Source organism: Sphingobium sp. YR768, assembly GCF_900111125.1.
Lineage (GTDB): Bacteria > Pseudomonadota > Alphaproteobacteria > Sphingomonadales > Sphingomonadaceae > Sphingobium.
This window is the reverse complement of sequence record NZ_FOGE01000004.1, coordinates 225,665-280,999: the sequence shown is the minus strand read 5'-3', so window position 1 is coordinate 280,999 and position 55,335 is coordinate 225,665. Positions and strand designations below refer to the sequence as shown.

The 55,335-nt window shown below is 63.1% G+C and carries 57 protein-coding genes (2 of these 57 only partly in view); 25 read left to right on the top strand and 32 right to left on the bottom strand.

The window, feature by feature from the left end; translation table 11 throughout:
• Positions 1 to 1,031, bottom strand: partial view of a PHA/PHB synthase family protein gene (locus BMX92_RS08270; RefSeq protein ID WP_093014892.1) — the 5' portion only. The gene continues 709 nt to the left of window position 1, outside the view; the window shows 1,031 of its 1,740 coding nt (coding positions 1-1,031); it begins with the start codon at positions 1,029 to 1,031; its stop codon lies off the left edge, out of view.
• Between the two features lie 143 nt (positions 1,032 to 1,174).
• Between BMX92_RS08270 and BMX92_RS08265 the strand changes: the two genes are divergently transcribed.
• From BMX92_RS08265 to BMX92_RS08255, 3 genes are all read left to right on the top strand, one after another.
• Positions 1,175 to 2,386, top strand: coding sequence for an LL-diaminopimelate aminotransferase (locus tag BMX92_RS08265; protein ID WP_093014719.1), 1,212 nt, complete (start codon positions 1,175 to 1,177; stop codon positions 2,384 to 2,386).
• A 141-nt stretch (positions 2,387 to 2,527) separates the two neighbouring features.
• A complete protein-coding gene (locus tag BMX92_RS08260; protein ID WP_093014714.1) occupies positions 2,528 to 3,004 on the top strand; it encodes a DUF2721 domain-containing protein in 477 nt (158 codons plus the stop codon).
• A complete protein-coding gene (locus BMX92_RS08255; RefSeq protein WP_093014711.1) occupies positions 3,001 to 3,555 on the top strand; it encodes a (2Fe-2S)-binding protein in 555 nt (184 codons plus the stop codon). The genes BMX92_RS08260 and BMX92_RS08255 overlap by 4 nt, the downstream gene beginning before the upstream one ends.
• On the opposite strand, the gene BMX92_RS08250 is transcribed toward BMX92_RS08255, so the two are convergent.
• The 3 genes from BMX92_RS08250 to BMX92_RS08240 all read right to left on the bottom strand — a co-directional run bounded on the left by BMX92_RS08250 (position 3,540) and on the right by BMX92_RS08240 (position 7,824).
• Positions 3,540 to 4,349 (bottom strand): DODA-type extradiol aromatic ring-opening family dioxygenase, encoded by an 810-nt coding sequence (locus BMX92_RS08250; protein WP_093014708.1) that lies wholly within the window; start codon positions 4,347 to 4,349, stop codon positions 3,540 to 3,542. The two genes, BMX92_RS08255 and BMX92_RS08250, sit on opposite strands and share 16 nt — an antisense overlap.
• Before the next feature lie 384 nt (positions 4,350 to 4,733).
• A complete protein-coding gene (locus BMX92_RS08245) occupies positions 4,734 to 7,292 on the bottom strand; it encodes an HWE histidine kinase domain-containing protein (RefSeq protein ID WP_093014705.1) in 2,559 nt (852 codons plus the stop codon).
• Positions 7,285 to 7,824 (bottom strand): biliverdin-producing heme oxygenase, encoded by a 540-nt coding sequence (locus tag BMX92_RS08240; RefSeq protein WP_093014702.1) that lies wholly within the window; start codon positions 7,822 to 7,824, stop codon positions 7,285 to 7,287. Before BMX92_RS08240 ends, BMX92_RS08245 begins: the two co-directional genes overlap by 8 nt.
• Before the next feature lie 243 nt (positions 7,825 to 8,067).
• Between BMX92_RS08240 and BMX92_RS08235 the strand changes: the two genes are divergently transcribed.
• From BMX92_RS08235 to BMX92_RS08225, 3 genes are all read left to right on the top strand, one after another.
• Positions 8,068 to 9,057 carry an RcnB family protein gene (locus BMX92_RS08235; protein ID WP_256213316.1) on the top strand — a complete coding sequence of 330 codons (990 nt, stop codon included), beginning with the start codon at positions 8,068 to 8,070 and terminating at the stop codon, positions 9,055 to 9,057.
• 118 nt (positions 9,058 to 9,175) lie between these two features.
• Positions 9,176 to 9,850 (top strand): prolyl hydroxylase family protein, encoded by a 675-nt coding sequence (locus tag BMX92_RS08230; protein ID WP_093014699.1) that lies wholly within the window; start codon positions 9,176 to 9,178, stop codon positions 9,848 to 9,850.
• Between the two features lie 140 nt (positions 9,851 to 9,990).
• The gene (locus tag BMX92_RS08225) at positions 9,991 to 10,461 is read left to right on the top strand and encodes an RcnB family protein (RefSeq protein ID WP_093014696.1); all 471 of its coding nucleotides are present in this window, start codon (positions 9,991 to 9,993) and stop codon (positions 10,459 to 10,461) included.
• A gap of 357 nt (positions 10,462 to 10,818) precedes the next feature.
• Here BMX92_RS08225 and BMX92_RS08220 read toward each other — a convergent pair whose 3' ends face one another.
• Positions 10,819 to 12,411: a lysine--tRNA ligase gene (locus BMX92_RS08220; protein ID WP_093014693.1), complete on the bottom strand. Its 1,593-nt coding sequence runs from the start codon at positions 12,409 to 12,411 to the stop codon at positions 10,819 to 10,821.
• A gap of 140 nt (positions 12,412 to 12,551) precedes the next feature.
• On the opposite strand from BMX92_RS08220, the gene BMX92_RS08215 reads away from it, so the two are divergent.
• From BMX92_RS08215 to BMX92_RS08200, 4 genes are read left to right on the top strand one after another with little or no spacing between them, the layout of a single operon-like run.
• Positions 12,552 to 12,902, top strand: a complete 351-nt coding sequence (locus tag BMX92_RS08215) for a PilZ domain-containing protein (protein ID WP_093014690.1) — start codon at positions 12,552 to 12,554, stop codon at positions 12,900 to 12,902.
• Positions 12,903 to 12,943: 41 nt separating this feature from the next.
• Positions 12,944 to 15,697, top strand: a complete 2,754-nt coding sequence (locus tag BMX92_RS08210; RefSeq protein WP_093014687.1) for an ATP-dependent DNA helicase — start codon at positions 12,944 to 12,946, stop codon at positions 15,695 to 15,697.
• A complete protein-coding gene (locus tag BMX92_RS08205) occupies positions 15,694 to 16,236 on the top strand; it encodes a SixA phosphatase family protein (RefSeq protein WP_093014684.1) in 543 nt (180 codons plus the stop codon). The genes BMX92_RS08210 and BMX92_RS08205 overlap by 4 nt, the downstream gene beginning before the upstream one ends.
• A 10-nt stretch (positions 16,237 to 16,246) precedes the next feature.
• Entirely contained in the window at positions 16,247 to 16,765 is a 519-nt protein-coding gene (locus BMX92_RS08200) for a GNAT family N-acetyltransferase (RefSeq protein WP_093014681.1), read from the top strand.
• A gap of 151 nt (positions 16,766 to 16,916) precedes the next feature.
• On the opposite strand, the gene BMX92_RS08195 is transcribed toward BMX92_RS08200, so the two are convergent.
• The 5 genes from BMX92_RS08195 to rpmF all read right to left on the bottom strand — a co-directional run bounded on the left by BMX92_RS08195 (position 16,917) and on the right by rpmF (position 19,989).
• On the bottom strand, positions 16,917 to 17,261 hold the full coding sequence (locus tag BMX92_RS08195) for a MerR family transcriptional regulator (protein ID WP_093014678.1): 345 nt from the start codon (positions 17,259 to 17,261) through the stop codon (positions 16,917 to 16,919).
• An 80-nt stretch (positions 17,262 to 17,341) separates the two neighbouring features.
• Entirely contained in the window at positions 17,342 to 17,638 is a 297-nt protein-coding gene (gene ihfA / locus BMX92_RS08190; RefSeq protein WP_093014674.1) for an integration host factor subunit alpha, read from the bottom strand.
• 112 nt (positions 17,639 to 17,750) lie between these two features.
• Positions 17,751 to 18,719: a beta-ketoacyl-ACP synthase III gene (locus BMX92_RS08185; RefSeq protein ID WP_093014671.1), complete on the bottom strand. Its 969-nt coding sequence runs from the start codon at positions 18,717 to 18,719 to the stop codon at positions 17,751 to 17,753.
• A complete protein-coding gene (gene plsX / locus BMX92_RS08180) occupies positions 18,716 to 19,741 on the bottom strand; it encodes a phosphate acyltransferase PlsX (protein WP_256213325.1) in 1,026 nt (341 codons plus the stop codon). The genes BMX92_RS08185 and plsX overlap by 4 nt, the downstream gene beginning before the upstream one ends.
• A gap of 68 nt (positions 19,742 to 19,809) precedes the next feature.
• The gene (gene rpmF / locus BMX92_RS08175) at positions 19,810 to 19,989 is read right to left on the bottom strand and encodes a 50S ribosomal protein L32 (RefSeq protein WP_056690759.1); all 180 of its coding nucleotides are present in this window, start codon (positions 19,987 to 19,989) and stop codon (positions 19,810 to 19,812) included.
• 219 nt (positions 19,990 to 20,208) lie between these two features.
• Here rpmF and BMX92_RS08170 point away from each other — a divergent pair, with 219 nt between their 5' ends.
• Positions 20,209 to 20,640, top strand: a complete 432-nt coding sequence (locus tag BMX92_RS08170) for an MAPEG family protein (protein WP_093014665.1) — start codon at positions 20,209 to 20,211, stop codon at positions 20,638 to 20,640.
• Positions 20,641 to 20,852: 212 nt separating this feature from the next.
• Here the strand turns inward: BMX92_RS08170 and BMX92_RS08165 are convergent, their stop codons facing one another.
• The 5 genes from BMX92_RS08165 to BMX92_RS08145 all read right to left on the bottom strand — a co-directional run bounded on the left by BMX92_RS08165 (position 20,853) and on the right by BMX92_RS08145 (position 24,107).
• Positions 20,853 to 21,512, bottom strand: coding sequence for an MBL fold metallo-hydrolase (locus BMX92_RS08165; RefSeq protein WP_093014662.1), 660 nt, complete (start codon positions 21,510 to 21,512; stop codon positions 20,853 to 20,855).
• A gap of 226 nt (positions 21,513 to 21,738) precedes the next feature.
• Complete coding sequence (locus BMX92_RS08160; RefSeq protein WP_093014659.1) at positions 21,739 to 22,164, bottom strand: RrF2 family transcriptional regulator; 426 nt, start codon at positions 22,162 to 22,164, stop codon at positions 21,739 to 21,741.
• A gap of 147 nt (positions 22,165 to 22,311) precedes the next feature.
• Positions 22,312 to 23,355 (bottom strand): glycerophosphodiester phosphodiesterase, encoded by a 1,044-nt coding sequence (locus BMX92_RS08155; protein WP_093014656.1) that lies wholly within the window; start codon positions 23,353 to 23,355, stop codon positions 22,312 to 22,314.
• Positions 23,352 to 23,711 (bottom strand): ArsC family reductase, encoded by a 360-nt coding sequence (locus BMX92_RS08150; protein WP_093014653.1) that lies wholly within the window; start codon positions 23,709 to 23,711, stop codon positions 23,352 to 23,354. The genes BMX92_RS08155 and BMX92_RS08150 overlap by 4 nt, the downstream gene beginning before the upstream one ends.
• Before the next feature lie 15 nt (positions 23,712 to 23,726).
• Entirely contained in the window at positions 23,727 to 24,107 is a 381-nt protein-coding gene (locus BMX92_RS08145) for a RidA family protein (protein WP_093014650.1), read from the bottom strand.
• 139 nt (positions 24,108 to 24,246) lie between these two features.
• Here BMX92_RS08145 and BMX92_RS08140 point away from each other — a divergent pair, with 139 nt between their 5' ends.
• Complete coding sequence (locus BMX92_RS08140) at positions 24,247 to 24,552, top strand: hypothetical protein (RefSeq protein ID WP_093014886.1); 306 nt, start codon at positions 24,247 to 24,249, stop codon at positions 24,550 to 24,552.
• On the opposite strand, the gene BMX92_RS08135 is transcribed toward BMX92_RS08140, so the two are convergent.
• A complete protein-coding gene (locus BMX92_RS08135) occupies positions 24,549 to 24,965 on the bottom strand; it encodes a group II truncated hemoglobin (protein WP_093014647.1) in 417 nt (138 codons plus the stop codon). The two genes, BMX92_RS08140 and BMX92_RS08135, sit on opposite strands and share 4 nt — an antisense overlap.
• A gap of 151 nt (positions 24,966 to 25,116) precedes the next feature.
• On the opposite strand from BMX92_RS08135, the gene BMX92_RS08130 reads away from it, so the two are divergent.
• A complete protein-coding gene (locus BMX92_RS08130) occupies positions 25,117 to 25,638 on the top strand; it encodes a thermonuclease family protein (protein ID WP_093014644.1) in 522 nt (173 codons plus the stop codon).
• 268 nt (positions 25,639 to 25,906) lie between these two features.
• Here the strand turns inward: BMX92_RS08130 and BMX92_RS08125 are convergent, their stop codons facing one another.
• The 3 genes from BMX92_RS08125 to BMX92_RS08115 all read right to left on the bottom strand — a co-directional run bounded on the left by BMX92_RS08125 (position 25,907) and on the right by BMX92_RS08115 (position 27,262).
• Positions 25,907 to 26,509 carry a glycine zipper 2TM domain-containing protein gene (locus tag BMX92_RS08125; RefSeq protein WP_093014641.1) on the bottom strand — a complete coding sequence of 201 codons (603 nt, stop codon included), beginning with the start codon at positions 26,507 to 26,509 and terminating at the stop codon, positions 25,907 to 25,909.
• A gap of 288 nt (positions 26,510 to 26,797) precedes the next feature.
• Positions 26,798 to 26,986 (bottom strand): hypothetical protein, encoded by a 189-nt coding sequence (locus BMX92_RS08120; RefSeq protein WP_093014638.1) that lies wholly within the window; start codon positions 26,984 to 26,986, stop codon positions 26,798 to 26,800.
• A 36-nt stretch (positions 26,987 to 27,022) separates the two neighbouring features.
• On the bottom strand, positions 27,023 to 27,262 hold the full coding sequence (locus BMX92_RS08115; RefSeq protein WP_093014635.1) for a hypothetical protein: 240 nt from the start codon (positions 27,260 to 27,262) through the stop codon (positions 27,023 to 27,025).
• Positions 27,263 to 27,366: 104 nt separating this feature from the next.
• On the opposite strand from BMX92_RS08115, the gene BMX92_RS08110 reads away from it, so the two are divergent.
• Positions 27,367 to 28,011: a BglII/BstYI family type II restriction endonuclease gene (locus BMX92_RS08110; protein WP_093014632.1), complete on the top strand. Its 645-nt coding sequence runs from the start codon at positions 27,367 to 27,369 to the stop codon at positions 28,009 to 28,011.
• Here the strand turns inward: BMX92_RS08110 and BMX92_RS08105 are convergent, their stop codons facing one another.
• The 4 genes from BMX92_RS08105 to BMX92_RS08090 form a co-directional block, all read right to left on the bottom strand.
• Positions 28,012 to 28,659 carry an MT-A70 family methyltransferase gene (locus BMX92_RS08105; RefSeq protein WP_093014629.1) on the bottom strand — a complete coding sequence of 216 codons (648 nt, stop codon included), beginning with the start codon at positions 28,657 to 28,659 and terminating at the stop codon, positions 28,012 to 28,014.
• A gap of 72 nt (positions 28,660 to 28,731) precedes the next feature.
• The gene (locus tag BMX92_RS08100; RefSeq protein ID WP_093014627.1) at positions 28,732 to 29,781 is read right to left on the bottom strand and encodes a ribonucleotide-diphosphate reductase subunit beta; all 1,050 of its coding nucleotides are present in this window, start codon (positions 29,779 to 29,781) and stop codon (positions 28,732 to 28,734) included.
• 14 nt (positions 29,782 to 29,795) lie between these two features.
• A complete protein-coding gene (locus BMX92_RS08095; RefSeq protein ID WP_093014624.1) occupies positions 29,796 to 30,071 on the bottom strand; it encodes a hypothetical protein in 276 nt (91 codons plus the stop codon).
• An 84-nt stretch (positions 30,072 to 30,155) separates the two neighbouring features.
• Positions 30,156 to 32,060 carry a ribonucleoside-diphosphate reductase subunit alpha gene (locus tag BMX92_RS08090; protein ID WP_371262297.1) on the bottom strand — a complete coding sequence of 635 codons (1,905 nt, stop codon included), beginning with the start codon at positions 32,058 to 32,060 and terminating at the stop codon, positions 30,156 to 30,158.
• A 616-nt stretch (positions 32,061 to 32,676) separates the two neighbouring features.
• Here BMX92_RS08090 and BMX92_RS08085 point away from each other — a divergent pair.
• Together BMX92_RS08085 and BMX92_RS08080 are read left to right on the top strand one after the other, a co-directional pair.
• A complete protein-coding gene (locus BMX92_RS08085) occupies positions 32,677 to 33,333 on the top strand; it encodes a glutathione S-transferase family protein (RefSeq protein WP_093014883.1) in 657 nt (218 codons plus the stop codon).
• A 96-nt stretch (positions 33,334 to 33,429) separates the two neighbouring features.
• Positions 33,430 to 34,557, top strand: a complete 1,128-nt coding sequence (locus BMX92_RS08080; RefSeq protein WP_093014618.1) for a hypothetical protein — start codon at positions 33,430 to 33,432, stop codon at positions 34,555 to 34,557.
• Between the two features lie 27 nt (positions 34,558 to 34,584).
• On the opposite strand, the gene BMX92_RS08075 is transcribed toward BMX92_RS08080, so the two are convergent.
• Both BMX92_RS08075 and BMX92_RS08070 read right to left on the bottom strand, forming a co-directional pair.
• A complete protein-coding gene (locus BMX92_RS08075) occupies positions 34,585 to 35,229 on the bottom strand; it encodes a class I SAM-dependent methyltransferase (RefSeq protein ID WP_093014615.1) in 645 nt (214 codons plus the stop codon).
• Between the two features lie 114 nt (positions 35,230 to 35,343).
• On the bottom strand, positions 35,344 to 36,513 hold the full coding sequence (locus BMX92_RS08070) for a polysaccharide pyruvyl transferase family protein (RefSeq protein ID WP_093014612.1): 1,170 nt from the start codon (positions 36,511 to 36,513) through the stop codon (positions 35,344 to 35,346).
• Between the two features lie 255 nt (positions 36,514 to 36,768).
• On the opposite strand from BMX92_RS08070, the gene BMX92_RS08065 reads away from it, so the two are divergent.
• The 3 genes from BMX92_RS08065 (at position 36,769) to BMX92_RS08055 (ending at position 39,101) form a co-directional block, all read left to right on the top strand.
• Entirely contained in the window at positions 36,769 to 38,289 is a 1,521-nt protein-coding gene (locus BMX92_RS08065) for a fumarate hydratase (protein WP_093014609.1), read from the top strand.
• Positions 38,290 to 38,359: 70 nt separating this feature from the next.
• A complete protein-coding gene (locus BMX92_RS08060; protein WP_177184962.1) occupies positions 38,360 to 38,767 on the top strand; it encodes an endonuclease domain-containing protein in 408 nt (135 codons plus the stop codon).
• Positions 38,768 to 38,852: 85 nt separating this feature from the next.
• Positions 38,853 to 39,101 (top strand): hypothetical protein, encoded by a 249-nt coding sequence (locus BMX92_RS08055; RefSeq protein ID WP_093014606.1) that lies wholly within the window; start codon positions 38,853 to 38,855, stop codon positions 39,099 to 39,101.
• Between the two features lie 85 nt (positions 39,102 to 39,186).
• Here BMX92_RS08055 and BMX92_RS08050 read toward each other — a convergent pair whose 3' ends face one another.
• Positions 39,187 to 41,481 carry a TonB-dependent receptor gene (locus BMX92_RS08050; protein ID WP_093014602.1) on the bottom strand — a complete coding sequence of 765 codons (2,295 nt, stop codon included), beginning with the start codon at positions 41,479 to 41,481 and terminating at the stop codon, positions 39,187 to 39,189.
• A gap of 229 nt (positions 41,482 to 41,710) precedes the next feature.
• On the opposite strand from BMX92_RS08050, the gene BMX92_RS08045 reads away from it, so the two are divergent.
• The 4 genes from BMX92_RS08045 (at position 41,711) to BMX92_RS27905 (ending at position 48,746) form a co-directional block, all read left to right on the top strand.
• Entirely contained in the window at positions 41,711 to 42,793 is a 1,083-nt protein-coding gene (locus BMX92_RS08045; RefSeq protein ID WP_093014599.1) for a DUF3667 domain-containing protein, read from the top strand.
• Positions 42,794 to 42,823: 30 nt separating this feature from the next.
• Complete coding sequence (locus BMX92_RS08040) at positions 42,824 to 43,759, top strand: DMT family transporter (protein WP_093014596.1); 936 nt, start codon at positions 42,824 to 42,826, stop codon at positions 43,757 to 43,759.
• 232 nt (positions 43,760 to 43,991) lie between these two features.
• Entirely contained in the window at positions 43,992 to 45,353 is a 1,362-nt protein-coding gene (locus tag BMX92_RS08035; RefSeq protein WP_093014880.1) for a methyl-accepting chemotaxis protein, read from the top strand.
• A gap of 99 nt (positions 45,354 to 45,452) precedes the next feature.
• Complete coding sequence (locus tag BMX92_RS27905) at positions 45,453 to 48,746, top strand: beta strand repeat-containing protein (protein ID WP_093014593.1); 3,294 nt, start codon at positions 45,453 to 45,455, stop codon at positions 48,744 to 48,746.
• A gap of 30 nt (positions 48,747 to 48,776) precedes the next feature.
• Here BMX92_RS27905 and BMX92_RS08025 read toward each other — a convergent pair whose 3' ends face one another.
• The 6 genes from BMX92_RS08025 to BMX92_RS08000 form a co-directional block, all read right to left on the bottom strand.
• Positions 48,777 to 49,049 (bottom strand): HPr family phosphocarrier protein, encoded by a 273-nt coding sequence (locus BMX92_RS08025; RefSeq protein ID WP_093014590.1) that lies wholly within the window; start codon positions 49,047 to 49,049, stop codon positions 48,777 to 48,779.
• The gene (locus BMX92_RS08020) at positions 49,046 to 49,450 is read right to left on the bottom strand and encodes a PTS sugar transporter subunit IIA (RefSeq protein WP_093014587.1); all 405 of its coding nucleotides are present in this window, start codon (positions 49,448 to 49,450) and stop codon (positions 49,046 to 49,048) included. Before BMX92_RS08020 ends, BMX92_RS08025 begins: the two co-directional genes overlap by 4 nt.
• 28 nt (positions 49,451 to 49,478) lie before the next feature.
• Positions 49,479 to 50,405, bottom strand: coding sequence for an RNase adapter RapZ (rapZ, locus tag BMX92_RS08015; protein WP_093014584.1), 927 nt, complete (start codon positions 50,403 to 50,405; stop codon positions 49,479 to 49,481).
• Positions 50,402 to 50,863, bottom strand: coding sequence for an HPr kinase/phosphorylase (locus BMX92_RS08010; protein WP_093014581.1), 462 nt, complete (start codon positions 50,861 to 50,863; stop codon positions 50,402 to 50,404). The genes rapZ and BMX92_RS08010 overlap by 4 nt, the downstream gene beginning before the upstream one ends.
• 68 nt (positions 50,864 to 50,931) lie before the next feature.
• The gene (locus tag BMX92_RS08005) at positions 50,932 to 52,527 is read right to left on the bottom strand and encodes a sensor histidine kinase (RefSeq protein WP_093014579.1); all 1,596 of its coding nucleotides are present in this window, start codon (positions 52,525 to 52,527) and stop codon (positions 50,932 to 50,934) included.
• On the bottom strand, positions 52,496 to 53,200 hold the full coding sequence (locus tag BMX92_RS08000; protein ID WP_093014576.1) for a response regulator transcription factor: 705 nt from the start codon (positions 53,198 to 53,200) through the stop codon (positions 52,496 to 52,498). The genes BMX92_RS08005 and BMX92_RS08000 overlap by 32 nt, the downstream gene beginning before the upstream one ends.
• 289 nt (positions 53,201 to 53,489) lie before the next feature.
• Here BMX92_RS08000 and BMX92_RS07995 point away from each other — a divergent pair, with 289 nt between their 5' ends.
• Both BMX92_RS07995 and BMX92_RS07990 read left to right on the top strand, forming a co-directional pair.
• The gene (locus tag BMX92_RS07995) at positions 53,490 to 55,091 is read left to right on the top strand and encodes a phosphoenolpyruvate carboxykinase (RefSeq protein WP_093014572.1); all 1,602 of its coding nucleotides are present in this window, start codon (positions 53,490 to 53,492) and stop codon (positions 55,089 to 55,091) included.
• 188 nt (positions 55,092 to 55,279) lie between these two features.
• On the top strand, positions 55,280 to 55,335 hold the start of the coding sequence (locus BMX92_RS07990) for a hypothetical protein (RefSeq protein WP_093014569.1). The gene runs 262 nt beyond the window's last position; only the first 56 of its 318 coding nucleotides appear in the window; it begins with the start codon at positions 55,280 to 55,282; the stop codon falls past the right edge of the window.

Below are 55,335 nucleotides of genomic sequence, written 5' to 3'. Positions count from 1 at the left end.
TGCGCGGTGAAGAAAGTGGCGCTGGCGACCTTCTCCGCCTCGCCCCGCGCCGCCAGCAGCGCCAGCGTCGCCGCCAGCGTCGTGCCCGCCACGCAATAGCCGATCGTGTGGACGCTTTTCACCTTCAGCAGATCGCGCACCACATCGATCGCGTCGACCTGTCCTTTCAGGATATAATCGTCCCAGACCAGGTCCTTCATCGAGGCGTCGGCCGATTTCCACGACACCAGAAAGACGCTGATCCCCTGATCCACCGCCCATTTGACGAAGCTCTTTTCGGGCGAAAGATCGAGAATATAGAAACGATTGATCCATGGCGGGAAGATGATCAGCGGCGTTTCCAGCACCATATCCGTCGACGGCGCATAATGGATCAGCTGATAGAGCGGGGTTTCGTGGATCACCTTGCCCGGTGTCGAGGCGATATTGCGCCCCAGTTCGAACTGGGTGCCGTCGGTATGGGTCAACTGGCCTTTTTCCAGATCGGCGAGCATATGCTGGATGCCCTTGACCAGATTTTCGCCGCCGCTCTCGATCGTCTTGGCCACCACCTGCGGATTGGTGAAGGGGAAGTTGCTGGGCGCGATCGCATCGAGCAGGCCGGTGGTGGCGAAGCGCAGCTTGGCCTTTTGCCGGGGATCGACGCCATCGACCGCGTCGGCCATCTTCATCATATAATCGGAAAGCAGCAGATAGCTTTGCCGGATGAGGTCGTAAAAGGGATGTTCGGTCCAGGCCGGGTCGGCGAAGCGCCGGTCCTTGCGAGCGGCCGGGCTGCCCGCCGGTGCGGGATCAGGCTGGTCGCGCAGCAGGCCGCCCGAATCGAGGAAACGCTGCCACAGCGCCAGTCCTTCATCGGCAAAGCCGGTCTGGATGCGCGCGAACAGGGCGGGATCGAAGGGGAGCGTCTGGCCGGTGGCGCCTGCCGCCTGCTCCAGCAGCAATTGCTGGGCGCGCCCGATCACCTGCGTCCATTGTTGCATATCGCCAAGGCTTGGCAGATGCGGCTCCAGGACGTCGGTCTTCTCCATGGCCACCTTGCTCCTCCTGGCATTATCGGTCTGCGCCGCTTTCGCTAGCATGTCACCTATCAGGCGGTTATAGCCCGATTGTGACATGCCAGCGGCGCGTCACGCACTATTCCCTACAGAGAGCTTTCAGGAAAGCCCCTATAATGTCCGAAGAATTTTACCGCATGAAGCGCCTGCCGCCCTATGTCATCGCCGAAGTGAATGCGATGCGAGCGGCCGCGCGGGCCGCGGGCGAGGACATTATCGACCTGGGCATGGGCAATCCCGACCTGCCGCCGCCCGACCATGTGATCGCGAAACTGATCGAAGTCGCGCAGAAGCCCAGCGCCCATGGCTATAGCCAGTCGCGCGGCATCCCCGGCCTTCGCAAGGCGCAGGCCAACTATTATGGTCGCCGCTTCGGCGTGGATGTCGATCCCGAGACCGAAGTCGTCGTCACGATGGGATCGAAGGAGGGCCTTGCGTCGCTGGCCACGGCGATCACCGAGCCGGGCGACGTGGTGCTGGCGCCCAATCCCAGCTATCCGATCCATACGTTCGGCTTCATCATAGCGGGCGCGACCATCCGGTCGGTGCCGACGACGCCGGACGAGAATTATTTCCGCTCGCTCGATCGCGCCATGGCCTTCACCGTGCCGCGCCCGTCGATTCTGGTGGTCAATTATCCGTCCAATCCGACGGCCGAGACGGTGGACCTCGCTTTCTATGAGCGCCTCGTCGCCTGGGCGAAGGAGAATAAGGTCTGGATCCTGTCCGACCTTGCCTATTCCGAGCTTTATTATGACGGCAATCCGACGCCCTCCATCCTTCAGGTGCCGGGCGCCAAGGATGTGGCGATCGAATTCACCTCGCTCAGCAAGACCTACTCCATGGCCGGCTGGCGCATGGGCTTTGCTGTCGGCAACAAGAAGCTGATCGCGGCGATGACGCGAGTGAAGTCCTATCTGGACTATGGCGCCTTCACGCCGATTCAGGCGGCTGCCTGCGCGGCGCTGAACGGACCGCAGGATATCGTCGAGAAGAACCGGCTGCTCTATCACAAGCGCCGCGACGTGCTGGTCGAAAGCTTCAGCCGGGCGGGATGGGACATTCCGGCGGCGCGGGCCTCCATGTTCTGCTGGGCGCCATTGCCGCCTGCGCTCAAGGACATGGGGTCGCTGGAATTCTCCAAGCAATTGCTGACCCATGCCAAGGTCGCGGTCGCGCCGGGCGTGGGCTATGGCGAGGATGGCGAAGGCTTCGTGCGCATCGCCATGGTCGAGAATGAGCAGCGGCTGCGGCAGGCCGCCCGCAACATCAAGCAATATCTCAAGTCCATGGGCGTCAACACGCCGTCGACCAAGGGCGCGGCCTGATCTTGCCATGGGCGCTCCTGCCCTGCGGGAGCGCCCAAGCAGATGAAAAGTGTCGTTTTGCGACGCATTTATACTCGACACCGCCCCTTGCCCCTCGTCCCGCGATGAAGGATAGATTCGCGGGATGAGAGGTGCCGTTTGATGATCCCCCTGCCCCAAGTCAGCCAGGTCGCCCAGACGATCCAGCTGGCGCTGGCCCCCGTCTTCCTGCTGGCGGGCATCGGCGCCTTCCTGAATGTCTGCGTCAGCCGTCTGTCGCGGATTATCGACCGGGCGCGCGATGTGGAAAAATGGGTGCTGTCCACACGGGGCAAGGAGCATGACCGGATGGTCGGCGAAATCCGCGTGCTCGACCGGCGGATGAGCGTGGTGAACAGCGCCATCTTCTTTTCGGTCGCGTCAGCCTGCGCCGTCTGTCTGGTCGTCATCCTGCTGTTTGCCGGAAACCTGTTCAACGCCCATCTGGGGACGCCGGTCGCCATCCTGTTCAGCCTGGCGATGGTGTTGCAGGCTGCGGCCTTCGCCACCTTCATTCAGGAAATCCGGCTGGCCTCGCGGATCATCCATATCCGCAATGAAGTGCTCTATCATCAGGTCGAGGAGGAAGAGGCGGCTTGACCCGCTTCACCGTCAACGACCGGCCGGTGCAATATCGCATGGACCCGGAAACGCCGCTGCTGTGGGCGCTGCGCGACGCATCCAACCTGACCGGGACCAAATATGGTTGCGGCACCGGCGGTTGCGGCGCCTGCACCGTGGATATCGATGGCGAGGCGGTGCGATCCTGCCAGGTGACGATCGGCAAGACCGAGGGGCGGTTCGTCACCACGATCGAGGCGCTGTCGCCCGATCGCGGCCATCCGCTGCAACAGGCGTTCGCGGCGGACAATGTGTCGCAATGCGGTTACTGCATTCCCGGCATGATCATGGCTGCGTCGGTGCTGCTGCGCCGGACCAACGATCCGTCCGACGAGCAGATCGACGCCGCCATCACCAATATCTGCCGTTGCGGCATCTATCCCCGGCTACGCGGCGCGATCAAGCGGGCCGGCCGGATCATGCGCGGTGAGGAGCAGGTCGCCGCCGCGCCGCCATCGGGCATCAGCCCGGAGGATGCGGCGCGGACGGTGCCTGCACTGGGCCGACCGACGGCTCAGCCGAAGCGGTAGCCCGAAACGGTCCAGCCCAGCACACTGCTGCGATGGGTGCAGGTCGCGGCGTCGTCGCCCCCCGCGCCCAGCGCCACCATCAGCGGCAGCAGATGCTCCTCGCGTGGGTGCGCGAAATGGGCATGAGGCAGATGATCCCAGTCGGCGACGCGCGCGGCGCGGCTCTGTGGATCGGGATCGGTGACGGCGGCCGTCAGGGCGTAGTCGAAGGCGGTCGACGGTGCGATCGCCTGTGCGCCACGAACGCGCAGATTGTGGAAGCTCATCCCCGATCCCACGATCAGCACGCCTTCATCGCGCAGCGGCGCAAGGGCGCGCCCGGCGGCGATATGGGCGGCGGGATCGAGATCATGGCGCAGCGACAATTGCGCCACCGGAATGTCGGCATCGGGCAGCGCCACCTTCATCGGGATGAAGACGCCATGGTCCCAGCCGCGCGCAGCCTCCTCCCCCGTGGCGAAGCCGGCCTGCTGCAACAGGGCGGCGGCGCGACGGGCAAGGTCCGGGGCGCCGGGCGCATCCCAGCGCAGTGTGTAGGTGTGCGGGGGGAAGCCATAATAATCGAACAGCAGCGCGGGCTGCTCGCCGACATGGACGGTGAAGGCTGCTTCCTCCCAATGGCCCGAGACGAGCAGGATCGCCTTGGGCCATTCGGGCAGGTCGGCGATCAGGCCGGCCAGATAGTCCTGCATCGGATGCCACATCGGATCGCTGTGCGGACGGTCAGGATCGGACGGGTCCATGAAGAAACAGGGTCCGCCACCATGGGGAATGAAGAGGCTGGGCAGGGTCATGGCTTACTCGGTTGTAGGAGAGTGCGGGCTTAGCTTCGCATCTTTCCCGCAAATTCTGACATTTTGTTGCTTCACCGCGATCCTATCGGAAAGTCCGGCAGGCGGCCTTCCATGGCCCGTAAAGGTGCCATGGGGGAGCGCGATAGGACAGAAGATCGGGCGCGGAACATGATCGACAGATCGGCGCGCGGCTGAGGGGATGCAACGGACAGGCTGGAAACTGTCCGTTTCGCTGTCGCGAACGGCAACCGGCGCGCCCTCACCTGTCATTGCGAGCGAAGCGAAGCAATCAACTGGCGCGCACATGGATTGCTTCGCTGCGCTCGCAATGACGATTCAGTGTTAGGTCATCCCGTTCCGGGTGCCGTCATACGGCCGGATCAATCAGGCTTCGATGATCGGGGCCAGGGCCTGTGCCAGGGTTGCGCCCGAATAGGGTTTCTTGAGCAGCACCACATTTTCGAACCGGCTGGGCAGGTCGAGGCCGTCGCCATAGCCGGTGGCGAAGAGGAAGGGGATGCCCTTTTCCGCCAGCAGGTCCGCGACCGGCAGGCTGGTTTCATGGCCCAGATTGAAGTCCAGCACGGCCATGTCCACCGACTGGATCGCGATTGCTTCGCGGGCGCGGCCGACGCTGGAGGCCGTCATCACCTCCGCCCCCAGATCGCGCAGCGCATCCTCGCCATCCATGGCGATGATCATATTATCTTCGACCAGCAGGACGTTTCGCCCCTTGAGCAGGCCGGCAGTAACCGGCGCGGCGGGCTTGGCGCGTTCCGTTTCCACCCGGTCGGGCAGCACCGACACGACATGGCGCGAGGGGATGCAGAATTGCGCCTCTATGCCCGCAAGGCGATAGTTGATCTCCGCATGGCCGCCCAGATCATAGGGGATGGAGCGTTCGATCACCGTCGAGCCGAAGCCGCGCCGGGTGGGCGCGACGACGGCGGGGCCGCCGCTTTCCACCCAGTCGAGCAACAGGCTGCCATCCCTATCGACGCGCCAGTCGATCGCAACCGTGCCATTATCCGACAGGGCGCCATATTTCGCGGCGTTGGTCAGCATTTCATGCAGCACCAGCGCCAGCACGGTGAAGCAGCCGGGCGTCAGCAATACATTGGGGCCGGTCAGCCGGACCCGGTCCCGCCGTTCGCCGAGATAAGCGCCGGCCTCCACCTCGATCAGGTCGTAGAGACGCGCGGGCGCCCAGCGATCGGCCGTAATCTGGTCATGAGCGCGGGCCAGCGCATGGACGCGGCTTTCCAGCGTGCCGATAAATTCGTCCACGGAGCGCGCGCTGTCGCGGGTCTGCGACAGGAGCCCGCGGATGAGCGAGAGGATGTTGCGGACGCGGTGGTTCAGTTCCGCGATCAGCAATTCCTGCTTCTCATGCGCCCGCTGCCGCTCCGCATCGGCGGAATCGGACAGGCGCAGGATCACTTCCAGCAGGGCGGTGCGCAGCGCTTCGGCCACGCGCAGTTCGGCGGGGGTGAAGGGCAAGGCGGTGCCCTGCACCAGTTGCGACCAGGCCTCGAAACTCTTGCGTGGGGTCAGGCGCGGACCGTTCGGCCCATAGTCGATTTCCTTTTCCGGATTGCCGGCCCAGCGCACCGAGCGAAGCTGTTCGGCGCGGAACAGCACGACATAGTCGCGCGGCCGGCGCGACAGCGGAATGGCGAGGATGCCGGACGCACGATCGGCATAGGCAGCCGCTTCAGGCAGCACGGCGGACAGGCAATCGGTGGTATAGACCTGACTGGCGGCGACCTGATTGAGCATGCCCACGATCGCGACGAAGGCCGGTTCGTCCGGCGTCAGGCCGGAAAAGGTCATCTGCCCATCGATATAGACGCCCACGCCATCGGCCGGGATGGTGTCGAAGATGATGTCGCCCAGCCAGCGGGCGTTGGACAGCAGATCATGATCCTGCGCCACGGCGGCGAGCAGTCGGTCGGCCACTTGCCGCGCCTTGCCCTCATAGGTGGCGGTATCGCCGCGCTCGCGGCTTTCCAGCATCATCGAGAAGATCTGGCCGAACAGTTCCGCCGCGCTGCGCTGGGCGAAGGTCGGCAGGCGCGGCGCATAATGGTGGCAGGCGAACAGGCCCCACAGCTTGCCTTCGACAATGATCGAGATGGAGAGCGAGGCGCCCACGCCCATGTTGCGCAGATATTCGATATGGATCGGCGACACGGCGCGCGTGATGCACAGCGACATGTCGAGCGCCGCGCCGGTGGGATCGAGCTGCGGCACGACCGGCACCGCATCCGCGCCGATATCCGCGATCACGCGGAAGATGTTGCGCAGATAGAGAGCGCGCGCCTGCGCCGGGATATCCGACGCGGGATAATGGAGGCCGAAAAAGCTGTCGATGCCGGGCTTCAGGGCTTCGGCCACGACTTCGCCATCGCCGCCATCGGCAAAGCGATAGACCATCACCCGGTCGAAACCGGTCAGCGCCCGCACCTGCCGCGCGCCATCGCGCAGGAAGGCGGTCATGCTGTCGGCCTGCGCCAGCCGCGCGACCATGGAACGAACGGTGCTGCTCGCCTCCATCTCGTCATGGGCGGCAGGTTCCGCCTCGATCACCACAAGCTGGCCGGAGAAATGGACGGCGACGTCGAAGGGCTGGCCGCCATCGATCAGCGGGATGGAGAAGAGGCGCTCGACCGAATCGGGGCCGCGCAGCAGGGTGATGCGATTGCGCAGCGAATGGATCGCCTCCGCGCTCAGCACGCCGCTGACCGGCTTGCCCAGCATCTCCTGCGGCGACAGGCCGATGAACTGCGCGCTGTTGGCCGAGACGCGCGACACCAGCCAGTCGGCGGTCAGGGCAATCAGGAAACCGAAGGGCTGGACCGTGCCCAGCACATGGATCGGTTCCCGGTCGCAATTGCTGAGGTCGACAGCGAAGCCGGGCGCGGTGCCGTTCCGATCAACCATGGACGGCGATCTTTTCGGCTTCCCCCGCCTGCGCGAACAGGGCGAAGGCGGCCAGAGCGCCCTGCACGGCGTCATCCAGCCAGCCTTCGCCGCCTTCCGCTGCGGCGCTGTCGAGCGCGCGCTGGAAGGCAATCCATTCGCCCTTGCCATGGACGGCGGACAGGTAGGCGCGAGGCAGCCCTTCGCCGACCTGTCGCGACAGCATGGCGCCACCCAGCCGCGATCCTTCCAGCGCATAGCGCAGGCCCCAGCGGAAGCCATCCGAATCGGGTGCTTCCAGCGGCAGCGGTGCGGGCAGGACGACATCCAGCGCCGCCATATCCCGCGCCAGCAAAGGAAGACGCCGCGATTCGGGCCGCGCAGCATCCTCCAGCGCGGGCAGCGCGCGGGCATGGGCGATCAGGAAGGCGCGATAAGCGCTAACCGAATCGAGCCTATGGCCCGCATAGATGGCGTCGACCCGGCGATGGTCATCCATCGTCGCTTCACGCAGGGCGTGGCGGATTCCGCCAACATCAGGGGCTATAGTCACATCATCGTCCTAGAGGCAGATCAGCGACACTGCACTGATCTGGATCAGCTTTTCGCTTGCAGGCTCCATTTACGGGGTGATGCGACACGAAACGGCAGACAGTGGAGGGTTCAGGGCGCGATGTCCATGGCCCGCGCGATTCTTTCAAATGGCTGACAGGATAGTTCAGCCTCTCGACATCGCGCCCGGTCTAGACAGGCATCATCAGGGGGCGATGTGCCCCCGCCGAGGAAAGACAGGACGATGTTCAGGAAGATGATGCTGGCGGGGCTGATGACCGCGACGGTGTTTGGCGGCATCGCCCCCGCCTATGCGCAGAGCGATCCGGGTCAGCGCGGCGAGCGCGGCAATGGCGGCGAGCGCGCGCAGCGGCAGGATGGCGGCGGCGAGCGGATGCGGGGCGACCGGGGGCCGCAGCAGCAGCGTGGCAATCCGCAGGTTCAGCCGCGTGGCGATCAGCAGGCGCCCTCGCGTGGCGACGCAGGCGGGCAGCGCTGGCAGCAGCGCGCCGGTGCGGGTGGTCAGATGAATGGCGGGCAGATGAACGGGGGCCAGATGGCGCCGCCGCGGCCCGATGCGCGCTGGCGCGGCGAACCCAATCTGCCGGCCAATCGCGCGGTCGAAAATGACGTGCGCATGCGCCGGGAACAACAGCAGCAGCAGCAGCAGCAGAATTGGCGCAATGCGCAGCGGGACGACCGTCGCGACATCAGGCAGGACTGGCGCAATGGGCGTGACGACCGGCGCGGTGACGGTCGGCCAGGCTGGAACAATGATCGCGGCAATGACCGGTCCGACTGGCGCAATGCCGGACGGAATGACGACCGGCGCTGGAGCGACAATCGCGGTGGCAACTGGAACAATGGTAGCTGGAATAATGGCCGTCGCTTCGACGACCGCACCCGCTGGAGCAACCAGCAGCGCTGGAATAATGGCTGGCGGCAGGACCGGCGCTATGACTGGCAGGGGTATCGCAATCGCTATGGCGACCGGTTCCGCATGGGCAATTATTATGCCCCGCGCGGATGGGATTATGGCTATCGGCGCTTTTCCGTCGGGATCATGCTGAACAGCCTGCTCTATTCCAACAGCTACTGGCTGGACGACCCCTATGCCTATCGCCTGCCGCCCGCTTATGGATCGCTGCGCTGGGTCCGCTATTATGACGATGCGATGCTGGTCGATATTCGCGACGGCTATGTGGTCGATGTGATCCATGATTTCTTCTGGTGATTAGGGCAGCGCCCTTCTCCCTTCCCCCTTCCTGAACTGGCCTTCAGGAGTCCTGGCCCCGGATCGGCAACGGTCCGGGGTCTTTTCATGCCCGCCCGCCCTGTGGCAGGAGGGCGACATGACCGACTTGACCGATGACGGCGGCATCGCTTCGCCCGCCCGCGCCCTGATTGGCGACACTGTTCGCGCCCGGCTGGACCGCAATCCGATGGTCAGCCGCATCGATAGCCCCCATCTGGAAATCTACGGCCGCCAGGGCTTTTTGAGTGGCGAGGAATGCGCGGGGCTGCGCGAGTTGATCGACGCCAGCGCCAAGCCGTCTTCGCTCTTTTCCGGCAGCGCCAATGCGGAATATCGCACCAGCCATAGCGGGAACCTCAGCCCCTGGAGCCCGCTGGTCGAGACGATCACCGACCGCATCTGCGCGCTGACCGGCCTGCCTGCGCCGCATGGCGAGACGTTGCAGGGGCAGCGCTATACGGCGGGACAGGAATATAAGGTCCATTGCGACTATTTCCCGGTGACGGCCAGCTACTGGCAGGACATGCGCAAGACCGGCGGGCAGCGGACCTGGACGGCGATGATCTATCTGTCGCCGGTGGAGGCGGGTGGCGAAACGCATTTCCCGCAATGCGAATTCATGGTGCCGCCGGTCGAGGGGATGATCCTGATCTGGAACAATATGGCCCGCGATGGCGCGCCCAACCGGTTCAGCCTGCACGCGGCGCGGCCGGTGGAACAGGGTACGAAATATGTCGTGACGAAGTGGTTTCGCGAGCGGCCGTGGGGATAGGAAGGGTTGATACAAACTGCGACATAAATGACTGGAATCTGACTGGGTCATTCCCCGGCCGTTCAGGGGCGGAGGGGCATATCTCCTTGTGTTGGCGACGAAGCCCAGAGGTTTCCGCCACAGATTGTGGGAGATTAGAGATGCGTAAACTGATCATATTGGGCCTGCTGGCCGCGACCGTCGTACCGAGCGTGGCGTCGGCCCAATCCTATGGCGAAGCGCGCCGCAGCGAGCAGCGCGTGCGTGAGGAACAGCGCGATCTGCGGCAGGCGCAGCGCTATGGCGATCGCCGCGATGTGCGCGAAGCCCGCCGCGACGTGCGCGAGGCGCGACAGGAAGCCCGCGAGGATTGGCAGGATTATCGCCGTTCGCACCGCGACGTCTATCGTGGCGGCAACTGGCGCGCGCCGTTTCGTTACAGCCAGTGGAATGCCGGCGCGCAGCTTCGCCCGGCCTATTATAACTCGCGCTATTATATCGCCGATCCCTATCGCTATCGCCTGCCCCGTCCGGGCGTGAACCAGCGCTGGGTCCGCCACTATAATGACGTCCTGCTGGTGAATGTCCGCACCGGCCGCGTGATCACCGCGCATCGGGCCTTCTTCTGGTAAAAGGCTGTTTGGAAAATGCGCGAAAGAGCGCATTTTCGATACGGCACCGGCCTTCAAACGAGGCACGTGACTCGTTTGAACCCCACCCGACCTCCCATCAGGATACCATGTCTGGACGGTCGGGTGGGGGGGCGGGCCGGTGCGGATGCGCCAGAGGCGCATGTCCAAAAAAAGGCGGCCCGGAATAGCGAATTCCGGGCCGCCTTTTTGCTGTTCCCCCCACTTGGCCGCGCCGCCCGTTTCCGGGCGCACGCGGCCGATGGCGTACGCGGGGCACGCCACCAGTCCGAAAGGGGGGTGGACCGTTGCGCGTAACGATCATGCCGCCAGATTGTTCCGCAGCATGGTTGATTCAGATCAAGAAGCGAGCGCCTCGGCAATCAGCTTGCGGCTGTTGTCGATGCCGTAGAGCGCGATGAAGCTGCCCATGCGTGGCCCCTGATCCGCGCCCAGCAAGGTCTGATACAGCGCCTTGAACCAGTCGCGCAGTTCAGCAAAGCCGAACGCCTCATCCTTGCCGATGGCATAGACGATATTCTGGATATCTTCGGCCGACGCATCGGCCGGCAGCGCGGCCAGTTCGCTGTCCAACTGGCGCAGGGCGGCGGCTTCGTTCGCGTGCGGTGGCCGGCGCTGGAGCGTGGGGGCGACGAAATCGCGATGATAGGCGAGCGCATGGCCGATCAGCGCGTCCAGTTCCGGATAGGTCTCCGCGCTGGCGCCGGGCACATAATTTTGCAGATAGCTCCACACCTGTTCGCGGCTGGCATCGCCCATCACGCCGACGAGGTTCAGCAGCAGGCCGAAAGTGACGGGCAGTTCGCCCTGCGGCAGCTTGCCATCATGGATATGATGCACCGGGTTGCCGAGCTGTTGTTCGATCGCTTGGCGTGGATAATTGGCGCGGAACTGCCAATATTCGTCCACTGCGCGCGGGATGACGCCCATGTGCAGCTGCTTCGCCTTCTTGGGTTCGCGATAGGCGTAGAAGGCCAGGCTTTCCTGCGGGCCATAGGTCAGCCATTGTTCGAGGCTGAGGCCATTGCCCTTGGTCTTGGAGATTTTCTCGCCCTTTTCGTCGAGGAACATCTCATAATTGAAGCCTTCGGGCGGGCGGCCGCCCAGCGCGCGGCAGATCTTGGACGATTGGGTGACCGAATCGATCAGATCCTTGCCCGCCATTTCATAGTCAACGCCCAGCCCGTACCAGCGCATCGCCCAGTCGACCTTCCATTGCAGCTTCGCGCCGCCCGACAGGATCGACTGTTCGATGATGTCGCCCCCAGGGACGGAAGTGTCTTCGAAGCGAACGATGCCCGCCTCGGCGTCGATCACCTCAACCGGCACCTGAAGCACGATGCCGCTCTTCGGGCTGATCGGCAGGACCGGGGAATAGGTCGCCTGCCGTTCCTTGCGCAGGGTCGGCAGCATGATGTCCATGATCGCCTGATAACGGCGCAGCACCTGCCGCAGCGCTTCATCGAAGGCCCCGGCCTTATAGCGCTCGGTGGCGGACACGAATTCATATTCGAAGCCGTAGCTGTCGAGAAAATCGCGCAGCATCGCATTGTTATGATGGGCGAAACTTTCGAACTTTTCGAACGGATCGGGCACCTGCGTCAGCGGCTTGCCCAGATGTTCTTCCAGCATCGCCTGATTGGGGACATTGCCCGGCACCTTGCGCAGGCCATCCATATCGTCGCTGAACGCCACCAGACGGGTCGGGATATCCGACAGGGCGTGATAGGCATTGCGGACCATGGTGGTGCGCAGCACTTCGTTGAAGGTGCCGATATGCGGCAGGCCCGAGGGACCATAGCCGGTTTCGAACAGGATATGCCCTTTCTCCGGCGCGCCGTTGGAATAGCGCTTGAGAAGCTTGCGCGCCTCCTCATAGGGCCAGGCCTTGGATGCGTTTGCGGCGGTGCGGAGAATGTCGGACACTGTCATAATGACGAAAGCCCCTAGCTGCTGGCCGATCGAAAGGGAACGCCCTTTGATGGCAATGCATGACAAAGCCTGATAAGAACCGTTCTCATATTTACTTTTAAGTAATTCTGCCTGCTATATTAAGCAGGATCGGAGGCGATATGCAGGTCAAACGTAGTCATGAGCGTATTACGGTGGAGATTCCCATCGTGGTGACGACCGTGCTCGACAGCCTGGAAGGCATGATCGTCGACCTGAGCGAAGGGGGCGCGCAAGTCGTGGGCTGCACCCTGCCGCCGCGATCACAATGCCAGCTCGATCTGGACGGCCATGTCGTATTCGGCACGGTACGCTGGTCCGAAGAGGACCGGATGGGCATTCGTTTCCCCTATGAACTGAATGATGGTCCGCTGTTCGACAAGCTGGAACTGGCACGCGCCGCCCAGCGTGCGCCGGTCGCCTTCCAGCCGCGCCTCAATGTCGCAGGCGGTTTTGGACGGCGCGCCGGCTGAAACAGGTTTTCCTTTTGTTCCCGTTCGCCTAAACCCTACGGGTGATCGACCCCGCATCCCTGCCCGCGCTTCACGCCAGCCATGGCGGCATCTGGCTGCGCGAGGGCGACGATACCCATGCGCTGGCCAAGGGGCAGGCGATTGCCCGCGCGGCTGAAACGCCGGTGCTGCTGCTCAATGCGCCGCTGACCGGACAAAGGCTTGGCTATCCGGAGCTGAATGGCCTCGACCTGCTGGAACTCTGGGCCTTTCTGCATCCCGCCCGTTTTCTGGTGCCCACGCCCAAGGGGCTGGCCGAAGCGCTGGGCCTGCCCGCGCCGGGCAATGAAGGGGATATTCCTGCGCTGCTGCAACAGGCTGCCACATTGCTGCTGGCCCGGCTGGATGCGCCCGACTGGGTGGAGCGTGAGGGCGGATGGACCGCCGCGCAATCGCTGCACCGGATGCGCTGGCCCTGGTCGCCATTGGTCGCGCCGCGCATCGCCCGCCCGCGCGAAGCGGAACGCTGGCTCTTCTCCAAGCTGCCCGAATGGGAGGAGACACAGCCCCGTCCGGCCCCGCGCACCGTCAGCCTGGCGGAGGATCAGGTGCTGGCCCGGCTGGACGCGCTGACCGGCGCGGGCGCGGAGCCGCGCCCCGGCCAGCGCGCCTATGCCGCCGCCGCCCGCATCGCCTTCACACCGCGCAAGCATCGCGACCAGCCCAATATGCTGCTGGCGGAAGCCGGCACCGGGATCGGCAAGACATTGGGCTATCTGGCCCCGGCTTCGCTCTGGGCAACCGAAGCGCAGGGGACGGTGTGGGTGTCGACCTATACCAAGGCGCTGCAACGACAGCTGGACCGCGAAACGCTGCGCCTGTTTCCCGATCCCGCCATGGCCGCGCGGCGGGTGGTGGTGCGCAAGGGGCGGGAAAATTATCTCTGCCTGCTGAATCTGGAAGATGCCTTGCAGGGCGGCTTTGCCGGGCGGGCCGCGATATTGGCGCAGCTGGTGGCGCGCTGGGCCGCCTTCACCAAGGATGGCGACATGGTGGGCGGCGACCTGCCCGGATGGTTGCCGACCCTGTTCCGCCGCAATGGCTCCACGGCGCTGACCGACCGGCGGGGCGAGTGTATTTACGCGGGCTGCCCGCATTATCGCAAATGCTTCATCGAGCGGTCGGCGCGCGCTTCCGCCGACGCGGACATCGTCATCGCCAATCATGCGCTGGTGATGATCAACGCCGCGCGCGGGCGCGAGACGGGGCAGCGGCCGCAGCGCATTGTGTTCGACGAAGGGCATCATCTGTTCGACGCGGCGGATTCGACCTTCTCCGTCGCCTTGTCGGGGCAGGAGGCGATCGAGCTGCGCCGCTGGATCATGGGGCCGGAAGGCGGATCGCGCGGGCGGCGGCGAGGGCTGGCGGCGCGCCTGTCCGACATGGCGAGCTATGACGAGGAAGGCGGGCAGGCGATCCGCGCGGCGGTGGACGCGGCGCAGGCGCTGCCGGCTGATGACTGGCTGAAGCGCGTGGTGGCTGGTGAGCCGTTCGGGCCGCTGGAGGGGCTGCTCGCGGCGGTGCGCGGCACGGTCTATACCCGTGCGGAGGCGGCCGGCGAGGCGGATGCCGGCTATGGGCTGGAAACCGAACTGGCCGAGCCTGATGGCGCTTTGGTGGAGGCGGCGCAGGAAGCGGCGCTGGCGCTGGATGCCCTGATCAAGCCGCTGGTGCGGCTGGCGCGGCGGCTGGAGGCGGTAATCGAGGACGCGCCCGACTGGCTGGACGGCGCCGCGCGGGCGCGGATCGAGGGCGCGGTGGCCTCGCTGGGCTGGCGGCGCGACCTGATCGCGGCCTGGCTGGCGCTGCTGACGCGGATCGGCGGGCCGGCCGACGCCGACTATGTCGACTGGATGACGGTCGACCGGGTCGAGGGGCGCGAATATGATATCGGCATCCATCGCCACTGGCTGGACCCGACACGGCCGCTCGCCGAAACGGTGCTGAAGCCGGCGCAGGGCGTGCTGCTGACATCGGCGACGCTGAAGGGCGGCGGGGAATGGAGCAATGCGGAGGCGCGCAGCGGCACGATCCACCTGCCCCATGGCGCGGAACGGTTCGAGGCAGCGAGTCCCTTCGACTATCCGGGCCAGGCCGAAGTGCTGATCGTCACCGATATCAAAAAGGGCGATATCGCCGCCATGTCGGGCGCCTATGCCCGGCTGATCGAGGCTGCGGGCGGCGGGACGCTGGGACTGTTCACCGCGATCCGGCGGCTGCGCGCGGTGCATGCGCGGATCGCCGACCGGCTGGCGCGGGGCGGACTGCCGCTTTACGCCCAGCATGTCGATCCGATGGATACCGGCACCTTGGTCGACATTTTCCGCGATGATCCGCGCGCGTCCCTGCTGGGCACCGATGCGTTGCGGGACGGCGTGGACGTGCCGGGCCATTCACTGCGGCTGGTGGTGATGGAGGGCGTGCCATGGTCCAAGCCCACCGTGCTGCACGCGGCGCGGCGGCTGGCGGGCGGGGGCAGCGCCTATGACGACCGGCTGATCCGGGCGCGGCTGGCGCAGGCCTTTGGTCGCCTGATCCGCCGGGCCGAGGACCGGGGCAGCTTCGTCATATTGTCGGCCGCCATGCCCAGCCGGTTGCTGAGCGCCTTTCCGCCCGGAACGCCGGTGCGCCGCCTGACGCTGGACGAGGCGATCATCGCCGTCAGCGTTGCCGCCCGCCGCGAAACGCTTGGCGAAACCGCGTCGTTAGGGCATCAGGGGGGCGAATCCGATTTGCCCCAACAGGAGAAACAATGAAGCGGCTGACCCTGTTGCGCCACGCCAAATCGGACTGGGACGATCCGGTGGCGCGCGACTTTGATCGCCCGCTGAATCGTCGCGGGGAAAAGGCGGCGTTGCTGATGGGCCAGTTTGCCGCCAAGCGGAAGATGCAGTTCGACCTGCTGGTCGCCTCCCCCGCGGTGCGCGTGGTGCAGACGCTGGAGACTTTCTTCGAAGGCTATGGCGAGACGCTGGACGCGCGCTGGGACCGGCGCATCTATCTGGCCTCCTCGCCTACGCTGTTCGATGTCGTGCGCGACCTGCCCGACAGCGCCGACAGTGTATTGATGGCGGGACATAATCCGGGGCTGGAGGAACTGATTCTGGATCTGGTGCCCGATGACGGGATCAGCCCGCTGCGCGAGGATGTGGAGGTGAAATTCCCCACCGCCAGCATCGCCGTGATGGATCTGGCGATCGACCGCTGGAGCGAGGCGCGCGACAATGTGGCGACGCTGGCCAGCTTCACCCGCCCCCGCGACCTCGACCCGGCGCTCGGGCCGGGCACCCGCTGAGCCGCCGGGCATGACGCCGATCCTGTGGCGCCGGGCGGAGGCGGCGGATGCCGGGGCGCTGTCGATATTGGGTGGTGCGACCTTCCTTGCCAGCTTTGCCCATGATCATCCGGGCGCGGCGCTGCTGAGCCATATTCGCGGCGCCCATGGCGAGGGCTATTATCAGGCCGCCTTGAGCGATCCGGCGCAGACGCTGCTGATCGGGGAGACGCCACTGGGCGCGCCGGTCGGCTATGCGCTGATCACGCCGCCTGCCCTGCCGGTGCCGACCGACGCGCAGGATGTCGAGCTGAAGCGCATCTATCTGCTGCATGGCTGGCAGGGCGGTGGCAATGGCGACCGGCTGATGACGCTGGTGCTGGAGGAAGCGCAGCGGCGTAGGGCGAAGCGGCTGTTGCTGGCGGTCTATCCGCAGAATGACCGGGCGCGGCGATTCTATGCGCGCCATGGCTTTGAGGAAATTGGCGAGCTGACCTTCATGGTCGGCGACGTACCGTTCCGCGACCTGATCTACGCGCGGGCGTTGTAGGGCGGTAAGAGCATCGCACCCTGAACATGGACCGTTCGTGCTGAGTGAGGCTGCGCTTGTCGAGGCCCTACCCTGTTCATCAAGAAGTACGGCCCTTCGACAGGCTCAGGGCGAACGGCTACAAAGGTAATCCCATTTTACGGGCGTCGCCCTAGTCGCCGATGGCGCTGGCCAGCGTCGTGCGGATTTCTCGCAGGCGGACCAGCAGATCGGTGTCAGCAATGCAGGCCGGTGCCGCGGCGGGCGTGGGCGTGGCCTCGCCATCCTCTAGCGCCTTTTGCGCGCCCTTGACGGTGAAGCCTTCGACATTGAGCAGCTGGTGGATACGCCGCGCGAGCGCGACGTCAGCCGGGCGGTAGTAACGTCGGTTTCCGGACCGCTGGAGCGGGCGCAATCGCGGGAAGCGGGTTTCCCAATAGCGCAAGATATGTTGGGGAAGACCAAGCTCGCCAGCCAGCTCGCTGATGGTCAGAAATGCACCCTCTTCCTTTTCCATGACGAGGATGTTGCACCCATCCAGGGGGCAACGTCAACTATGGTAAAGCAATGGTAATATTGGAAAAGGGCCCGATCGTCTCAAATCGAGGCGACACGATCCCGCATCGTCTGGCTGGCGCGGAAAGTGAGCACCCGGCGCGGTTCGATCGGCACTTCCACGCCGGTCTTGGGATTGCGGCCCATACGCTCGGTCTTGTCGCGCAGGACGAAGGTGCCGAAGCTGGAAATCTTCACATTTTCGCCGCGCGCCAGCGCCGTCGACATATGTTCGAGGATCGATTCCACCAGCGCCGCCGCTTCGGCCCGCGACAGGCCGACGTGCCGATTGACACTTTCCGCCAGATCCGCGCGCGTCAGGGTTCCATTGTCGCTCATCGAACATCCCCACTTCTTCGCCCACCGATCATCTCCGCGGATGATCTGACTGAAATGTGATTGATTCGCGGCGCTTTGGCAAGCGGTTGCTAGGCCGTGATCATTTAGCCCGTCAGACCCGAAGGACGCAGGCGCCCCAGGTGAAGCCGCCGCCCATCGCTTCCAGCACGACCAGATCCCCCGGCTTGATCCGTCCGTCGCGCGTGGCGAGGTCCAGCGCCAGCGGCACCGAAGCGGCCGATGTGTTGGCGTGCCGGTCCACCGTCACCACTACGCGATCGGGGGAAAGCTTGAGCTTGCGCGCGGTCGCGTCGAGGATGCGGGCATTGGCCTGATGCGGCACCAGCCAGTCGATATCGTCGGGGGTGAGGCCCGCCAGTTCCATCGCTTCCTTGAGCACGGAGGCCAGATTCACCACGGCGTGGCGGAACACTTCCTGCCCCCTCATCCGCAGCTTGCCCACGGTCTGGGTCGTGGACGGCCCGCCATCGACATAGAGAAGCTGGTTATGGCGGCCATCGGCATGCAGCTTTGCGGCGAGAATGCCGCGATTGCCATCGGCGCTTTCCTCCGCGCCCAGCACCACCGCGCCGGCGCCGTCGCCGAACAGGACGCAGGTGGCGCGATCTTCCCAGTCGAGGATGCGGCTGAAGGTTTCCGCGCCGATCACCAGCGCACGATTCGCCGCGCCCGAGCGGATCATGCTGTCGGCGACGGTGACGGCGTAGAGGAAGCCCGAGCAGACGGCAGCGACGTCGAAAGCGACGCAATCGTCGATGCCCAGCGCCGCCTGCACCTTGGTCGCGGTGGCGGGGAAGGTCTGGTCCGGGGTGGCGGTCGCCAGAATGATGAGGTCGATATCCTGCGCGGCGATGCCCGCCGCTTCGATCGCCTTCTGCGCGGCGTCGGCCGCGAGGGTGGCGGTGGTTTCGCCCTCCCCCGCGATGTGGCGATTGCGGATGCCGGTGCGTTCGACGATCCATTCGTCGCTGGTGTCGACGCTCTGCGCCAGTTCGGCATTGCTGACGGCGCGAACGGGCAGGGCCGAGCCCGTGCCGAGCAAAATGGACCGGCGAATCACTTGGCGGACAGCTCCAGCTTTGACGCTACATCGGCCAGCGACTGAATATCGGCGATGTCGGCTGCGATGCGCCGGGTAATATCTTCTTCCAGCAGGCGGGCGGCGACATGCACGGCATTGGCCACGCCCTTTTCGTCCGCGCTGCCATGGCTCTTCACCACCACGCCATTGAGGCCCAGGAAAACCGCGCCATTATGGTTGTTGGGGTCAAGATGATGCTTGAGCATGTACATGGCCGGCTTCGAGATCAGGAAGCCGATCTTCGAGCGGATCGAACTGGTGAACGCCTTGCGCAGCACGTCGGTCACGAAACGGGCCGTACCTTCGGCCGTCTTCAGTGCGACATTGCCGGAGAAGCCATCGCACACGATGACGTCGGTATCGCCGCGGGCGATCTTGTCGCCTTCGGTGAAGCCATCGAACTGGAGCGAGAGATTGTCGGCGGCGCGCAGCACGGCGGCGGCATCGCGAATCTCGTCGGTGCCCTTCAGCTCTTCGGTGCCGATGTTGAGCAGGCGGACGCGCGGACGATCAAGATCGAGAGCGATGCGGGCATAGGCAGCCCCCATCACCGCGAACTGGACGAGGTTGCGGGCGTCGCATTCGGTATTGGCGCCCAGGTCCAGCATGATGACGTCATTGTCGCCGAGCGTAGGCAGCATGGCTGCCAGCGCAGGACGATCGACACCCTTCATGGTGCGCAAGGCGACCTTCGCCATCGCCATCAGCGCGCCGGTATTGCCGCCAGAAACGGCAGCGCCAGCCTCGCCCGCCTTCACGGCAGCGATGGCCATGGCCATGGAGCTGGTTTTCTTGCGAATCGCGACGCTCGGCTTGTCGGAGCCGTCGACGACCGTATCGGCATGGACGATGTCCGACGCCGCCCGCAAATTGGGGTGATGGTCGAGCGCCGCCTTGATCCGCTCCTCGTCGCCGAACAGGGTGAAACGCAGGCCATCATGACGGCGACGGGCCAAAGCAGCCCCCGCCATCATCACGCGCACGCCTTCATCCCCGCCCATCGCGTCGATTGCGATTCGCGGTTGGCTGGACACTCTAATTCACCCCTTTGCGGAGTTCAGAAACGGGCTCAGGCCCCGACGGCGACGATTTCGCGGCCGTTATAGTGACCGCAAGCGTCGCACAGATTGTGGGGACGCTTCAGCTCACCGCAGTTCGAGCATTCGTTGAACGCTTCGACGCGCAGCGAATCATGGCTGCGACGCATGCCGCGCTTGGAGGGAGAAGTTTTGCGCTTGGGGACAGCCATGTCGGCACCTTATTCCATAAATTAATCAGGTTTTGCGACTGGCCGGTTCCCAAAGGATGCCGACGCCAACGGCGCCGCAGACCCATGCGGCCCGGGTGATCGCGAAGCCCTGCGCCTATAGCGCTTTTTGCCGGAGGCGCAAGTCCTTCCTTCCCTTTGCCCTTGTCCCTTCCCCAAGGCGCTCTACGGTGCGCTTCACGGAATAACAGGGATTTGACCATGCTGCTGCCGATTACGCTGACCTTTGCCGCCGCCTGTGCGCTGCTCAACTTCTGGCTGGCGATTCGGTGCGCCCGGTTCCGGATCAAGGACAAGATATTGCACGGCGACGCCGGGCACGGCCTGCTGGCGCGGCGGATGCGGGCGCATGCCAATTATGTCGAATATACGCCGATCGTGCTGATTCTCTTCGCCCTGGTCGAGATGGCGGTGGGTGCTTCGCTATGGCTGTGGATCGGGGCGCTGGTCTATGTGGTGGCGCGGGTCGCCCATGCGTTCGGCATGGATGCGGACAAGCCCACGGCGTGGCGCGCGGGCGGTGCGCTGCTGACCTGGGGGATCATGATCGTGATGGCCGGGACGGCGCTCAGCATCGCCTATGGCGCGACGCGCGAAATGCCGGTGCCGCCGGCGATGGCGGCGCGGGTGTAATTGCGCGATTCTTTAGAGCATCGTGCGCCAAATCGGGATCACCTCTGTATCCGTTCGCCCTGAGCCTGTCGAAGGGCTGTACTTCTTGAAAAAAGAACAGGGCTTCGACAGGCTCAGCCCGAACGAGCTCTATTTAGGGCTCGATACTCCCGCGACGCAGCCCCCTCCACCCCTTGCTGCGCAAGCGGTCCCCCTCCCCGTGCCGGGGAGGATTACCCGGCCAGCACCGAATCGGCGACGAAGGGGTTGGTGCGGCGTTCATGGGCGAAATTGCTCATCTGGCCGTGGCCGGGGACGAAGGCCGTTTCGCCGCCCAGTGGCCAGAGCTTGCCGGTGATCGCGTCGATCAGATCCTGATGATTGCCGCGCGGGAAGTCGGTGCGGCCGATCGATCCCTGAAACAGCACGTCGCCCACAATGGCCAGCTTGCTGGGGGCGTGATGGAAGACGACATGGCCGGGCGTGTGACCGGGGCAATGGATGACGTCGAAGGTCAGGTTGCCGACCGTCACCTGATCGCCGTCATTCAGCCAGCGGTCCGGCTCGAAACTTTCGCCGGGTACGCCCCAGCGCTCGCCATCCTGCGGCAGCCGGTCGATCCAGAAACGATCATCCTCATGCGGCCCCTCGATCGGGACATTGAAGTCGCGCGCCAGCACGCCCGCCTGCCCGCAATGGTCGATATGACCATGGGTGACGAGCAGCTTCTCGATCGTGACGCCATGTTGGGCAGCTGCTTTCTTGAGCACGGGCAGGTCGCCGCCCGGATCGACGAAGGCGCCGCGCATCGTTTCCGTGCACCAGAAGAGGGTGCAATTCTGCTGGAGCGGGGTGACGGGGATCAGGACGGCTTTGAGCGGCGGCGTGGTCATGGGGAGGATGTGGCGGACGGGGGAGGCATGTGCAAGCCTCTTGGGGGATTGGGAGGGGGCGCCTTGTTCCCCCTCCCGTAGACGGAAGGGGTCGATGGGAGGCACGTGACTCCCATCAAGGGAGTGGGCATGCGCAACGTTGCTAATGCCCACCCCGCTGCGACTAGGTCCGGCTGCGCCGAACCAAGTCTCGCTGCCCCTCCCGCTGGCGGGAGGGGAATAGCTCCTACTCCGCGCCTTCCATCGCGAACGGTTCGGCCAGGCTGATGCTGTCCAGCACCTTGGCGGTTTCGTCGCGGACGCGGAGCATGACGCGGTGGAGGCGGCATTCCGATTCGGGCAGGCAGTTGGTGCAGCTTTCATGGGCGAAGCGGCTGGCGCAGGGGGTGAGCGCGAGCGAGCCGCGGGTCAGGCGGACGATGTCGCCGTAGCTGATGTCGACCGGCGCCAGCGCCAGCCAATAGCCCCCGTCCCGGCCCCGCTGGGTCGCGACCAGCCCTTCGCGCGACAGTTCAGACAGGATCACGGTCAGGAATTTGGCCGGAATATTCTGGCGCGTGGCGATCTCGTTCAACGGAACCGGACCCTGGCGGTAGCGATCGGCGAGATGCTGGAGCGCGCGGATGGCATAACGGGTCTTCTGGGACAACATGGGTCCGTTATTCGCGTGCGAGGCGGCTTTGGCAAGTCAAGCAGGGGAATCGAGAAAGAAGTTTTTCAGGGATTTCCGCGCCAGGGATCGTCGGATGCGCGGTTTCGCCCTGGGCTCCTGCTTTCGCAGGAGCATGGTGGGTGATGGTCAGTGGCTATTCGCACCCAGCGCCGCGCGGGCCTGTCCGGGGAAGTCGCTGAAGATGCCGTCGACGCCGGTGGCGGCGATCGCCTGGACATAGCCGGTGAAGTCGCCGCGCCCTTGCGGATCGTCCAGCCGCTGAAACTGGGCGGGAAGGAAGCTGTTTTCCATCCGCAGCGTCCAGACATGGACCTGCAAGCCCGCATCATGGGCGCGGCCGACCAGCGCGGTTGGGCCTTCGGGCGCGATGATCAGCGCGGCCGAGGGGCCGACCCCATCGGCATAGGTCGCGATATCGCTCAGCCCCTGTACCATCAGCATGTCCGCATAGGTGACGCCGGGCAGATCGGCCGGGCCGCCCTCCGCATCGACGAGCTGGATCAGGCGCAGCCGGGTGGCGGTGCGAAGGGCTTTCAGATTGCCGACCTCGAACGACTGGATGAACACCGGGTCGTCGGCATTTTCATAACCATATTTGGCCAGCATCGCGAGCATCGGCGCCTGATGCGGCAGGCCGATCTTCGCGAAATAGCTGGGATGCTTGGTTTCGGGATAGAGGCCGATGCGGCGGCCGGTTTCCGCTTCCTTGGCGCGGACCAGCTTCAATATCTCTTCTAAGGTCGGGATCAGATAGAGATCGTTGAAGCGCTTGTTGGCGGGGCGCAGATCGGGGAGGCGTTCGCGCGCCCGCAGGGTACGCAGTTCGGCGAGGGTGAAATCCTCGGTGAACCAGCCGACCATGTCGATACCGTCGATCTGCTTCGTCGTCTTGCGATCGGCAAATTCGGGATGGTCGGCGACGTCGGTGGTGCCGCTTATCTCATTTTCATGCCGGGCGACAAGGACGCCGTCCTTCGTCAGGACCAGATCCGGCTCGATGAAATCGGCGCCCTGATCGATCGCCCGTTCATAGCTGGCGAGCGTATGTTCGGGCCGTTCGCCGCTGGCGCCGCGATGGGCGATCAGGATCGGTTCGGCCCGCACTATCTGGAGGGGGATGAGGCTCATCAGCAGAAACAACCCGATGCGCAGCAGCCCCCGCCCGATCATGCCTTCACGCCCTGAAGCGCGTTTTCATAAGTGGTCGCCTTGAAGCCGACGATCGTTTCGCCCCGGCCGGTGTCGAGGATGGGGCGCTTGATCATCGAGGGGTTGGTGATCATCAGCAGGATCGCCTTGTCCGCATCGATATGCGCCTTGTCGCCCGCGTCCAGCGCCTTGAAGGTGGTGCCGGAGCGGTTGAGGATGGTTTCCCAGCCATGCTCCATCACCCATTCTTCCAGCTTCGTCTTGTCGACGCCGGCGACCTTATAGTCGTGGAAATTATAGGCGACGCGCTCATTATCCAGCCAGTTGCGGGCCTTCTTGATCGTGTCGCAATTTTTGATGCCATACATGGTAATCATGACGCGCTGCTCCTGTTACCCTTTGAAGGCGGTGACTTCGATCTCGATCTTCATCTCCGGCTTGACGAGGCCGGCGATGACGCAGCTGGCCGCCGGGCGAATGTCGCCGAAAACGGGGCCAGCGATCTCACCCATCACATCCCAATAGGCGGCGTCGGTGATATAATAGGTCACGCGTACGACATCGGCAAAGGCGAAGCCGGCGTCTTCCAGCGCCTTGCCGATCACCTTGAGCGCGTTGCGGCCCTGTTCGACCACATCTTCGGGCATGGTCTTGGTTTCGGGATCGGTGCCGGTGGTGCCGGCGACGAAGCACCAGTCGCCCTGGACGACGGCGCGCGAATAGCCGACCTGCGCCTCGAAAGGCGAGCCGGAGGAAATGAGCTGGCGGGACATGAGGGGATTCCTGTTGCAGTGCGAAAGGATCGCCCGCGCCTTTGCGCCCTGTAGCGCGGGCTGTCCAGCGCTTTCGCCCGGAACAGGCGCGCGCGGCCAGCCGTTAAGGGAGGATCACACACCCGACAGGAGAATGGCCATGGCGCGCCCTACCCCCGACCGCGAGATTGAAGAGAATAGCGAACAGGCCGAAGCCGGCACCCAGGCGCAGGATATGGCGGAGGATGCGCGCGCCCGGTCCACGGACCTGAGCGAGGATAGCGAGCGGGGCGGCCGGGCCAATGTGGCGCAGGTGATGCCTGACGACACGGAGGATCTGGTCGAGAAGATGGAGGCGATGAACCGGTCCGGCCGGATCGACATGGATGCCTATGCCGGGGAGCCGCAGATGGATGATGAGGAGGACAGTTACGGGCCGACCGACAAGGAAGAGGACGAGGATTAGGCGGCGGCCGGGCTGGCGGTTGTCAGCCCGAAATTGATCATGCCGCGCGCCATATGACCCAGCGCCTGCGCCATGGCGTCGCCGATGGCGGGATCGATATCCTCCATTCCGGCAATGGCGCAGGCCATGGCGGTGGCCCATTGATCGGCCAGCGCCGGGGTAATCGGGAAGGCGCGGTGCAGCGACATGATGCACGGCCCGCGTTCGAACCAGTCGCGCGGGCCGCCCAGCCAGCCGCACAGGAAGCGGGTCAGGCCATGACGCACGGCGGTCATGTCGGCGGGGTGGATGGCACGCAACGCCGCATAGGCCGGGTCCTGCTCCACCAGATCATAGAAGCGATTGGCGAGTGCACGGGCGGCCGGCTCACCGCCGATGCGGACATAAGGGCTGGGCGGGGCGGCGGCGTTCATGGCTATCGGCTCCGTTTCGGATGATCCGGGGCAGCATGGCGTGTCGTGCCTGCGGGGCATTGATGTGGGTCAAATCGGGGATGCGCCGGATCGGGGATAAAGTGGCGCGGCTTTAACGCGCTGTTTGCCTATCGCCCGCTAGAGCCGGGGGATGGCAAGACAGGGATATGCGCGCGGGCGGCAGAAAAGGGCGGGATTCAGCGGCCCGGCGCTGATCTATACATTATGTCTGGGACTGTTGCTCGGCTGGTATGGGCCGGGATGGATGGCGCGGATCGACTTGCCCGGTAGCACGCCAGCGCCGCAAAGCGTGGCCGTCGATAGCCTGTCCGCCGATTTCGGATATTGCCATTCAGGCGGCGGGACGAATTGCGTGGTCGATGGCGACACTTTCTGGTTCCGGGGCGAGAAATACCGGATCGCCGACATCGATACGCCCGAAACCCATGGGCCGCGTTGCGAGGAGGAGGGCACTCTGGGCAAGCGGGCTACGGACCGGTTGCAGGGGCTGATGAATGCGGGGGCCTTTTCTCTGGAAGTGGAAGGGCGCAGGACCGATCGTTACGGCCGCAAGCTGCGCATCGTGACGCGCGAAGGCCAGTCGATCGGGGACCAACTGGTCGCCGAAGGACTGGCCCGCGAGTGGGACGGCAGGCGCCACCCCTGGTGCTAGGCCCAATCGACATTCAGCCCTGACGGGCTGCAAATGTTGGGACGAGGCACGTGACTCGTTTCAAGGGTCGCGAAAATCCACCATTTTCGCTCCGTCATCTTCTGAATATCGATCGGCCCCAGGTCTGGAGCTTATACCAGAATGCGATGATGCTGACCCATAAGGCAGTTCCCCGGCGAACGCCGGGGTCCAGTTTTGAACGCGGAACTGGGCCCCGGCCTTCGCCGGGGAACAACTGGCTATAGGTTCCTGTCAATGCAATTTGGTATTAGCGGCAGCTGACCCCGCCGCGATCGATTTCCCGACCCAGCAGCGCGCCGGCGCCGCCGCCGATCAGGATGCCCGCAACGTTCGACTGGCCGCGATCGATCTGGCTGCCCAGCAGACCACCCAGCGCCGCGCCGACGATCAGGCCGGTCGTGCCGTCCGAACGGCGGCAATAATAGCGATCGTCATAGCCGCGATAGATGCGGGTGCGGCGGTCGACACGGATCGGGGCATAGCCGCCGCGATAATAGCGGTTGGGCTGATAATAGCGGCCATAGCGCGGATCGGGGCGGTTATAATCATAGCCATAGACGACGCGCGGCGCGGGACGGCGATAGTCGCCGCGACGATCCTGGCGCCAGTCGCGACGATCATCGCGGCGGTCGTTGCGATAGTTGCGATTCGCCTCTCGAACGTTGCGGCGATAATCCTGACGGGCATCCTGCACGTCGCGGCGATATTCCCTGCGCGCGTCCCGAACATCGCGCTGGCGTTCCCGCGCATCGCGGCCCGGCTGGGCCATGGCCGGCGTGGCGGCAAGGCCGGTCAGCGCCATCGCGCCGAGCGACAGGGCGGCAATGGCCTGTTTGAAACTGAACGTCATGGCTGAGGCTCCTTCCCTCAAAATCTGTAACACTGGCGATACAACCCGCAGCATTACAGGATGTTGCATGAACGGAACAAAACCGCGCGTTCAGCCTCCGCTCAGCCGATCGGCCGATGCGAGGGGACAAGGCGGGAATAGGATATACGGCGCTTAACTTCGCATATGTCCCGTGAAATCGCGCATTATATTTCCTATTCCGGTCATATCGTTGCGCGGGATCGCGGCGCAGCGATGGTGCGAGAATAAGCGGATGGCGCCCTGTAGGACATGTGCGTGGGGCGCGGGTCAGAGCGCGTTGGCGATCGCCTCCCGCTGATCATTGGTGAGACCATCGGCGGCGGTCGCATTGTCGCCCGCCTGATGATCTTCCCCCGGTCCCACGAACTGGATCGCGGTCAGGATCACCAATATCGCCCAGAGCAACGCCATCCAGCGACTGGTGAAGAGCGAACGAAGGCGAACACCGAAGAGCATGGTTCGGGACGATAAGGCTGAGGGGTTAATTTAGCCTCACCCCGACGATGCAGGCCTGTCCGCCTCCGGCATGGCAAAGGTTACAGGACTGGTCAGCACGACCCGATCGAGCCGCGATGATCCCATACAGCGATGGCAATAGGCATAGTCGAAAGTGGCCTCCAGCACCCAGTCCTGCGCCGCCACGTCCCACGCCACCCAGGCGTCGCGCGTGACATTGTCGCTGCCGCAGACGTTGCAGACATAAGCGTGACGGATGGAAGATGTCTCGGTCATGCAGCGAGCATAGCGCGAGTCCCGCCATTTTGGCGGGAAGTAGCTCCGTTATGGAGGTAACTGGACTTATTGCGTTTCACGTCATGCTCAGGCACCAAGCATAAATGTCGACCATTCATCTCGTACCCGACGACCTGAAACAACTCTATCATGTGCGAGAGTGGCGAAATGCCACCGGCGTTCTGGCAACCGCCTGCCCAGACGAATGGCTAGATATTATTGATGTGTTAAGAGCCTTCCAACTCTTACGATCTGAAATCCAGGCCGCCGGCGGTAGGAAATCACCAATTGCCAACCAAATTGACGGTGGTTTTTACGACCGAGGATGGCAGGAAAAGCAGTTTCAGACGGCCATCAAGATTGACGATGACCTGTTCGAGAGCCCTACACATAAGATTGATTGCCTCAAGGGCAGAGTTGCGCTCGAAGTGGAATGGAACAACAAAGATCCATTCTTCGACAGGGATCTCAACAATTTTCGGTTGCTTTTTGACCTTCGCGCAATTGATGTCGGTATCATTATAACTCGTTCAACAGAATTGCAGTCCATTTTCAAATTTCTCGGAAAAGGCTCTTCCTACGGATCATCGACCACCCATCATGAAAAACTTTGGCCGCGCATCGAAGGAGGCGGCGGTGGCGGTTGCCCGATCCTGACATTTGCTATCAAACCGGACTTATATGTCGATGATGGACCGCCTACCGCCGAGCAAGTGGCCGACGCCCAAAATGCAGCAGACGAGGACTGATTATTCCGCCGCCATAGTACTATTATAGCTATAAGTATCCCATGTTGGCGCATAGCTGTCATCAGCTTGATTACCCCAAACATCCCATCCCTTACGCGCACCACGGCTGAACATTTCCAAACGCGGTCCCCAAGAGCAGGACTCGATAATCTCATATTGTTCATCGGGCTTACGGCTATGTTCGCGCTTACGGGTCTGGATCATATTGACCTGACTACGTCCGGGCCCAAGCGTCCGTGCATTTTTACCACGCACGCCAAAGAGCAGTAGTTCGGTGACGTTGCGAAAGTAAAATCCGACGCCTCGCCCATCAGAACCACCATCCTTGCGGATTTTATGCCAGACAAGATTGGATATGTAGCGGAAACCCCATGCATTCATGACCTGCAACCCTTCAGGTAGCAGAGCATTGGGAACCCAAAGATAAAGATGCGATGGCTCCGCCGCTATGTCGGCGACCGGCAAAGCGCAGATCTCCTCCAAGGTCATGGTCCCATAACGATTGAGTCGCTTGTGCTCGGGCGCGACTTTACCGGTACGGTTTTGAAACTGCCACGGCGGGTCAGCGAGGATCGTGCCATATTGCTTTCCCTGCGCATTGGCGAGGAAGTCGATATGTGCTTCGGGCAGGTCTGTGGACGGGAACATAAAGGGATCTTGGCAGATGCGAGATTCTGGATCAATCCGCAATTGCGGATTGATCCAGAAAGTTACCGAAACCTACTCCGCCGCGATCCCCGCGGCCTTGAACATGTCCGGGTCGGCGTCGATGTTGGCTGCTTCGCCGCCCTTCACCTTCTGGCGGCGGTCGAAGGCGTCCCAGACGTCGTTCCACTGGCCACGGGTCGCGCCCTTCGAATATTCGGTCGCGCGGGTTTCGAAGAAGTTGGCATGTTCCACGCCGTTGAGCAGCGGGGTCAGCCAGGGGAGCGGATGCTCGTCGATCATGTAGATGGGCTTGAGGCCCAGCTGGCCCAGGCGCCAGTCGGCGATGTAGCGGACATATTTCTTGATGTCCTTGGGCGTCATGCCGGGGACCGGACCCATTTCGAAGACGAGATCGACGAAGGCGTCCTCGATACGCACCGTCTTCTGGCACATGTCCATGATGTCGTCCTTGACCGCGGGGGTCAGGCACTGGCGTTCGGCGCAGAAGGCGTGGAACAGCTTGATGATGCCCTCGCAATGCAGCGTTTCGTCGCGGACCGACCAGGTGACGATCTGGCCCATGCCCTTCATCTTGTTGAAGCGCGGGAAGTTCATCAGCATGGCGAAGGAGGCGAAGAGCTGGAGCCCTTCGGTAAAGCCGCCGAACATGGCGAGGGTGCGGGCGATATCCTCATCGCTGTCGACGCCGAAGGTCGCCAGATAGTCATGCTTGTCCTTCATCTCCTTATATTGGAGGAAGGCCGAATATTCGCTTTCGGGCATGCCGATCGTGTCGAGCAGATGCGAGTAGGCGGCGATATGGACCGTTTCCATGTTGCTGAACGCGGTCAGCATCATCTTGATTTCGGTCGGCTTGAACACGCGGCCATATTTTTCGTGGTAGCAATCCTGCACTTCCACGTCGGCCTGGGTGAAGAAGCGGAAAATCTGGGTCAGCAGGTTGCGCTCATGGTCGGACAGCTTCTGCGCCCAGTCCCGGCAATCCTCGCCCAGCGGTACTTCTTCGGGCAACCAGTGGAGCTGCTGCTGACGCTTCCAGAATTCATAGGCCCAGGGATATTCGAAAGGCTTGTAGACCTTGCTGGCTTGAAGAAGGGGCATTTTGGCGAACCTTTTTAGCGAATTTCGATAAAATCAGAGATGAATATGAAAGCGACAGCAGCGACAAAAATCATACCGACAAGACGCACCCCGAACGGGTGGAATACGCCTAGTTCGGCCGGCCAGACGATCATCGGAATGGCGTTGGCAAACAGGATTGCGAGCACCGCCAGAGTGGTGACTTGCTGGTCCGAGCAGAATATCATCACGCACAGGCATGTCACAACAACCACTAGCTGCGCGACGGCGAACAGGCGTCGTGCGGGCCAGACGGGCGCTTCCTCACTCATGCCGCAACGTCCATGTTCTATCGGCTCACATATTTTGCAGCGAAGACATCTATTATCCCTCTTCCGTTGGGAGAGGGATTAAAGTCACTGACAGGCCAGGCACTCGTCATAGTCGGTGGTCTCGCCGATCTCGAACTTGGGGGCGTCGATCGTGTTGTCGGCTTCCACGCCGCCGCTGCCCGCAAAGCCCGCGCGCTGGACCGACTTGGAGCGCAGATAATAGAGCGACTTGATGCCCAGTTCCCAGGCGCGGAAGTGGAGCATCAGCAGATCCCACTTTTCGACGTCCGCCGGGATGAACAGGTTCAGCGACTGGGCCTGATCGATATAGGGCGTGCGGTCGGCCGCGAGTTCGAGCAGCCAGCGCTGGTCGATTTCGAAGCTGGTCTTGAACGTGTCCTTTTCTTCCTGGGTCAGGAAGTCGAGATGCTGGACCGAGCCGCCCCGCTCCAGGATCGAGTTCCACACCGCGCTGCTGTCCTTGGCCTTGGCCACCAGCAGCTTTTCCAGATAGGGATTCTTGACCGAGAAGCTGCCCGACAGCGTCTTGTGCGTGTAGATGTTCGCCGGGATCGGTTCGATACAGGCCGAGGTGCCGCCGCAGATGATGGAAATCGACGCGGTGGGCGCGATCGCCATCTTGCAGCTGAACCGTTCCATCACGCCCATGTCGGCGGCGTCGGGGCACGGGCCGCGCTCCTGCGCCAGCAGCATCGAGGCTTCGTTCACCTTGGCATTGATATGCTTGAAGATGCGCAGGTTCCAGGATTTGGCCATGGCGCCTTCGAAGGGAAGCCCACGCGCCTGAAGGAAGCTGTGGAAGCCCATGACGCCCAGGCCCACCGAGCGTTCGCGGGTGGCGCTATATTTGGCGCGGGCCATTTCCGGCGGGGCGCGGTCAATATAGTCCTGAAGCACATTGTCGAGGAAGCGCATGATGTCTTCCGCGAAGGTCGGGTGATCCTTCCACTCGTCCCAGGTTTCCAGGTTCATCGACGACAGGCAGCAGACGGCCGTGCGGTCGTTGCCCAGATGGTCGAAACCAGTCGGCAGGGTGATTTCCGAGCAGAGGTTCGAGGTCGACACTTTCAGGCCCAGATCGCGGTGATGCTTGGGCATCATGCGGTTCACCGTGTCGTTGAACACGATATAGGGCTCGCCGGTGCGCAGGCGCGTTTCCACGATTTTCTGGAACAGCGAACGGGCGTTGACGGTGGCACGGACCGACCCGTCCTTGGGCGAGGTCAGGTTCCATTCGTCATTGGCGCGCACCGCTTCCATGAAGGCGTCGGTGATGAGAACGCCGTGATGGAGGTTCAGCGCCTTGCGGTTGAAGTCGCCGGTGGTGTTGCGGACTTCGAGGAATTCCTCGATCTCCGGATGCGACACGTCGAGATAGCAGGCGGCCGAACCACGACGCAGGCTGCCCTGGCTGATCGCGAGGGTGAGGCTGTCCATCACGCGGACGAAGGGGATGATGCCGCTGGTCTTGCCGTTGAGGCCGACCGGTTCGCCAATGCCGCGCACATTGCCCCAATAGGTGCCGATGCCGCCGCCGCGCGAAGCGAGCCAGACATTCTCGTTCCAGGTGTTGACGATGCCTTCCAGACTGTCGTCCACGCTGTTCAGATAGCAGCTGATCGGCAGGCCGCGACCGGTGCCGCCGTTCGACAGGACGGGCGTTGCGGGCATGAACCAGAGTTTCGAGATATAGTCGTAAACGCGCTGCGCATGGTCCGCATCATCGGAATAGGCGGCAGCGACGCGCGCGAAGAGATCCTGATAATTCTCACCGGGCAGCAGATAGCGGTCGTTCAGCGTGTCCTTGCCGAATTCGGTCAGCAGCGCATCGCGCGACGTATCCGTCGTGACCGGGAAACGGCGCGCCAGCACGGTCGAGGAGGTCATGGGCTCCACCTTCTCCGGAGCAGGCACAGAAGCCGCCGCGAGCAGCGCCTCCACCTTCGCATCTTCCAACAGATCGTCCATCACAGTCGCCACGTCGCCACCTTGTCCACTATCTCTAAAATCCATGCGAGCCCCCGAATGTTCCTGTTCCGTTCGATTCGGTCAAGCGGGTCGCGTCAGCCGCGCATCCTAGCATGAACCGGACCGTGCCGGGGACGGGAAAGGGCCCAACCGAGCGGATCGCATGGACAAAAGCGCCCTGTCGCTGGAAACCAGTCCAGCGATGTGATCACAATCTGTTGGGTGACCCCTGTTAACCCGATACCACAGATAGTGCCATAGCCGCTTTCAGACACAAGAGGGTAAATTACAGTTCGGGGACTCTGTTCGTCGCTGATCCGATTCCATTCATCGTCGGCCCGACCCCCTATTTGGGGGCGACGCACGGACTTCTCCCGCCCCCGAAAAAGACAAGTGCCCGATTTCAGAAATAAAAATAAAATTACCTTGCCACGCAAATGCGTGGGGTGGGAAAAATCGGTCATCGACGGCGGTGGAGCCATGTCCCTCCCCATTGCGCAGGATAGCCGAATCACACCCCATATGTTGAGGCGGCCGATCGATCAGGATAGGCTTCATGTCGGTCAGGAGTGCGGGGCGGGAGCGCCCGCGCCCGCCCTGCAAGGAGAGCGACGCCATGATCCTCTATTATCACCCCCTCTCCTCCTATTGCTGGAAGGTGCTGATCGCCTTTTACGAAAATGGCGTGCCCTTCGTCCCCCGCCTGCTGGAGGATGCGGCGGTGGCGCAGGAATGGAGCGCGCTATGGCCGATCGGGCGCTTCCCCGTGCTGCACGATCCGGCGCGGGACGCGACCGTGGGTGAAGCGAGCATCATCGTGGAATATCTGGCCCGGCATGAACCGGGCACCTTCCGCCCCATCCCGGCCGATCCGGACAGCGCGCTGGAGGTGCGGCTGCTCGACCGGATGTTCGACAATTATGTGATGACGCCGGTGCAGACGATGGTCGGCGACCGGTTGCGCCCGGAGGAAGCGCGCGATCCCCATGGCGTGGCCGCCGCGCGGACGCTGCTGGCCAAGGCCTATGCCCTGCTCGACGCGCGGCTGGCCGGGCGGCGCTGGGCCGCGGGCGAGACATTCAGCCTGGCGGATTGCGCCGCCGCGCCGTCGCTCTTCTACGCCGACAGGATCGTGCCGATGCGCGCCGGTTTCCCGACGCTGGGCGCCTATCTGGACCGGCTGGAGGCGCGGCCGAGCGTTGCGCGGGTGCTGGAGGAGAAGCAGCCCTGGTGGCACATGTTCCCCTTCGCAAAGGATAGGCTGGCCGATTAATGCGCTGCCAATAGCGCAACACGGCCCGTCAATTCCCCCTTGCCCCTCCCCGGATTGCCCCTTAGGCCTTAAGGGAAAAGGGACAAAGACGCGATAATGAGTACGGATAACGATTTGGCGAAGGACGTTGTTCTTTCGCCTCAGGATTTGCCATCTCCCGACGTTCTGGCCGACATCTTCAAAGAATATGGCTTCGATGGCGCTCGGTACAAGGATATACATGCCGACCTCCAGGGGATGGATGTCCCGTCGGCGACCATGCATTTCGCGGCCCATGGACTGCATGAGGGGCGTTCGCCCGGCTTCACATTGAGTGCACCGCAAATTCAGGCCCTGCGCGCGAACGAATGGGCCCATTCATGGGGGCAATTGCTGGCGCGCTGCATATTGGCGAGCACGGTCAACCATGTTCGCAACCTGCCGCCAAGCCACACGCCCGGCCCGCTGATGGACTTGCTGGGCGGCGGCGTGGATTATATGCCTGCGCTGATCATCGGCGACAGCCACTCGGCCTTTCTCCACGACGCCAACACGATGCTGAAGGGCGGCATCCTGCCGGCGCCCATGTTGTGCCTGGCCGGATCAGCGCGCGGCCTGAGCAACCCCGATTCTCGCGGCGGCCACAGGCGACTGATCTTCAACCGCCTAGCGACTTTCGGACGGGCGCTCACCCATCGCCCGATCGTGTTTCAGTTCGGCCAAGTGGATATCGAATTCGTGTTCGACATGAAGCGTATCCGGGATGGCGTGACAGCCTATGATCCCGCCCAACATCGCAGCTTCATCGAAGAGACGGTGGAGAAATATACGCTGTTCCTGCGCGAATGTCGTACCCGATCAGCGGGGCGCATCATCGTGATGTCCGCGCTGCCGCCGGTGCTGGACGATGCGACCGTGCGCGATGGCTATACCCACGCCCATATCGCCGAGCTCAATGATCGGCATGATGTGACGACGCTACGCGATCAGCTTCGTTCGCTGGACTATCCCGACATGCTGGAACGCACCGAACAATCCCGTTATTTCAATCGCCTGATGGAATCAGCCTGTGCGGATATGGGCATCGCCTATATCGAGGAATTCGATTCCCTGCTGGGGCCTGACGGCACCGTCCGCCGTGAATTCACGACGGAACAGGACCATCATCTGTTCCTGAATCCCGCGCCGGTGAAAGACCGCATCCTGGCCTGCGCGCGCAAGATCAACGCCATCGCCATGGCATGACATGCAATAGTGACGGGCGACCATGCTTCATAGCGGGGGGCGTTGAAGCAAGGTGAGCCCGTCCAGATCCTTCACCCGTCCCCACTCCATCGCGATCTGATCGACCACCTTCAACCCGGCGCGATCCGCCATATGGGTGAAGATGGCGTTCGACATGAAGTTGCGGTTCTGCGGATTGTCCGTCCATATATTGGTCGGATAGAGGCTGTAATTGGAGTGATGGAACAGGGCCAGACCGCCAGGCTGAAGCACCCGGCGGGTTTCCTGAAGATAGCCCCAGATGTCGACCAGTTCAAAATGGACCATGGCATCGTAGGAAAAGACGCTGTCATAGACCGAGTCATCCAATGCAGACAGGTCGACACCATTATTGGCATAATAGTCGATCTTTCCGTCCCCATCGAACCTTTCGCGGCAACGGACAATATTCTGCTCCAGTGCATCGACAAGCGTGATCCGGGAAGCCTTGTCCCTATATTGCGGGACATGGCGCCCATGGCCGGCCGCCAGTTCGAGCACCACGTCGCAGCGCAGACGCGCAAAGAACCGTACGAAGGGCGTATGATCGCCCCAGAACTGGGCCAACAGTTCCGGCTTTGCGGCATGATCATAATAGTTCGTGGCTTCATGCACCTGCAAAATATTGTGCGTCGCTTGCGCTTTTTCCATCATGCCCTCCCCTATTCCCCTATCGGGGGGCGGACCAGAAGTCCCCCCAACAGCTATCTATTTTCTCCCCGCATGAAGCGGCAGAGCGTGTCGGTCGGCCGACGGGTGGATTGGCGATCAGGCCACTTCCTGCCGCGCAGACATGGCCTCCAACAAAGTCTTCATATGGCTGGTCATGACCAGATTGTTGCGTTGCAGGAAATCCCCATATCGGCGCGCGAGCGTAGCACGGTTCCGATCATATTCCGCCCAGTCCACATCCAGCAACGCCGGTATCTCCGCTCGCGTCAGACCGTCGACATAGTCGCTAGCCAGAATATAGGGGATTTTCATGGTCTGACACAGTTCAAGCGTACGTCCATCATGCACGATGCACACCGCCGGCACCCCGGCCTGCAAAGCAAGCATCACACCATGTATTCGTACGCCGATCACAAAATCATAGCGCCGATATTGTTCCATCCAATGATCGACATCGCAGAATACATTACCGAACCGGCGAGCCCATAGCAGCAATTCGCCCATTTCTAGCTCAGGCAGAATATAATCGCGAAGCCGCCTCAATTCGTCATGCGACATTTCATTACGGCCGCGGAGCAATTGCACCATCGGCAAATCGCTCTGCGCGATATAGGCGCCATTGGTGACAGTGACGAGACGAGCGAGCGACTGCTCCAACTTCGCCAGTCCGGTCCATCCCGAATGCCCGGCGCAAACCGCGATGCGCCTGATCGGCAGCTTCGACCGCTTGGCAAGTTCCTTACCCAGTTCAGGGTTGGGATTTATGAAATGCGACGGACAGCCGAGGATTTCGATATTATCGCCAAATCCCAACCCTTCCATCACCCGGGCGGTGAATTCACCCCGCACGGTCACATTGGGCGCATTTGTCGGCGCGCGATCGATCATTGCCCGCAACCAGGCAACGGTCCCAGGCGGCACGCTGCCAATCCTGCCCAGCATGTCACTTTGCGCACCAAGACCGATAGCGACGAAACGCGAGGTCAATTGTTCAAAAATCTTTGCGAATTGCTGCATGTCAACATGCGGCCCGACCTGATTAGCGACCGGCACGATCCCGACATTTCCGGCAGAATTGATCACATCGACGGGATCAACCCAGGCCACTCGCTTGGCGAGTTCGATTTCTTTGACAATGCCATAATGAAAAGCAAAATTGCCGGTGTTACCTCCAGCATGATACAGAAGATCTTCCGTATCATATGAATAACTACCCGGAATAGACGTATCAAGACCGAACAAAAACTGATTCTCTTTCTTGAACATCAAATCTCTCTACAGTTTAACTTCATCATTTAGCATCTACGCAATGCCGACTGCCTATACCACCCTCCGCCTTCATATCAGGAGGAAGGATATAAGCGACGACTGACTAAATCACGCCTGCGCAAGAGGCGCAAAGCTTTTCTCACCCGGCCTAGCCCGCCCGGCCCCAACGGCTGGACTCATCCCCTCAAAGGCCTATAGCCCGCCCTTGCAGGGACCCGCCACAGGCGGGCCGCAATATAGGGACCAGGGTAGATGACCGTCATCAAGACCGCCGACCTCATCGAGAGCGTCGCCGACGCGCTCCAGTTCATCAGTTACTATCATCCGATGGATTATATCCGGGCATTGGGCACCGCTTATGAGGCCGAAGCCAATCCGGCGGCCAAGGACGCCATCGCCCAGATCCTGACCAACAGCCGCATGTGCGCCGAAGGCCACCGGCCGATCTGCCAGGACACCGGCATCGTCAATGTCTTCGTGAAGTGGGGCATGGACTGCCGTCTGGACGATAACAGCCGGTCGATGCAGGACGTGATCGATGAGGGCGTTCGCAAGGCCTATCTCAACCCCGAAAACCGTCTGCGCGCGTCGATCCTGAAAGACCCCGCCTTCAGCCGCCAGAACACCAAGGACAACACGCCCTGCGTGCTGAACGTGGAGATGGTGCCGGGCAACAAGGTCGTGATCGACGTCGCGGCCAAGGGCGGCGGCTCCGAGAACAAGACCAAGTTCAAGATGATGAACCCCAGCGATTCGATCGTCGACTGGGTGCTGGAGATGGTGCCGCAGATGGGCGCGGGCTGGTGCCCGCCCGGCATGCTGGGCATCGGCATCGGCGGCACAGCGGAAAAGGCCGTGGCGCTGGCCAAGGAAAGCCTGATGGACCCGATCGACATGGGCGAACTGAAGGCGCGCGGCCCGCAGAACAAGATCGAGGAACTGCGGATCGAGATTTTCGACAAGGTCAATGCGCTGGGCATCGGCGCGCAGGGTCTGGGTGGCCTGGCCACCGTTCTCGACATCAAGATCCACGACTATCCCTGCCATGCGGCGGGTAAGCCGGTGGCGATGATCCCGAACTGTGCCGCCACGCGCCATGCGCATTTCACGCTGGACGGGGCAGGTCCGGCCTATCTGGAGACGCCCAAGCTGTCCGAATGGCCGCAGGTCGACTGGAAGCCCAGCAAGGAAGCGATCAAGGTCGATCTCGACAATCTGACGCCGGACGTGGTGCAAAGCTGGAAGCATGGCGACCGGCTGTTGCTGAACGGCAAGATGCTGACCGGCCGCGACGCCGCGCACAAGCGGATCAAGGATATGCTGGCCAAGGGCGAGACCCTGCCGGTCGATTTCAAGGGCCGCGTGATTTACTATGTCGGCCCGGTCGATCCGGTGCGCGACGAAGTGGTCGGCCCGGCTGGCCCGACGACCGCGACCCGCATGGACAGTTTCATGGACATGATGCTGGAACAGGGGCTGGCCGCCTGCGTCGGCAAGGCCGAGCGCGGCCCGGCCGCCACCGAGAGCATCAAGACGCACAAGAGCGCCTATCTGATGGCGGTCGGCGGCGCGGCCTATCTGGTCGCGCGCGCGATCAAGGAAGCCAAAGTCGTGGGCTTTGAGGATCTGGGCATGGAAGCCATTTACGAATTCACGGTGGAGGACATGCCCGTCACCGTGGCCGTGGATAGCGAAGGTCAGAATGTCCACCGCCTCGCCCCGCTGGTGTGGCAGGAGAAGATCAAGCGCGAAAAGCTGCTCGAAGGGGCGTGAGCCTGCCTTATTCCTCCCCAAGCTTGCTTGGGGAGGGGGACCGGCGAAGCCGGTGGAGGGGAAATGCGCAATGCCCCCGAAACGCGAAACCGTAGAGAAGGCGCGCAAGCTACACCGCGCCCTCTCTACGCCCGAAGTGGCGTTGTGGCAGTGGCTGCGCGGCAGGCCGGACGGATTGAAGTTCCGGCGACAGCATCCGGCCGGGCCCTATATATTGGATTTCTATTGCCCTTCGGCGCGGCTGGCGATCGAGGTGGATGGCGGCGGCCATGACTTCGCCGAACAGGTCGCGCATGATGCGCGGCGGGATGCGTGGTTGCAGGCGCAAGGGTATCGCGTGCTGCGGGTTCGGGCTGTGGATATTTTCAGGGATTTCGATGCGGTGGGGCGGCAGATTTTACACTGCTGTTGCGCATTGCCCTCCACCAGCCTTCGGCTGGTCCCCCTCCCCATGCTGCGCATGGGGAGGATTAAGTGATTGATACGGATCAAGGCGGTGCGTGAGACGGGAACCCCGTTTCTCGCGCCGCATTATGTCCGGCACCCCCAGCCGGAGTTCACCCATGGCCTTCACGCAGCTCGAACCGCCCTTGCCCGTCACCATCGAAGGCAAGGGCAAGGGTTATGCCTTCGCCGTCATCGACTATGGGCAGGAGCATAATCTGATCTGGGTGACGGGTCTGAGCGACAGCGGCGAGATATGGTGCGCGCCCAATCCCTTGGTGCGGCTGGAATCAAACTGGACCATGGGACGCGTGATGCCGCGCAGCCCGGACTGGACGGAAGCGATACCCACCACCAAGCCAAGCTGACATGCAAAGGGCGCGCCACCCAATGGATGGCGCGCCCTTTTTCTGGCTCACCCCATGCTGCGCATGGGGCCGAATACCCTTATTCTTACAGCTTGCCGCTGAGCGACACGCCGATGATGCGGGGTTCGTTGAACACCGGCGCCATGTAATTTTCGATCACGCCCTTCATATTCTTCTCACCCGTGATGTTACGGGCGAAGGCAGCGATCTCATATTTGCCGTCCGGGGCGGTATAGCCGATCTTCAGGCCACCTTCGAAGTCACCCTTCGAGTAGAACTCCTTCGTCTTGTAGAGGACGAAGTTGGTGTAGCCCTGAATATTCCAGTCGGTCGCCGCGAACAGCTTGCCGCCATTGCCCAGCGGCACGTCGTAGCGGGCCGCGATGTTGGCCGTATATTTCGGCGCGTTGGGCAACGGGTTGCCGTCGATCTGGGCGAAGACGCCGCGCGAATTGGTGACGGTCGGGTCTTCCACGGTGCAGACGACCACGCCGTTCAGCGTGCAGACCTGCGCATAGACATTCTTGTCGTTTATCTCGCTGTGCAGCAGGCTGAGGCCGGCCGACAGAGTGAGGTTTTCGAACGGACGGGCTTCCAGATCGGCTTCCAGGCCATAGGCCTTGGCCGCGTCGGCGTTGAACAGGACGCCGTTGCCGTTCACGTCATTGCCGTTCAGCTGAATATCCTTCACCTTCCAGGCGAAGCCCGACAGGTTGAAGCGCAGGCGATTGCCCAGCAGGCTGGTCTTGATGCCGCCTTCATAGGACATGATCGTTTCCGAATCCGCCGTGGTAAAGTCGCTGTTGAACACGGCCGAGCGACCCTGAATGGTCGGGCCACGGAAGCCGCGCGCGACGCGGGCATAGAGGCTGACTTCGGGGGTCACTTCATACAGGGCGCTGACGTCCCAGCTGGGTTCCTTGCCGGTCAGCTTCACATAGCGACGGCCAGTGTAGGTCGATACGCCCGCCGCATTGGCGGTGGCGCGGACCAGACGGGTTTCCTTCGTATCCTTGGTGTAGCGGCCGCCGGCGGTGATGGTGAAGCCGGGGACGACTTCATAGCTGGCCTGACCGAACAGGCCCCAGCTTTCATTCTTGTTGCGCAGGCGCACCCAATTGTTGGGGTTATGCGCGGCCGTCGTCAGGAAATAGGCGCGCTGATAGAAGTCGGTGGTGTCACGGCTGTCGAAATACATGCCGCCGACCTGCCATTTGAAGGCGCTGTCGCCGTTGCTGGCGAGGCGGACTTCCTGGCTGAGCTGGTCGAGATCGCGAACATTGCCCTGGCTCTGGCCGAAGCCGTTCGCCACACCGGCCACCGGATAGTCAGCACCTGCACCGCCGTCCGTATCGCCACGGCTGTAGCCGCTGGTAGTTTCATAGGCGGTGATCGAGGTCAGGGTGACGGGGCCCATGTCGATCGCGATGTTTTCCGACGCGCCATAGGTCTTGTAGGCTTGCGGGTTGTTCATCGCTTCGTCGAGGGCGATCTTCGAACGGGGTTCGCCCGCCACGCTGTTGCTGCCCTTGGTCAGGCCGGCGCGGTGGAAGATGGTCGAGGTGCCGTCATAGTCGCGGGCATGGACGCTGGTCAGCATCGAGACATTTTCGGTCGGCGTCATCAGCAGCTGAAGGCGCACGTCCTTCTCATTATAGCCGCCCATCGCGTCCTTCTTCGGCGACACGGTGCCGTCGGCGCTGGGGCCTTCATAGGTGTTGTCGACCCAGTCGTCGCGATGCTGGTAAAGGGCCGAGACGCGGAAGGCGAGCTTGTCCGCGACGATCGGGCCGCCGATGCCGCCGTCGAAGGTGACGGTGTTGTAGCTGCCATAGCTGGCCTGGGCGCGACCCTGCCAGTCCATGGTCGGACGGTTGGTGTCGAACTTGATGATGCCCGCCGTGGTATTGCGGCCGAACAGCGAACCCTGCGGGCCGCGCAGCACTTCCACCTGATTGACGTCGAACACGGGGTTCGACTTCAGCACGACATGCTCCAGCACGACATCGTCCTGGATGATCGACACCGGCTGCGACGCGCCGAGATAGAAGTCGATATTGCCGAGGCCACGAATGTAGAAGCGCGGGAAGATGCGGCCGGTGGTGGTTTCGGCATAGAGGCCGGGCACGCGGGCGGCGAGTTCGAGAATGTCGCCGCCGCCGGCGGTCAGGTTGCGCAGCGCATCGCCCTGCACGACGCCGACCGAAACCGGCACCTTCTGGAGATTTTCGGAACGGCGTTCGGCGGTGACGACGATTTCGCCCAGCGCGCCATCATCGGCGGCATTGGCGCCTGCGTCCTGCGCATGGGCAACGCCGGTCAGCGCGCCAAAAGCCGTGGTCAGCAGCAGCGCCGACCGTCCGAAAGTGAATTTGGACAAGGTAATTCCCCGATATTCTGTTGCTTTGCGACCAGAATGCAGGCGCCCCTGCGCACCGCATTCGGATGCGATGGCGGCTAGGCCGCTTTTGTGGCGGGATGGTGACGGGCGGCGCGGCTCGACCGAATTTGTGTCAGAATATTGCGGAGCGTTGTAACATAGCAACACATCTTCGCCATGCGTCAAGGTGACTGGCAAGCGTCATACACCGCTGATATCCTGTCTCCCCATGACAGGGGAAATCGAAGCAGCGGGTGACATGATCACCGGGGGCATGATGGCGCGGGCGGTCGAGCCGGGCCATGGCGAAGCCGGGCATGGGGCCGGGCATGGGGCGCATGGAGAAGGCCATGGCGCCTGCCTGAATTGCGGCGCGAACGTCGATGGCCATTATTGCGCCAATTGCGGGCAGGCGGCGCATGTGCATCGCAGCTTTGCCGCGATCGGCCATGATCTGGCGCATGGCGTGCTGCATTTCGAGGGGAAGATCTGGACCACCCTGCCCGAACTGGCGCTGCGGCCGGGCAAGCTGACGCGGCGCTATATCCAGGGCGAGCGGGCGAAATTCGTGTCGCCCTTTGCCCTGTTCCTGTTCAGCGCCTTCCTGATGTACGCGATCTTCTCGCTCACCAGCCATCATGGCCCGACAGACGCTGTGCAAGGCGTGAAGATGGACAAGGGCGCGCAGGCCGAACTGCGCAGGGAGCAGGCAAAGGCCGACGCCCATATTCGCGAGATCGAGGCGAAGCTGAAGGCGCCGGGCCTTTCGGCCGCGCGCAAGGAAGCGCTGACCGAAAATCTGACCGACGCGCAGGCGGAGCGCAAGGGGCTGACGCTGGCGGGCGACCTCACTGATTCGCTGGTGGGCGAAGGGGTGAATGGCGGCATCGCCAAGACCGTGGGCAAGGCGGTGAGCGCGGCGGCGGAGAATCCGGAATTCGCTTATTACAAGCTCAAGGCCAATGCCTATAAATTCTCCTGGTCGCTGATCCTGATTTCCCTGCCCTTCCTGTGGCTGCTCTTTCCGTTCAGCCGCCGGTTCAAGATGTACGACCATGCGATCTATGTGACCTATTCGATCGCCTTCATGTCGCTGCTCTTTTCGCTGTCGATGCTGCTGACCGCCGTGCATGTGACCAGCGGGCTGGTGACGCTGGTGCTGCTGCTGTTCGCCGCCTGGCACATGTATCGCCAGTTCAAGGATGCCTATGCGCTGTCGCGGACCGGCACGCTGGTGCGGCTGCCCTTGCTCTATGGCTTTGCCTGTGTGTCGCTCTCGCTCTTCTTCACCTTCCTGGTGATGATGGGGTGACGCGCTTCGTTCGCCCTGTATAGGGCGGGCATGATCACCTCCCCTCTCTGGCTGCCTGCCACGCTGATGGCCGGCGCGACACAGGCCTGGCGCACCGCCGTCCAGCGCCGGGTGAGCCACAGCCTGTCGATCAATGCCGCCGGGCTGGTGCGCTATCTGTACGGCATCCCTTTCGCGCTGCTGATGCTGGGCGGCTATCGCCTGCTCTTCCCCACGCCCTTCCCGGCGATCGGGTCGCAATTCCTGCTCTTCTGCGCGGCGGGCGGGCTGGCGCAGATCATCGCCACCAATTTGCTGATCATGGCGTTCCAGCATCGCAATTTCGTGGTCGGCACCGCTTATTCCAAGACGGAGGCGGTGCAGGGCGCGGTCCTCTCCTTCCTGTTGCTGGGCGAGCGGCTGGCGCCGCTGGCCTGGGCGGGGATCGGCTGCGGCGTGATGGGCGTGATGCTGCTGTCGACGGGGGGCAAGCGGATGGGGCCGGGCGATTTCCTGCGCGCGCTGGGGCAGCCTGCGGCGCAGACGGGCATCGCATCGGGATTCTTCTTTGCCCTGACGGCGATCGGCATTCGCCGGGCGACGCAGGAGGTGGGTGGCGACGATCGCATATTGGCGGCGCTGACCGTGCTGTGCGCGACGGTGCTGTTGCAGACGCTGTTGCAGGGCGCCTGGCTGATGCTGCGCGAGCCGGGCGAGATGCGCCGGGTGATGGCAAGCTGGCGCGTGTCCGGGCAGGTGGGCCTGCTGTCCGCGCTGGGCAGTGCCTGCTGGTTCACCGGCTTTGCCACCGCGCCGGTCGCGCTGGTGCGGATCGTCGGCCAGATCGAGGTCGCCTTCACCATGGCGTTCGGGCATTTTTACCTGAAGGAACGCATGCGCCGCAGCGAGGCGATGGGGCTGGCGCTGGTGGTGACGGGCGTCGTGCTGGCGCTGGCGGGATCGATGCTGGCGGGGTCGCAGCGCTAAGAGTATGTTTGGAAAATGCGCGGAAGAGCGCATTTTCAGTGCCGCACCAGCCCACACCCCCACCCGACCTCCCATCAGGATACCATGTCTGGGAGGTCGGGTGGGGGTGTGGGCTGGTGCGGATGCGCCAGGGGCGCATTTCCGAACAGACACTAACGCTTATTTTACCATGGTGCGATAGCCCGGTGGCGTGGGAAACGAAGCGCATTCGCAAGCCGTCGCCAGCGCGGTCATGAAGGTTGCCAAATTGTCTGGTGACCTGGGCATCCGCACGCTCGATCTTCAGGCTGATATCAGCGAACTGGCCGACCGGGTGACGCAGCAGGCGCACACGATCGAGGCGATCAGCGGCGCCGCCGCGCAATTGTCGCGCGATGGCGACAGCGTGGCGTTAGCCGGGCAGGATGCGCGCGAAAAGGCGATCGCCGCCCGCGCCATCATCGATGATTCGGGCCGGCAGCTTTCCGTTGCGAACAGCAATTTCGTGGACCTGATCGAACAGGTCAGCCGCATCCATGCGCGGCTGGACGGCTTTGGCGAGGCGCTGAAAACCGTCGCCCATGTGACCAGCGTGATCAGCGGCATCGCCAGCCAGACCAATTTGCTGGCGCTCAACGCCACGATCGAGGCCGCCCGCGCCGGGGACGCCGGGCGCGGCTTTGCCGTGGTCGCCTCCGAAGTGAAGAAGCTGGCGCAGGAGACGGCTGCGGCGACCCACACGATCGAACAGTCGATCGGCGCGCTGACCGGTGAGGCGGGCGGCATGCTGGCCAGCATCACCCATGGCGCACAGACCGCGCGCACCGCGCTCAACGACACCAAGAATATCGAGTCGCTGGTCGACCGGCTGGGCGCGCTGATGCAGGGCCTGTCCAGCAACAGCGATTCGGTGGCGTCGCGCATCGCCTCCATGGTGGGATCGGCGGGCGAAATCCGCACCGGCCTGTCGGCGCTGGCGAGCACATCGACCGACAATGCCGACGGGCTTCAGCGCCTGTCCAGCCGGGTATCGACCGCCAGCGACGACACCAACGACCTGCTGCAATATCTGGCCGAAAGCGGCGTCGACATTCCCGATTCGCCCTATATTCGCTTCAGCCTGGAAAGCGCCGAGCAGGTCGGTCACGCGATCGAGCGTGCGATCGACGCGGGCGATATCAGCGAGACGGCGGTCTTCAGCGAATATTATGCGCCGGTCACGGGCACCAATCCACCGCTCTTCACCCATCCGGTGCAGGCCGTGATGCTGCCCGCCGCCCGCGCGCGGCAAGAGCAGGCGCGCGGCTTTGCCGGCCTGTTCGGCATGACCTTCACCGACCGCAATGCCTATGGCGCGATCGCCATGCCGGAGCGCGCTCAGCCGCAGCGGCCGGGCGACCTCAACTGGAACCTCGAACATTCGCGCCAGGGCGTGATCTTCGATTTCCCTGACACGCGCGAGCAGGCGAAGATCACCCAGCCCTTCTGCATCAAGGCCTATCGCCGCCTGACCGCCGAGGGCGAAGTGATCCTGCTGAAGCAGGTGATCGCCTCCATCCATGTGAAGGGCCGCCACTGGGGCATCCTCCAGATGGCCTATCGGGATCAAGGGTAACAGCCTCTGATCAAATGCCGCGGCAGCGCATGACCGCATGGACATGACCCGTCGATTATGGTCCTCTCCCGCCCGGCATCATCCGGGAGGAGACGGAATATGGCGGCATCTGGGAACGGACAGACTCTTGGCGCTTCTGAAAAGGGGCATGCAACATCGGCATCCGACCTTGCCTGGTCGCTGTCCGCCACGGCCGCCGTCTATGCCAATCTGACCGGCACGTCCGGCGGCGATGTGCTGACCGGCACATCCGGCGCGGACATGATCGACGGGCTGGCAGGCAACGACATGATCGACGGTGCGGCCGGGAACGATCATCTGATCGGCGGGCTGGGCGCGGACATATTGCAGGGCGGCACCGGCAACGACATATTGGATGGCGGAGCGCATACCGACACCGCCAGCTATGCCAGCGCAACGGCGGCCGTGACCGTCAATCTGGCGATCAGCGGGGCACAGAATACGATCGGCGCAGGCACCGATACGCTGATCGCGATCGAAAGCCTGCTGGGGTCCAATTATAATGACGTGCTGACCGGCGACGCGGGCAACAACCGGCTGACCGGCGGCAATGGCGCCGACACGCTGAACGGAGGCGCGGGCGACGATATCCTCGACGGCGGCGCCCATACCGACACGGCAACCTATGAAAACGCAACGGCGGGCGTGACCGTCAGCCTGGCGATCGCCGGGGTGCAGAACACGATCGGCGCGGGCAATGATCGGCTGATCAGCATCGAAAAGCTGATCGGGTCCGACTTTGACGACAGACTGACCGGCGGCAATGGCGACGACAAGCTGGAAGGCGGGCTGGGCAACGACATATTGTCCGGCGGCAATGGCTATGACGTCGCGCGCTATGTCACCGCGACGGCGGGCGTGACCGTCGATCTTTCGGCCGTGGGCGCGCAGAATACCGGCGGCGCGGGCATCGATACGCTGATCAGTATCGAACATGTCACCGGTTCTTCCTTCGACGATGTGCTGACCGGGACGAGCGGCGACAATATCCTCAATGGCGGAAGCGGTGTCGATACAGTGCGCTACAGCAGTGCGACGGCGGCAGTGACGGTAGACCTGCGCACCATAGATGCGCAGAATACCGGCGGCAGCGGTACCGATACACTGATCGGCATCGAGAATCTGACCGGTTCGGCCTATAATGACAATCTGACAGGCAATGCCGATAACAATATATTGAATGGCGGAGCCGGTGCCGATCGATTGATCGGCGGACTGGGCGATGACATCTATTATGTCGACAATGTCGGCGACGAGGTGGTCGAAACGGCGGATGGCGGCAACGACATCATCTGTTCGTCCATCACCTACACTCTGACCGGCGAGGCGATCGAGATGCTGGCCCTGATCGGAACAGCAGCGATCAATGCCACGGGTACTTCGGGCAACAACCGGCTGATCGGCAATGACAGCCATAATAGCCTGATCGGCCTGGCAGGTAACGACATCCTGTCGGGCGGCGGCGGCCTGGACTTGCTGCATGGCGGCGCGGGCAATGACGTAATGGATGGCGGTGTCGGCAGCGACATCATCACCTATTTCGACGCGACCAGCGCGGTGACGGTCAACCTGGCTATCAATGACGCGCAGGACACCGGCGGCGGCGGGATCGATACGCTGACGAACATCGAAAGACTGACAGGTTCGCAATATGATGACAATCTGACCGGCAATGCCGACGATAATGTCCTGGATGGCGGCAGCGGCGCGGATGTGATGATCGGCGGGCTGGGCGATGATGTCTATTATGTCGACAATGTGGGCGACATCGTTGTGGAGGGCGAAAATGCCGGCAAGGATACGATCAACTCGTCAGTATCCTATGTGCTGGGAAGCCGGATCGTGGAGACGCTCAATCTGACCGGTGCAGCAGCGATCGACGGCACTGGCAACAACCGGGCGAATTGGATCACCGGCAATAGCGGAAACAATGTCCTGACGGGAATGGGCGGGAATGACACGCTGATCGGCGGTTCGGGTACGGACTTGCTGAACGGCGGAGCAGGCAATGACGTGATGGACGGGGGCCTTCACACCGACACCGTCACCTATGCCGACGCGACCGGTGGGGTGACGGTCAGCCTGGCCATCAGCGGTCTACAGGATACGGGTGGTTCGGGGATCGATACACTGATCGGGATCGAGCGCCTGATCGGATCGCAATATGACGATTATCTGACCGGCCGAGCGGGAGATGATGGCCTGACGGGCGGGGCGGGCAACGACATGTTCGAGGCAAGCACGGGCAAAGACACACTCGACGGTGGAATCGGCGATGACACGGTCAGCTATGCGCAGGCCAGCTCAGGCGTAACCGTCATGCTGTGGCGCGATTCGGGCGACAAGAATTCCTCTTCGGCCGGCAGAGACGTGCTGATCAGCATCGAGAATGCGACCGGATCGGCTTTTAACGATATATTGTTGGGCAGCGTAGGCGATAATCATCTGATCGGTGGAATGGGTGACGACCTGCTAAGTGGATATGGCGGCAATGATATCCTGGACGGCGGAATCGGGACCGATACCGCCAGCCATATCGACTCGCTGGCAGGCGTCACCGTCAATCTGGCCCTTACCGGCCCGCAAGATACCGTCGGATTTGGGATCACCACGCTGATCGGTATCGAAAACCTGATCGGATCGAGACTCGACGACGTGCTGACTGGGAACGCCGAGAATAATCGGATCGAGGGCAACAAAGGCAACGACCTGATAAGCGGCGGGCTGGACGACGATTTTATCGACGGCGGCGATGGCTATGACACCGTAAGCTATGCCGATGCCACCAGCGGGATGACGGTATCGTTGAATGGCACCCCGACAATGATTGGCGGTGGCGTGGGGAATGACACGCTCTACGCAATCGAGAATGTGATCGGGTCCGCCTATGATGATGTGCTGGTCGGCGGTAGCGGCTACAATATTCTGTCAGGCGGGTCGGGTGCCGACACGCTCTACGGCGAGGATGATGCGGACGTCCTCTATGGCGATGCTGGCGATGACATGCTGTATGGCGGCAATGGTGCCGATCAACTCCATGGCGGAGACGGAAACGATATCCTGACTGGCGGCGCGGGCAATGACAAATTCTATCTGGATAGCGGGTCATCCAATGACGTGATCACCGATTTCACGTCCGGGCAGGATGAGATTGTCGTGAATGGCGCCGCTTTCGGCATGGCGGCGGGCAGCCTGTCGGCCGACGCCTTTGCGATCAGCGGGAGCGGATCGTCAGCCAGCGCCATGGCGGCCTCGACGTCTGGCATGTTCATCTATGACGATGATAGCGGGACGCTGTTGTGGAATGGCTATCAGATTGCCACCCTCTCGCCCCAACTCGACCTGACGGCCGCTGATTTCCTGGTGATCTGAAGCGGGGCGGCGAACCACCGCCCTACCCGTTCACTCCTCGCCGAACTTGTCCTCGACCAGGGTGACGAGTTTGCCGAGGGAATCGACGGCTTCAGGGCCGGTGGCCTTGATGGTGATGCTGTCGCCCTTGGCCGCGCCGAGCATCATCAGGCCCATGATGGAGGTGCCGGTGACGTGGTTGCCGTCCTTGCTGACGATGATGTCGGCGGGCAGGCCGCTGGCCAGGGTCACGAACTTGGCGCTGGCGCGGGCGTGCAGGCCGCGCTTGTTGCTGATGAGGACTTCCTGGCTGACTTCGTTCATGTGGTGCTGCCCAACAGTTCCGACGCTACGCTGATATATTTCTGCCCCGCTTCGCGCGCGGCGGCGACTGCGGCGCGCACGTCCATCACCTTGCGCGCGCTTTCCAGACGGATCAGCATGGGCAGGTTGATGCCGGCAATCACCTCGATCTCGCCAGCCTTGAGCAGCGAGATGGCAAGGTTGGACGGGGTGCCGCCGAACAGGTCGGTCAGCAGGATCACGCCCGCCCCGTCATTGACGCGGGCGACGGCCGCAGCGATGTCCGCGCGGCGCAGTTCCATGTCATCTTCCGGCCCGATGCAGATGGTTTCGATCTGCTGTTGCGGTCCGACGACATGCTCCATCGCCACGACGAATTCCGTCGCGAGCGAGCCATGGGTGACGAGTACGAGTCCGATCATGTGCTTACGGGGCCCACCTGTGTCATGATTACGCTTTCGGGCCTCCCGGTCGACGCTTCTCCAGACTATCCTGGGGCGTTGATTCTATATTGCGGTGCAAGACCGTGGGCGAAAAGCCCGCCTCTTGCAAGTGTTTCGCGATCCGGGTCGCGACATGAACCGAGCGATGCTTGCCGCCGGTACAGCCAATCGCGACCGTGATATAGGCTTTGCCGCCCTCCGCGTAGCGGGGCAGCAGGGTGACGAGCAGATCCTCGATCTTGCTCACCGCTTCCTCATAGGCCGGGTCCGCCTGAATATAGGCGGCGACTTCGGGGTCTAGCCCGGTCCTGGGCCGCAGGTCCGGCTCCCAGTGCGGATTGCGCAGGAAGCGCATGTCGAACATCAGGTCGGCATTGCGGGGCACGCCGCGCGAAAAGCCGAAGGACAGGATCGTCAGCACCGGGTCCGACAGCCCTTCGCGGGCAAAGCGGCTGCGCATTTCCTGTTGCAGGGCGTTGCTGGTGAAGCTGGTCGTGTCGATCACCTGACTGGCCCAGCGGCGCAGCGGATCCGTCAGTTCGCGTTCCCGCGCAATGCCGTCGGCGGCGGGCCGGTCCAGCGCCAGCGGATGACGGCGGCGCGTCTCGGCAAAGCGGCGCTCCAGTTCGGCATCGGTGCAGTCGAGAAACAGGGTTTCGACGTCATGGCTGTGCTTTTCGCGCAGCGCCTTGATTCGCTGGACGATGGCGCCAGCGTCGAAACCGCGGGTGCGCGCATCGATGCCCAGCGCCAGCGGTCGTTCATCCTCCCCGGCATGGCCGGCCGGGAGCGGCGTGTCGAGCAACCGGTCGAGCAGGACGAGCGGCAGATTGTCGACCACTTCCCATCCCATATCCTCCAGCGTCTTGAGCGCCGTGGTCTTGCCCGCGCCCGACAGGCCCGACAGCAGGAGGATGGTCTTGGGCTGGGTCACAGGCCCGGCGCTTTCAGGCCCGGCGCTTTCAGGCCCAGCGCCTTGAGCGCCAGTTCCACCTTGATCGGGGCGGAGGTTTCGAACGGGGCGATCTTGATGACGGGGACGTCGATGCCCGCGACGGCGCGGTGAATCGGTTCCATCGGCATCCGGTCCACCTTGTCGAACAGGGCACAGATCAGCGCAACGGGCGCTTCGTCCAATGCCGGCAGATCGACGATGCCGATGCCGCGCACCTCCATCTTGCCCGCGATCGTCGCCGGGGCGCTGGCTACCAGTTGCCCCCCTACCCGCCGCACCAGCGTATAATCATCGCTGACCAGCAGGCCGCCACGGTCGATCAGGCGCAAAGCGAGGTCGGACTTGCCGCTGCCGCTGGGACCGGACAGCAGCACGGCGCGGCCGCCAATGGCCACGCTGGTCGCATGAAGCGTTTCAGATGAAAGTGCGCGCGCCATATCCCCCGTGCATCCGTTCTAGCCTGTGTCGGCACGGATGGAAATGGCGTTGATTCCGGCCCTTGGTCCTATTCCGACACGATGCCCGGATCGCGGGCGACGGCCATGGGCAGGCGGACGACGAAGCGGGCGCCATTTTGTTCGTCCTCGCGATCCCCTATCGCGATCTTGCCCTGATGCCCCTCCACGATGGAACGGGCGATGGCGAGGCCCAGGCCCGAATGCTTGCCGAACGTCTCCCCTTCCGGCCGGACGCTGTGGAAGCGGCGGAAAATATGTTCGCGCTCGGACAGGGGGACGCCGGGGCCTTCATCCTCGACACTGACCAGCACTTCGTCATCCGCGACGGTGGCGATGATCTGGACGAGGCCGCCGTCGGGCGAGAAGGACACGGCATTGTCGATCAGATTGTCGAGTACGCGGATCAGTCGGCCTTCTTCGCCCAGCACCACCGCGACATCCTTGCGCGGGCGGGCGAAGGCGAGGCGGACACTGCGCGGCACGCCGCGCGCTTCGCGGGCGATCACCATCTTTTCGATCAGCAGGCCCAGGTCGATCGGTTCGAAATGGGTGCGGGACAATTCGGCATCGACGCGCGAGGCTTCGGCAATGTCGGTGACGAGGCGGTCGAGACGGCGGACGTCATCCTGCGCTATGGCCATGAGCTGCGCGCGCAGATCGGGCCGCTCCACCCGGTCGAGCGCATCGAGCGCGGAGCGCAGCGAGGCGATCGGATTCTTGAGTTCGTGGCTGACGTCGGCGGCGAAGGCGTCGGTCGCGTCGATTCGCTGGCGCAGCGCATGGCTCATGTCGGAGAGCGCGCGGGCGAGCATGCCGATCTCGTCGCGCCGTTCGGGCAGGCGCGGCACCGTGACCGAGCGGGCGCGGCCGAGGCGGACGCGCACGGCGGCGCGGGCCAGACGCTGGAGCGGCTGGACGATGGTGCGGGCGAGGAACAGCGAGAGCAGGACCGAAGCCAGCACCGCCACGGCCAGCACCATGCCCAGACGCAGCCGCTCGGCGCGCACGGTGCGGGTGATGTCGCGGGCATTTTCGGTCGCGAGCAGGCTGCCGCCATCGCGGGTCGCGACCGCCGCCGAAATCATGAAGGTGCGGTCGGGCGCATAGCGGTTCATCGCCTGCGGCCGCAGCGTCTTGCGCGCCAATATGAGTTCGGGCCAGGCATCGGCCTTGTCGACCACCGGTTCCTCGAAATCGGGGGGACGGTCGGCGGACACGATCCGGTCGACCGCCTTGTCGAGGAAGCGGGCGACATGGCGCTGCCATTCCTCCTCCGAAGGCAGGCGCAGCCGGTAGCGGGGCGCATCCATCAGGAAACTGTCGGCAATCCGATCCCCATTGGCGGCATAGCGGCGCACCCGGTCGCCGGTCTGGCGCGAATAGGCGGCGATCAGCGCATTCTGCCGATCGGCCGGCGCATTTTCCAGACCGATGGCGAGCAGCTTCAACTCACGCGCCGACTGATCCAGCCGGTCGTCGACGATACGGGTGCGATAGCTGTCGAGATAGAAGAAGCCGCCCGCCAGCAAGGCGAGCGCGAAGACGTTGACCGCCAGAATGCGCGGCGTGAGGCTGAGGCGCCCCGACCAGCGCACCGCGAGCGGCGCGTCTTCACTCCTCGGAGAATCGATATCCGGCGCCATAGAGGGTGTCGATTGCGTTGAAATCGGAGTCTACCTCGCGGAACTTGCGGCGCAGCCGCTTGATATGGCTGTCGATCGTGCGGTCATCGACATAGACGTCATCCTGATAGGCGGCGTCCATCAACTGGTTGCGGTTCTTGACCACGCCGGGCCGCGCCGCAAGCGTTTCCAGAATCAGAAATTCGGTGACGGTCAGGGTGACGTCCTGCCCGTTCCATTTCACCCGGTGACGGGCCGGGTCCATTTCCAGCCGGCCGCGTATGATGGGGTCGGCGGCCGGTTCGTCCGGCGCATCGGGCGTCTTGCTGACTTCGGCGCGGCGCAGGATGGCGCGGATGCGCGCGATCAGCAGCCGTTGCGAGAAGGGTTTGGAGATATAGTCGTCCGCGCCCATCGCCAGGCCCAGCGCCTCGTCCAGTTCATCCGTCTTGGACGTCAGGAAGATGACCGGCATCTGCGTCTTTTCCCGCAGGCGGCGCAGCAGTTCCAATCCGTCCATGCGGGGCATCTTGATATCGAAGACGGCAAGGTCGGCGGGATTTTCCAGCAGCGCCTTCAGCGCGCCTTCGGGATCGGAATAGATGCGCGTCATGAAGCCTTCGGACTGTAGCGCGATCGACACCGAGGTCAGAATATTCTTGTCGTCATCAACCAGGGCAACGGTTGCAGTCATGCGGTGTCCCATGATCGTGGAAGGGAAATATGGGGCCAGCGTTAGACGAAGGTGCGCCATGTCGCAAGGAATGGGCAAGGCGAAGGCGCGCCGCCAATGCTGCGGTGCAAGCGTCGAAATTCGAGACATGTGGGGTATTTGAGGGATTTGACGCTTTATGCGCAAAGCCCTATGCCAATGCCCGTCAGCAGCAAGAGACGCCGTGCGACAAACAAGCGGCGCTCAAGGGGCGGATCGATCGCATTCACAAAGAGTGAAGCGATAGGGAAACCATATCAGGAGTAAAGGCGTGCAGGCCAAATCCTCAATAACCCTGGCCGAACAGGGCATCACCACCCATGCCACCCAGTTCTGGAATCTGGGCACTGCCCCGCTGGTCGAGGCAGCGATCCGCAATGGCGAAGGCATCCTGTCGAAGGACGGCCCGCTGGTCGTGAAGACCGGCAAACACACCGGCCGCAGCGCCAAGGACAAGTTCATCGTCCGTGATGCCGAAACCGAAGACACGGTATGGTGGGGCGACACCAATCGCGGCATGACGCCGGAGCATTTCGCCGCGCTGAAGGAAGATTTCCTGAAGGCGCTGGCTGAGAAGGACACGCTGTACGTCGCCGACCTGTTCGGCGGTTCGCAGCCCGAACATCGCGTCAATGTGCGCGTCATCAACGAGCGCGCCTGGCATAATCTGTTCATCCGCACCCTGCTGGTGCGCCCGACCGCCGATGAACTGACCGGCTTCGCGCCCGAATATACGATCATCGACCTGCCGACCTTCGTCGCCGATCCGGCGCGCCATGGCTGCCGCAGCGAAACCGTGATCGCGGTCAACTTCACCGAGAAGCTGATCCTGATCGGCGGCACCAGCTATGCCGGCGAAATGAAGAAGTCAGTGTTCGGCATCCTCAATTACCTGCTGCCGACCAAGGGCGTGATGCCGATGCACTGTTCCGCCAATATCGGCGCGAATGGCGACACGGCGGTCTTCTTCGGCCTGAGCGGCACCGGCAAGACGACGCTCTCGGCCGACGCCAGCCGCACGCTGATCGGCGATGACGAGCATGGCTGGTCGGACACGGCGGTCTTCAATTTCGAGGGCGGCTGCTATGCCAAGATGATCAACCTGTCGGCCGAGGCCGAGCCGGAGATCTTCGCCACCACCAAGCGGTTCGGCACGGTGCTGGAAAATGTCGTGATCGACGAAGAGACCCGCACGATCGACCTGGACGACAACGCGCTGGCCGAAAATAGCCGTGGTTCCTACCCGATCGACTTCATCCCGAACACGTCGGAGAAGAATCTGGGTCCGGTCCCGAAGAACATCATCTTCCTGACCGCCGACGCTTATGGCGTACTGCCGCCGATCGCGCGGCTGACGCCGGAACAGGCCATGTATCACTTCCTGTCCGGCTACACCGCGCGCGTCGCGGGGACCGAGATCGGCGTGACCGAACCGACGGCGACCTTCTCCACCTGCTTCGGTGCGCCCTTCATGCCGCGTCACCCCAGCGTCTATGGCAATCTGCTCAAGGAGCGGATCAACAAGGGCGGCGTCACCTGCTGGCTGGTCAATACCGGCTGGGCGGGCGGCAAGGCGACGATGCCGGGGATCAAGCGCATGCCGATCAAGGTGACGCGCGCGCTGCTGAACGCGGCGCTGGACGGCAGCCTGAACGATGTCGAATTCCGCACCGATCCGAACTTCGGCTTCGAAGTGCCGGTGGCGGTGAATGGCGTCGATTCGACCATCCTCGACCCGCGCGCCATGTGGGCCGACAAGGAAGCCTATGACCTGACCGCGCTGACGCTGGTGAAGCAGTTCGTGGACAATTTTGCCCAGTTCGAGGCGCATGTCGACGATGGCGTCCGCAGCGCGGCGCTGACCGCCGCCTGATCGGGAAACGGTGTTCCTGCGAAAGCAGGAACCCAGTTCCGCCGGTGCAGGCAGGCTAGAGCGCTGGACTGGGCTCCTGCTTTCGCAGGAGCACGAAGCAAAAGAGCCGGGAGGGTTTCCTTCCGGCTCTTTTGCTTTGGGTTAAGGATGTAAACTGCTATTCTGGCGGCCAATCTTTTGCGGGAGTAATGGGCATGTTCGAAGATATGATCGGCAAGTTCGGCGGGCTGGAAGCGATCGCGGC

Excerpts from the sequence above, each read along its gene's own strand:
- BMX92_RS08265 (WP_093014719.1), top strand. The coding sequence starts at position 1,175 with ATGTCCGAAGAATTTTACCGCATGAAGCGCCTGCCGCCCTATGTCATC.
- BMX92_RS08260 (WP_093014714.1), top strand. The coding sequence starts at position 2,528 with ATGATCCCCCTGCCCCAAGTCAGCCAGGTCGCCCAGACGATCCAGCTG.
- BMX92_RS08250 (WP_093014708.1), bottom strand. The coding sequence starts at position 4,349 with ATGACCCTGCCCAGCCTCTTCATTCCCCATGGTGGCGGACCCTGTTTC.
- BMX92_RS08245 (WP_093014705.1), bottom strand. The coding sequence starts at position 7,292 with ATGGTTGATCGGAACGGCACCGCGCCCGGCTTCGCTGTCGACCTCAGC.
- BMX92_RS08235 (WP_256213316.1), top strand. The coding sequence starts at position 8,068 with ATGTTCAGGAAGATGATGCTGGCGGGGCTGATGACCGCGACGGTGTTT.
- BMX92_RS08230 (WP_093014699.1), top strand. The coding sequence starts at position 9,176 with ATGACCGACTTGACCGATGACGGCGGCATCGCTTCGCCCGCCCGCGCC.
- BMX92_RS08225 (WP_093014696.1), top strand. The coding sequence starts at position 9,991 with ATGCGTAAACTGATCATATTGGGCCTGCTGGCCGCGACCGTCGTACCG.
- BMX92_RS08220 (WP_093014693.1), bottom strand. The coding sequence starts at position 12,411 with ATGACAGTGTCCGACATTCTCCGCACCGCCGCAAACGCATCCAAGGCC.
- BMX92_RS08215 (WP_093014690.1), top strand. The coding sequence starts at position 12,552 with ATGCAGGTCAAACGTAGTCATGAGCGTATTACGGTGGAGATTCCCATC.
- BMX92_RS08205 (WP_093014684.1), top strand. The coding sequence starts at position 15,694 with ATGAAGCGGCTGACCCTGTTGCGCCACGCCAAATCGGACTGGGACGAT.
- BMX92_RS08200 (WP_093014681.1), top strand. The coding sequence starts at position 16,247 with ATGACGCCGATCCTGTGGCGCCGGGCGGAGGCGGCGGATGCCGGGGCG.
- BMX92_RS08195 (WP_093014678.1), bottom strand. The coding sequence starts at position 17,261 with ATGGAAAAGGAAGAGGGTGCATTTCTGACCATCAGCGAGCTGGCTGGC.
- ihfA (WP_093014674.1), bottom strand. The coding sequence starts at position 17,638 with ATGAGCGACAATGGAACCCTGACGCGCGCGGATCTGGCGGAAAGTGTC.
- plsX (WP_256213325.1), bottom strand. The coding sequence starts at position 19,741 with ATGGGCGGGGATGAAGGCGTGCGCGTGATGATGGCGGGGGCTGCTTTG.
- rpmF (WP_056690759.1), bottom strand. The coding sequence starts at position 19,989 with ATGGCTGTCCCCAAGCGCAAAACTTCTCCCTCCAAGCGCGGCATGCGT.
- BMX92_RS08170 (WP_093014665.1), top strand. The coding sequence starts at position 20,209 with ATGCTGCTGCCGATTACGCTGACCTTTGCCGCCGCCTGTGCGCTGCTC.
- BMX92_RS08165 (WP_093014662.1), bottom strand. The coding sequence starts at position 21,512 with ATGACCACGCCGCCGCTCAAAGCCGTCCTGATCCCCGTCACCCCGCTC.
- BMX92_RS08160 (WP_093014659.1), bottom strand. The coding sequence starts at position 22,164 with ATGTTGTCCCAGAAGACCCGTTATGCCATCCGCGCGCTCCAGCATCTC.
- BMX92_RS08155 (WP_093014656.1), bottom strand. The coding sequence starts at position 23,355 with ATGATCGGGCGGGGGCTGCTGCGCATCGGGTTGTTTCTGCTGATGAGC.
- BMX92_RS08150 (WP_093014653.1), bottom strand. The coding sequence starts at position 23,711 with ATGATTACCATGTATGGCATCAAAAATTGCGACACGATCAAGAAGGCC.
- BMX92_RS08145 (WP_093014650.1), bottom strand. The coding sequence starts at position 24,107 with ATGTCCCGCCAGCTCATTTCCTCCGGCTCGCCTTTCGAGGCGCAGGTC.
- BMX92_RS08140 (WP_093014886.1), top strand. The coding sequence starts at position 24,247 with ATGGCGCGCCCTACCCCCGACCGCGAGATTGAAGAGAATAGCGAACAG.
- BMX92_RS08135 (WP_093014647.1), bottom strand. The coding sequence starts at position 24,965 with ATGAACGCCGCCGCCCCGCCCAGCCCTTATGTCCGCATCGGCGGTGAG.
- BMX92_RS08130 (WP_093014644.1), top strand. The coding sequence starts at position 25,117 with ATGGCAAGACAGGGATATGCGCGCGGGCGGCAGAAAAGGGCGGGATTC.
- BMX92_RS08125 (WP_093014641.1), bottom strand. The coding sequence starts at position 26,509 with ATGACGTTCAGTTTCAAACAGGCCATTGCCGCCCTGTCGCTCGGCGCG.
- BMX92_RS08120 (WP_093014638.1), bottom strand. The coding sequence starts at position 26,986 with ATGCTCTTCGGTGTTCGCCTTCGTTCGCTCTTCACCAGTCGCTGGATG.
- BMX92_RS08115 (WP_093014635.1), bottom strand. The coding sequence starts at position 27,262 with ATGACCGAGACATCTTCCATCCGTCACGCTTATGTCTGCAACGTCTGC.
- BMX92_RS08110 (WP_093014632.1), top strand. The coding sequence starts at position 27,367 with ATGTCGACCATTCATCTCGTACCCGACGACCTGAAACAACTCTATCAT.
- BMX92_RS08105 (WP_093014629.1), bottom strand. The coding sequence starts at position 28,659 with ATGTTCCCGTCCACAGACCTGCCCGAAGCACATATCGACTTCCTCGCC.
- BMX92_RS08100 (WP_093014627.1), bottom strand. The coding sequence starts at position 29,781 with ATGCCCCTTCTTCAAGCCAGCAAGGTCTACAAGCCTTTCGAATATCCC.
- BMX92_RS08095 (WP_093014624.1), bottom strand. The coding sequence starts at position 30,071 with ATGAGTGAGGAAGCGCCCGTCTGGCCCGCACGACGCCTGTTCGCCGTC.
- BMX92_RS08090 (WP_371262297.1), bottom strand. The coding sequence starts at position 32,060 with ATGGACGATCTGTTGGAAGATGCGAAGGTGGAGGCGCTGCTCGCGGCG.
- BMX92_RS08085 (WP_093014883.1), top strand. The coding sequence starts at position 32,677 with ATGATCCTCTATTATCACCCCCTCTCCTCCTATTGCTGGAAGGTGCTG.
- BMX92_RS08080 (WP_093014618.1), top strand. The coding sequence starts at position 33,430 with ATGAGTACGGATAACGATTTGGCGAAGGACGTTGTTCTTTCGCCTCAG.
- BMX92_RS08075 (WP_093014615.1), bottom strand. The coding sequence starts at position 35,229 with ATGATGGAAAAAGCGCAAGCGACGCACAATATTTTGCAGGTGCATGAA.
- BMX92_RS08070 (WP_093014612.1), bottom strand. The coding sequence starts at position 36,513 with ATGTTCAAGAAAGAGAATCAGTTTTTGTTCGGTCTTGATACGTCTATT.
- BMX92_RS08065 (WP_093014609.1), top strand. The coding sequence starts at position 36,769 with ATGACCGTCATCAAGACCGCCGACCTCATCGAGAGCGTCGCCGACGCG.
- BMX92_RS08060 (WP_177184962.1), top strand. The coding sequence starts at position 38,360 with ATGCCCCCGAAACGCGAAACCGTAGAGAAGGCGCGCAAGCTACACCGC.
- BMX92_RS08055 (WP_093014606.1), top strand. The coding sequence starts at position 38,853 with ATGGCCTTCACGCAGCTCGAACCGCCCTTGCCCGTCACCATCGAAGGC.
- BMX92_RS08045 (WP_093014599.1), top strand. The coding sequence starts at position 41,711 with ATGACAGGGGAAATCGAAGCAGCGGGTGACATGATCACCGGGGGCATG.
- BMX92_RS08040 (WP_093014596.1), top strand. The coding sequence starts at position 42,824 with ATGATCACCTCCCCTCTCTGGCTGCCTGCCACGCTGATGGCCGGCGCG.
- BMX92_RS08035 (WP_093014880.1), top strand. The coding sequence starts at position 43,992 with ATGAAGGTTGCCAAATTGTCTGGTGACCTGGGCATCCGCACGCTCGAT.
- BMX92_RS27905 (WP_093014593.1), top strand. The coding sequence starts at position 45,453 with ATGGCGGCATCTGGGAACGGACAGACTCTTGGCGCTTCTGAAAAGGGG.
- BMX92_RS08025 (WP_093014590.1), bottom strand. The coding sequence starts at position 49,049 with ATGAACGAAGTCAGCCAGGAAGTCCTCATCAGCAACAAGCGCGGCCTG.
- BMX92_RS08020 (WP_093014587.1), bottom strand. The coding sequence starts at position 49,450 with ATGATCGGACTCGTACTCGTCACCCATGGCTCGCTCGCGACGGAATTC.
- BMX92_RS08010 (WP_093014581.1), bottom strand. The coding sequence starts at position 50,863 with ATGGCGCGCGCACTTTCATCTGAAACGCTTCATGCGACCAGCGTGGCC.
- BMX92_RS08005 (WP_093014579.1), bottom strand. The coding sequence starts at position 52,527 with ATGGCGCCGGATATCGATTCTCCGAGGAGTGAAGACGCGCCGCTCGCG.
- BMX92_RS08000 (WP_093014576.1), bottom strand. The coding sequence starts at position 53,200 with ATGACTGCAACCGTTGCCCTGGTTGATGACGACAAGAATATTCTGACC.